This window comes from Chryseobacterium sp. FR054 (assembly GCF_056844565.1).
Genome location: NZ_JBXDSA010000003.1, coordinates 460,146 through 515,063 on the forward strand (window position 1 = coordinate 460,146; position 54,918 = coordinate 515,063).

Here is a 54,918-nt window from a genome sequence, read left to right on the forward strand (position 1 = left end):
ATCTTTTCAGAAATCTGTTGCTTCTTTTTATGCTCAACCTTTATATAACCGAACTTTATTAAATCTTTTTCAAAATCATTGAGGAGATGCCCGGGTTTTAAACGACCATGAATCGTTTCATACCTTAAACTTTTCGTGTTTTCGATTTTTTTCTCAGATTTCAGCTGGTAAATGAAAATCTTATCATTAAGCTTTTGCGAACTTAAATAACCGCAAAAGAAGATGGATAAAAAAATGATAAGATTTTTGATCAGCATACATGACGTTTTAATTAAATTATCCTTCCAGAATCTGTTCAGCAGCCGTTTTTGAAGTCACTTTTTCAATCACCCTTGTACAGATACCCTTTTCATCAAAAATAAAAGTAGTTCTTACAATTCCCATATAGGTTTTTCCGAATGTTTTTTTCTCCTGCCATACCCCGAATTTCTCGATAATATCATGGCTTTCGTCGGCGATAAGGTCATAGGGGAAAGCAAACTTGCTGTGGAAGTTTTTCTGTTTTTTTACGGTGTCTCCGCTCACTCCCAAAAGCTGAAATCCTGCTTTTTTAAGCTTTGCATAATTATCGCTCAGATTACAGGCTTCCACGGTACACGTCGGAGTATTAGCCTGCGGATAAAAGAAAACAACCAGCTTCTTCCCGATTAATTTTGATGAGGATATCGTTTTTTCATCCTGATTTACACCTTCAAATTCCGGTAATTGGTCTCCAACTTTCAACATAATGAATTATTTTTGTTCAAATTTAAGGGTTACATGACAAAAAAGCAAAGAGCCGAACTCGTTCAGCAGGAATTAGATAAATTATATCCTACCACCCCCATCCCGCTGGATCATACGGATCCGTACACTTTAATGGTGGCCGTGGCACTTTCTGCCCAGACAACGGATAAAAAAGTAAACCAGGTTACTCCCGATCTTTTTGCCGTGGCCGGAACGCCGCAAAGAATGGCTAAACTGGAAGAATTTGAGATCAAAGAACTGATCAAAGAAATTGGGCTGTCCAATACAAAAGCCAAAAACCTGAAGAGAATGGCCGAACTCTTACTGGAAAGACATAACGGTATCGTTCCGCAGACTTATGAGGAATTGGAGGCGCTTCCGGGCGTAGGGCACAAAACAGCTTCCGTTGTGATGAGTCAGGGCTTTGGCTTTCCTGCTTTTCCGGTAGATACGCACATTCACCGCCTTATGACCCAGTGGAAGCTTACCTCAGGAAAAAATGTAGTGGAAACAGAAAAAGACGCCAAAAAACTGTTCCCGGAAGAAGTGTGGAATAAGCTGCACCTTCAGATCATTTTTTACGGCAGGGAGTATTCTCCCGCAAGAGGAAAGGGCGAAAAAGACTTTATTACGAAGATGATGTTTGAGAAATAAGTCCCTGCTGAAGAACCTATTTTACAATCTATACATCCAGAAGTCTCCGGTGATAATTAATCTGTCCCAGATGATAATCCAGATGGGTAATCAGGTGGATCAGAAAGTAACCTGTGGTCATTTTATCTTCAAAAACAATAAGAGGATATTCCTTTTCAAGGTCTTCGGGATTTAATGAACCGAGAACGGTATTGATCATGCTCTGCAAAGCCTCAATCTTTTCTGTAAGTTCGGATCTGGGAATGTTTTTCAGGGAAAATTCAAGTTCCCGGTTTCTGATGTAGCCGGTATTTCCGAGTTGCGCGCCGATAAAATGGCTGAGGTTTCCAATGAGATGAAGGCACAGATTTCCCGCGGAATTGGAGATGTTTTTATCCGTCTTCCAGATCACGGCTTCATGCTGATAGGCTTCGATTTCTGCTTTTAACTTATTTAAATCCCTGTTGTAAAGGGACTTAAGGCTTTCTGCGATCATGTTTACTGTATTATGGTTTTAAAATATCCTCTGAAATGCTTTTCTGCTAAACTGTCTATAAATCCGTAATAATTGATGAAGCCGTAAATGCTGTCATTCTTTTGAAAATGACTCTTGCTGAGAATCAATTGCTGTTTTCTGACGACACCTTTTCGGAAAAACTTTATTTCGCCTTTCAATGTTTTAGGATCAATATTTTTTACGCGGAATTGGTCGTTAAAGACCTGAACAAGCACTCCGTTTCCAAAGTATCCGTTGTTGTTATTGAGTAAAATTTCCAGCGTGTCATTTTCACACGTCGCTTTGCATGTGTAATTATCAAAGATAAATGCTTTCCGGTGAAAGCCATCAGAATAAGATGCCTTTTGCACAATATAAGCTGTTCGCGTGGTGTTTTCTGTTTTTTCAGAACTAAAAAGTTTTAATTCAGGATATTGGGAAAGGAGCTGTATGGTGTCATGGAACGATATACTTCTATCAACGGTTACTTTACCCAGATCCTCAGAAACTTTCTTTTGATCCTTACTGCAACTGAATAATATGAAAAGAGAAAATAAGAGACCTGTTTTTTTCATGGTTAGTGTATTTTCGTTCCTGAAGCCTAAAGAAAGTAAATTCAGATTAAACTTCTTTCCTTTAAATAATTGCTGCTAAAATTATAAAATTTAGGCATCTATTTGAAAAAAACATAAAAAAATGGGAGCATAGTAAATGTCCCATTTTTTATTTCTTTTATTTCTGCTTCTTAGCCCAAAGCTCCATCTTTCTGTCAAGAACATCCAGGGGCAGGCATCCCTGGCTTAATACTTCATCATGGAAGCTGGCCAGACTGAATTTTGTTCCCAGCTGTTTCTGGTATTTATCTCTCAGCTCACGGATCTTTAAAGAACCGATTTTATACCCTAGCGCCTGTCTCGGCATTGCCATATATCTTTCCACTTCTGCGGTGGCACTGGCTTCATCATAGGAAATATTGCTAAGGAAGTATTTAATGGCTTCTTCTCTCGTCATCGTTCCGGTATGGATTCCTGTATCTACAACCAGTCTTACCGCTCTCAGCATCTGGTCGCTCAGGTAGCCCATCTTCTGGTAAGGATCGGTGTACAGACCAAATTCAGGGCCTAATGTTTCACAGTAATGTGCCCAACCCTCACCATAAGCTCCGAACCATCCGAATCTCATGAATTTGGGAAGCTTTGTATTTTCCTGTTGCAGGGAAACCTGGTAATGGTGCCCCGGAATAGCTTCGTGAAGGAAAAGAGATTCCATTCCTGAAGTCACATTGAACTTTGAAGGATCAGGAAGCGGCATATAGAATATTCCCGGTCTTTTTCCGTCCGGAGTTCCCTGGATATACTCTGCGCTGGCACTGGCCTCTCTGAATTTCTCCGTCTGTCTGATCTCAAACTTCGTCTTAGGCGTTACACTGAACATGGTTTTCAGCTTCGGGGTGATCTTCGTTAAAATACTGTTGAATCCGTCCAGAACTTCCTTAGACGTTTTATAAGGCATCGCTTTCGGATCTGTTTTTACAAAAGTGATGAATTCTTCCAAAGTTCCTGAAAAGCCCAGCTGCTGTTTTACCTTTTCCATTTCTGCCCGAAGCATGGCCACCTGCTGAAGTCCGATTTTGTTGATCTCTTCAGGAGATTTCTTGGTGGTGGTCCAGCTTTTTGCATAATATCTGTAAATTTCATTCCCGTTAGGAAGGCTGTTGTAGCCATCGGTATCCCTTGCCTTCGGGAGGTATTCTTTCTCGAGGAAAGTTCCCATTTTGGTGTAGGCAGGAATGATCTTTTGGGTAATAGCTTCCTTATACTGTGCACTGAATTTGTCTTTCTGCTCTTTTGTGAAATTCTTCGGGAACTTTCTGATGGGTCCGTAGAAAATATTTTTTTCCATATCGGAAGTTGTGATCTCTTCCGCTCTCATCTGTGGGATCATTTTTACCACCAGCTTTTTAGGAAGTACTATTTTATTGCTGATGCCTTCACGGAAGTTTTCAGTGGCAGTATTCATCCATTCAGGGAATTTCTCCATTCTTTTCAGCCAGTCACTGTAATCTTTTTCCGTTTTGAAAGGCTGGCTTCCTTCACCGCTTCCAAAAAGAGGAAAAGTAAGAGGCAGACCTCCGAACTGCGTAAAAGGAATGTATTCCGGGTGGTAGGCATATGCCTCGGTTCTGTCTTTTAAAGTATAATCCAGTACATCATATACCACTTTATCTTCATCCGAAAGGCTCTTGTAATCCACACTTTCCAGCTGTTTCTGTACAGAGCTGTAAAACGCGATCTCTCCGGAAATAAAATCTTTGTCAATATTAATCGGAAGCTGGTCGTTATACCGGGTATCTCCCTGAGAAGTAGCATCTAAAGGGTATAATTTAAGTGCCTGTTCATAATAATTGGCTGCAATAGAATCCAGATTGGGAGGCGTTACTTTCGTCAGGGGAGAATCCGACTTTTTGCAGGAGGCAAGCCCTATCATCAGTCCCAGTCCTAAAATGCTTTTTGATAAAATGTTTTTCATTTTCAAAATCTTTAGGAAACAAAAGTAAGTATTATTGAGATATACAGGATAATCCGTGAATGATTTAAAAAATAATTTTCAAAATATTTTCAACTTAGAATCAATTTTTTATCTTTGTCTAAAACGTTTAACAATCATATTATTACAGTTCTTTTTTAAGAAAAAATGAAAGGGATTTTAAAAATTTACCATCCGGACGAGACCCTAAAATACAATATCAGAAATACTTATTGTAAGGCGGTATACAGCAACCAGCAGCACTTTCTTGAGGTTGAAGTGATCACGGATGACGGGCTGGATCATGTAGAAGATGATTCACTGCAGTACAACTTTCCTCAGCTTTCACTGGAGATCTTCGATTTTCCCATAGAATCTGCTGATATAGAAGGAAAGACCATTGTTATTAATGATTCTGAAGAAGACAGCTACACCGAAGTAGATCTTTTTGACGATGAGGAAGCCTTTATTTACGATAATGAACTTCAGTTCGAAAAAAACGAAGAAGGCGAGCTTCAGGTGATCTGGAAAGGAACTATTGATGACTTCTATACAGGATCTGATCAGCCGATCCCATTCAGACTAAAATGCGAATTTAAGCAGGACGATATTGAAGTAGACGAAGATTAAGCCCTTCAGCCAGCTTTATTTTATACCGGATTTCTTTTCAAAAACCCTTTTGGAAAGAAATTTGCTGTTGATGTATGATAACAAAATTTAAGTTGTTTTTAAGCAATTTTAAGAGAGCAATTCATAATATTCCACTACATTTGTCGTTAAAAATTTTATAAAATTCACATTAATGCTGTTAACGGAACTTACTCAGATTTTATTTGCACAGATTACTGCACCTGCAGTTGCAACAGACGATTTAGAATTTTCATTTTGGAAGATCATGTTCCACGGAGGGGCTTTTGCTAAAATAGTGATGGTAACCGTTTTGGCTTTGGGTGTATTTTCTCTGTACCTGTTCTTTGAACGTTTTTTCTTTATCAAAAGGCTGACATCGAAAACAGATTCCAACTTTATGGATAATATAGAGGATTTTATCAAAGAAGGGAAAATAGAATCAGCGGCAGATTACTGTAAAAGACAGAACTCTCCTGAAGGCAGAATCCTGGAAAAAGGGATTTCAAGATTAGGACGTCCTGTTTCCGATATTGTAAGCGCTATGGAATCCCAGGCACAGGTAGAAGTGGCCAATATGGAGAAAAATCTTAACCTTCTGGCTGTGGTTCCGAGTATCGCACCTATGCTGGGGCTTTTAGGAACGGTAATCGGGATGATTATTGCTTTCTTCAACCTGTCTCATGCAACAGGATCATTCTCTCCTAAAACCCTTTCCGAAGGTATTTATACGGCATTGGGACAAACAGCGGTAGGTCTGGCAGTGGCAATTCCTGCCAACTTTTTCTATAATATCCTGCTGACGAGGATTGATAAGTTTGTACTGAAAGCTCAGAATATGTCAGGAGAATTTTTAGATCTTATCAACAAACCTTTATAATTCTGTCTTATGAAAATTCAGAGAAGAAATAAAGCGAATCCCGAATTCAGTCTGGCAGCGATGACCGATGTCATCCTGTTGATGCTGATCTTCTTTATGATCACTTCATCAGCGGCCAATCAGAGTGCCATTGATGTAAAGTTGCCGAAAGCGGGAGCTGTTGAAGACAATATTCCTAACCCTTTGACGGTGAGCATCAAGCCGGATGGATCCTATTATGTAGACGATAATCCGGTAACAAAAGACCAGTTGGAACAGATCATTGTTGATAAATTAACAGGGCAGACCAATAAGTCTTTCACGATAAGAGCAGACGAAAATACCCTGCATAAAGACTTTGTATTTGCAATGGAAATTGCAGAAAAACATAAATTTAACGTGGCCATCGCCACCGTTAAAGACAAATAATAAAGCCGGATAACGGCGGGATGTACTGTAAAATGAGAAGTTATACTGTAAACAAAAACGAAGAAAACCGCGACAGGATAAAAAGTGCTTTGCTCTCTATCCTGATCTGGGCTGCCGTCCTTCTTTTTGTTTTTTTATATAAACTGAAACCGGAACTGGACCAGCAGCCGGAAGTTGTTACTACAATGCTTGTCAATTTCGGTGACAACAGAAACGGCAACGGAGTGGAAGAACCTGCGGATCAGCCAGGAAGTCTTGCCGCTGCAACGGAAGAAGTGACTCCGGAACCGGCCGAAACCGCTGTTCCTGAAACAAAAACAGTGGTAAAACCGGAACCTGCCCCTGAACCGAAGAAAACAGAGGTTAAGGAAAAGATCATTACCGGGAATAATTCAAAAATAACCGCTCCTAAAAAAGAAGAATCCAAAAAAGCAGATCCTAAAACTTCTGCCAGTTCAAGTGCTTCGAAAACAACTAAAAAGGCAGGAGCCACAACCGCCAATTCGAAAACAGGAACCGGAGACGGAAAAGGAAATGCTGCTATCGGAAACCTGATCAGAGGACGCGGAACGAAAGCAGGAAGCCAGGGAACGGGAGAAGGAATCGGTAATGCAGGAGATCCTTTAGGCGGAGACGGAAACGGAGACAGCAAAGTAGGGATAGACCGTAAACTGACCGGCTATATTCCGGGAACGATGGGGAGAGGAGGGGCACAGCCTTCACACAGCTGCACAGCCAGCGGTTCCATTACCATAGCCTATACCGTAGATAAAGCCGGAAATGTGGTGTCTGCGAGAAGGGCAGGAGGGATTTCGGATCCCTGCGTATCTTCAACTTCCGTGGCCTGGGTTAAAAAATATGTAAAAGCCGAAAAAGCAAGTACATCCTCAACCGGAACCTATAAAATTACCTTCTAAAAATACAAAAGCACTTTACTCAAGTGCTTTTTTTAATTCGTTGATCCTGTTGATGACCGGAAGGGCAAAAATGCCGCTGGTCTGAAGATAAAGTTCATAAAACGTTTTTGCTTTATCCTGGAAGTCTTTATTCTGACCTTCCCTGCTTTTGAAATAGAAAAGATTACCGAGCATTTCATAATAGTCTTTATGATCTCTTTCCTGTCTTTCGTTCACAAGAGCAATCATTTCTTCTTTAGTCATGGAAGAAACCTCGGTAAAGGACATTTTGAAAATGTCTCTCATGAGCGTATCAAAATCAAGCTCTTTCTGCATTAAACTTTCTTCCGGTTTGTCTAAAATCAGCTTTTCCAGTGCCTGTGTTAGCTGGCGGATCAGCCTTAATGTGAATTCTTTATCTGTAATCATAAGTTGGTTTAATGTTTAGTGTTTAAAGTTGTTGAAAAGGTTTCGGATCAGGCGAAAAACAGATAAGCCAGTGCAATCGATGTGATCACCCCAACCAGATCAGCCAGAAGCATGGCAATTACCGTATATCTTGTATTCTTTACGGCTACGGCACCAAAATATACAGCAATCACATAAAACGTCGTATCTGAGCTTCCCTGAAGCACGGCTGCCAGTTTACCCTGGAAGCTGTCTGCCCCGAATGTCGTCATAGTATCTACCATCATTCCTCTGGCTCCGGAACCGGATAAAGGTTTGATCAAAGCAGTAGGTAGTCCGTCTACAAATCTTGGATCAAAACCGACTGTATTCGCTACCCATTTCATTCCGTCGATAATCACATCAAAAACTCCGGAAGTTCTTAGCAGAGAGATCGCAATCAGCATTCCTACCAGGTAAGGAATAATCTTCACACAGGTGGTAAATCCTTCTTTAGCCCCGTCTATAAAGGCATCAAAAACATTGATTTTTTTATAAACGGCACCCAGCACAATGGCAAGGAAAATAAACAGAATAAGACCGTTGCTCAGTACTTTGCTGAAATCATTCAGTTCGTCCTTACTTAAACGGACCAGATACAGTACAAGAAGCCCGATTATGGCAGAGATTCCGCCTACATAAGCAATCACTACCGGGCGGAGAAGGTTGATCTTCTGATATAACGATACGATGATCATGGCGGCCATCGTCGCGGCAAAAGTGGCAATCATACACGGAAGGAAAATATCCGTAGGGGTTTTGGAACCCATTGATGCCCTGATGGCAATGATAGAAACGGGAATCAGCGTCATTCCGCCTGCATGAAGACACAGAAACATGATCTGTGAATTGCTGGCCGTATCCTTGTTCGGGTTTAAGGTCTGAAGACTTTCCATAGCTTTCAGTCCGAAAGGGGTTGCGGCATTGTCCAGGCCGAGGAGGTTGGCACTGAAATTCATCAGCATATGCCCGAAAGCCGGGTGGTTTTTAGGAATGTCAGGGAATAATTTGGAGAAGAAAGGCTGGATAAAACGACTTAACAGGTTGATTCCGCCTGCTTTTTCCGCGATACTCATGAACCCCATGAACAGGGTCATAATTCCGATCAGTCCGATACAGATCTTTACGGCGGTTTCAGAGGTTCCGATCACGCCGTCAGTTTCCTGAACACGGTAAACTTTTACATTCTGTTTCAGAGAATCTGTCCTGTAATGAATTCTGCTGTCGGCAAAATCATTTTTTTTCATCAGGCTGCCCTTCACAAGAGGAGGCAGGGTGCTCATTGGCTGAGTGGCGATCTGAACCGTATCACCGCCTTTTCCTACCACCATATCATTGAAGATGGTCTTGTAATGGCTTGATGAGATGTATTTTATACTGGCAATGGCAATGGCAATAATAATAAAAGCCGACCAAATTCTGCTGAGAACCATCTGATTGATTTAATTGTTTAAACTTATTAAAAATACTTTAAACCACAAAAGGGCAGGAAGATTTAAACCGTCAAGTTGCTGTAAAGCCAGCAGGATTACGCTTAAATAATGGGTTAAGTCTTTGAAATCATTATTTTTAAAGATATATATCCGCAAAATTTTTTCTGAACTCAGCACTTTCTGTGTGCTTAAAATAAAAATTATTCCTCAAGATAAACAAGATGTCCCTCGAAGTTATCGTCCAGGTTTTTCAGTACTTTGGCATCATCCATTTTTTTGACCAGTCCATCTATAAAGAAACTTTTTTCAAAGAACTGGCGGTGGATGCCCGGAAGGAGTTCCATGAAATAATCCATGCCGATTTTATTGTTGTGAAGATCCATTTTGGTTTCCAGGGGTTTATTGGGAAAGAGTTCTTCATGCAGGTCGGTCATTCTTTTACAGAAATCAAGAGCTTTTTTCGGAGATGAAACCTTGCAGCAGTACATCATGATGAAACAGCACCAGAGGGCATGTCTGAAGGAGTTTCCTATTCCGTTATTGGAAGCGGTTTCAGGAAATTTTTTCTGCGCGATGGCAAAAGCCTGTACCGTTGCATGAAAGCTTAATAAGGCAAAAAGGGGGTGGGGAAGCATAAGCGATAAAAGACGCACGATCTTTTTAAAGCTCATACTCCGGATGGTATTGAAAAATATTTTAAAGGTTCTCATCAATAAAAAATCTCTCCCCGATTAGAGAGAGATTGTATTGTTTTTGTTACAGATACTATGCTTTTACAGCTAATAAATTAACTGTTTTTGCTACGGTATCCTGAATTTCGGTTCTTTTTACGATGAAATCTACAAATCCTTTTTCCTGCAGGAATTCAGAGGTCTGGAAGCCTTCCGGAAGGTCTCTTCCGATGGTTTCACGGATTACTCTCGGGCCTGCAAAACCGATCAGTGCGCCCGGTTCAGCCATGATGATGTCTGCGGTCATCGCGAAAGAAGCGGTAATACCTCCGAAAGTAGGATCGCACAGATAAGCGATGTATAAAAGTCCTGCTTCTGAAAGCTGAGCCAGTTTAGCCTGAACTTTGGCGAGCTGCATCAGGGAATAGGTAGCTTCCTGCATCCTTGCTCCTCCGGACTGACAGATAATCATGTACGGAAGTTTGTGTTCGATACAGTAATCTACTGCCCTTCTGATCTTTTCACCCATCACAGAGCCTAAAGATCCTCCGATAAATGCAAAATCCATACATGAAACCACCATTTGGGTTCCTTTTACGGTTCCTACTGCATTTCTGATGGAGTCTGTAAGTTTTGTTTTGGCTTTTACTTCTTTTAAACGGTCTTTGTAAGGTTTTGTGTCTTTGAAGTTCAGAATATCAATACTTTCAACATTGGCATCCAGTTCTGTGAACTTACCTTCGTCAAAAAGGATATCAAAAAATTCTGCACTTCCTATTCTTACATGAAATCCGTCTTCAGGAGAAACATAGTTATTTCTCTTCAGTTCATCATGTTCCACTATTTTTCCTGATGGAGTCTGGTGCCATAGGCCTTTGGGAACATCCTTTTTTTCATCAGTAGAGGTGGTAATGTTTTTTGCTTTTCTTTTAAACCAGTCGAATGCCATTTATGAAATTTTAGATTTTGAATTTTAGATTATAGATTGTAAAAAGGTTGTATTTAATTTAAAATCTATAATCTAAAATTTATAATTTATTTAAGCGTATTTACGTTATTTAAATCTTCAAACGCCTGTACCAGTCTTGTAGAGAAAGTTTCTTCACCTTTTCTTACCCATACTCTCGGGTCGTAGAATTTCTTGTTAGGTTTTTCTTCTCCTTCAGGGTTTCCGATTTGTGATCTCAGGTAATCGATATTGTTTACCATGTAATCTCTAACCCCTTCTGTATAAGCGAACTGAAGGTCTGTGTCGATATTCATTTTAATCACTCCGTAGTCGATTGCTTCTCTTATTTCTTCTAATGTAGAACCGGAACCTCCGTGGAATACGAAATTGATCGGCTTATCAGCTGTTCCGAATTTCTCCTGAACATATTTCTGGGAGTTGTCAAGGATTTTTGGAGTAAGCACCACGTTTCCTGGCTTGTAAACTCCGTGTACGTTACCGAAAGCGGCAGCAATGGTAAAGTTGTCGGAAATAGCTTTCAGTTTTTCATAGGTATAAGCTACATCTTCCGGCTGTGTATATAATTTTGAATTGTCTACGTCTGAATTGTCAACACCGTCTTCTTCTCCTCCGGTTACTCCGATTTCTACTTCAAGAGTCATCTGCAGTTTAGCCATTCTTTCAAAATATCTTGCGGAAATTTCAAGGTTTTCCTCTAAAGACTCTTCAGAAAGGTCCAGCATATGAGATGAATAAAGGGATTTTCCGGTCTGCTTGAAGAAGTCTTCGTTAGCATCCATCAATCCGTCGATCCACGGTAATAATTTTTTGGCACAGTGATCGGTATGTAAAATAACAGTTGCTCCGTAAGCTTCTGCTAGGGTGTGGATATGTTTTGCTCCTGCGATGGCTCCTAAAATAGCAGCTTTCTGTGCGTCATTGCTTAATCCTTTTCCTGCATTGAAGGCAGCACCTCCGTTTGAGAACTGGATAATTACAGGTGAATTTAATTTCGCTGCAGTTTCCATCGTAGCATTTACGTTGCTAGAACCGATTACGTTTACTGCAGGCAGTGCAAATCTGTTTTCTTTAGCATACTGAAAGATGTCTGTAACTAACTGACCTGTGGCAACTCCTGCCGGAAAAATTCTGCTCATGTTTTACTTTTTATTTTTATTATTAGGCGTTTTTAAATTCCTGTAAAGGTAATCATTTTTGAGGAATTACTAATTTCTTTTATCCCGGCCCCAAAGCAGCTTCTGGCGGATGGTTTCGTAGAAGCTCAAATGGTTGGGCTGTACCAGAAGGATCTGGAAATCTGCCTTTTTGATGATAATTTCTTTATCGGTTTCAATATGGACCAGTCTGGAATCCAGGGAAAGGGAATATTGGGGAACCCTGCTTTCCACTTTAAATTTTATTTCCACCCGGTCATTTACAACCAATGGCCTCACATTCAGATTGTGGGGAGCGATGGGAGTGATGACGAAGTTCTCGTTGTTCGGAGAGATAATCGGTCCGCCACAGCTTAATGAATAGGCGGTAGAACCTGTCGGGGTAGAAACAATAACACCGTCACCCCAGAAAACATTCAGAAATTCATTATTAATGTAAGAGTCTACCGTAATCATGGAGGTGGTTTCTTTTCTGGAAACCGTAACGTCATTCAGGGCATACGGAAAAAATTCGTCGGATTTCGGTGAAACGACTTCAATGACGGAGCGTCTGCTTGTTTTTACATCACCTTTCAGAATAGCGTCCAGCTCTTTAAATGCCTCTTCTTTGGTGAAGCTGGCCAGAAATCCTAATCTTCCGGTATTGACTCCCACGATCGGGATTTCCAGATCTTCAATGAAAGTCAGGGAATTTACAATCGTTCCGTCTCCTCCGAAAGTAAAAAACAGGTCCACTTCCTTATCCAGAAGATCCTGTTTGCTGTTGAAGGTTTCAAATATCTTTGAAAACTGAAGGGCTTCGGCCATTTCATCGTACAGAACAGATTTTACGCCTCTGCTTTCAAGTTCTGAGATAAACTTACTTAAATATAAAAAAGTATCGAGGTCTTTTTTCTGGGAATATATGGCAGCCTTCATGTTATATTTCTATAAATTTTTGGAGAAATCCGAACCGGTTCTTAAACAGGTCTGATCTTTCATCAGAATAAAATTTTTCTACGATCCTGTAATCGTACCGGTCAAAAGTAGCGTCTATTGAGGCCAGATTTTCATTGCTGATCTTGATGGTTACATGGATCACTTCATCGGACATAAAGCTGATAAACCCGCCGTAAAATTTCGAATTGTTGCTTTCCACAATATTGGCAATCTCCGTCATCGAGTATTTCCTGGCCGGTGTTTCTATCGTAAGGGTAGCGCCTGATTCTGAAAACAGGGGATATCGGGACAAATCCTGGAAAATATCCTCGCAGGTAATATATCCCAGATATTTTTCATTTTTGTTGATGACCGGAATCACATTGGAGCTGAAGGTGTAGAACAGACGGATGCTGTCCATTACATTGCTGTCCTCCAGAATGGCGAAGCGTTCTGTCTGATGTTCAAGATCTTTCAGAACCCCGTCGGCTTCATACAGAAAATCTTTGGCAATAGCTCCGTAGAAGTGATGGGATTTTTTGATGAAAATATGGGAATATCCAAAATCCTCTAATGTATTTCTTGCTGATTCTATTGAGTCAGTCAGGCTAAAACACGGAAAGTCTTTTGAGATATAATCCTTGATAAACATTGTGCTAATTTATAAAAAATTAAATGAAATAATTTCTGAAAACAAAACTTTTTTTCTGAAAAAATAAAAAAAATGATCTTAAAATTTGTTTGTAAGGAAAAAAAAGGTACCTTTGTCGCCTTTCATTTTTACTTTTTATTAGATTTATTTCAAACTGCACTGTCTACTAAGGACATATGCAGTTTTTTTATTTTAGGGCTTTTGCAAATTCCCACATTACAATTCCGCCGCATACGCTTACATTCAGGGAGTGTTTGGTTCCCAGCTGAGGAATTTCAAGGAAAGTATCGATATTCGGCAGCGCTTCATCACTGATTCCTTCCACTTCATTACCTAAGATCAGGGCATATTTCTTCGATTTATCTATGCTGAAATCGCTGATCATCCGGCTTCCGGTAGTCTGTTCGATGCCGATAATTTCGTATCCCAGGCTTTTATAATCGCTGATGGCCGTATTGATATCCGCTTCATGGCTCCAGTCTACACTTTCCGTAGCGCCCAGTGCTGCTTTGTGGATCTCACGGTGAGGAGGCTGAGGCGTAATGCCGCAGAGAATGATTTTTTCAATAAGAAAGGCATCTGCCGTTCTGAAGGCCGCACCTACATTATGCATGCTTCTGATGTTGTCTAAGATAATGACCAATGGAATTTTCTCAACCTTTTTGAACGTTTCCACGTCTATCCTGTTAAGTTCTTCCAGTTTTAATTTTTGTACCAATGTTTTATTTTGTAGAGATTAATTGTCCGTCTTTGTAGACTTCTGTTTTTTCAATGCTTCCGTCTTCGCGGTAATGGATTCTGTTTCCGTGGCGTTTGTCATTTACCAGTTCTGTCTCCCGCTGAAGTTTTCCTGACGGGTAATAGACCTTCCATTTTCCCTGAGCCAGCCCTTTTTCATAAAGTCCTATCTGTTTTACAGATTTTCCGTCTTCGTGGTAAAGTTTGCTTTCACCATCCAGTTTCCCGAATTTATAGTTGGAAATTTCATTTATTTTTCCGTTTGGAGAATAAAAAGTGGCAGTGGAATGATCATCGTAGATATTTTTTTCACCGTTTCTGAAATATTCTTTGGAGGTAAGAACACCGTTTTGGTCATAATACGTCCATTCCTTAGATTTATAGCCTTTCTTATTTTCTCCTTTGGCTTTTACCTTACCGTTTTCATAATAATATACCGCTTCTCCGTCTATTTTACCCTTTTTCCATTCCACGACCTGCTTTACCTGCCCGTTTTCATAAAAATCTTTGCAGGAACCTTCCTGTAATCCGTCTTTAAATCCGCATGGCTTTTGTGCTATTGCCCACGTTGATGTTGAAATCAATAGCAGGAAAATGTATTTCATAGATTTTTTTATTTCAAAAATAGCAAAATAGTTATATTTGACTAAAAATATTAGTATGAAAAAAATATATGCTTTTCTGCTGTTTGTATTGGCTTTTATTTTTACCGGGGCACAGAATACTTATTATCCTCAGGTTTTTTTTGATAAAAAGATAGCCCGGGACATGCTCAGTTTCGGGAATTCCACAATAGAGGGCGTGGCTTCCACCAAACAGAAAAACAACTGGGGGATCAAGCCTGTATTCGGTGCAAAACATTACGCTCCCAAAGGAACAGTGGTCATGCTTTTTCCTGTAACACCATATTTTGAAGAGTTTTATAATATGAGAAAGAAGTATGAGAACAAAAAGACTACCGTTTATATGTCTGAAGAAGCTTTTAAATACAAACTGGAAGCTTTAACGGACGACCACGGGCGGTTTAAATTTGAAAAACTGAAGCCGGGCAAATATTATCTCGAAACGATCGTTAATTTCACGGCAACCGCCAGCTACCAGCAGCAGACGGGAAGAACGGATTCCTATAATGCGTATGGAGGTTATCTTTATTCCACCCCGATTTATCAGACATTCTTCTATGGTTACTCGGCAGCCAACCGCGAAAGTAAATTTGTAGAGATCAAACAGGACGGCGAACTCAAAGAAATCAACCTTTAAGGTTGGTTTTTTATTTTTTACCCATGATCTGATGAACGTTTTTCTCTATATTCTGGGCCAATGTTTCCATCGGAATATCATTTTCATCATTATTGAAAGGATCTTCAATCTCTTCTGCAATCAGTTCAAGACTCATCAGTACATAATAGACAAAAACGGTAAGCGGAATCATGAAAAGCCCGATCGTGATCACATAAGCAATAGGCAGTGCAAATACATACAGGATAATAAACTTCTTAATAAAGGAAGAATAAGAATAAGGAATCGGGGTATTTTTAATTCTCTCGCAGCCTCCGCATACTTCCAGAAATCCGGAGAGCTGAGTGTCGAGATAAAGCATTTCAATCTCTGAAATTTTGCCTTCTTTTTTTAGCTGATTCAGCTTGTGGCTTAAAAGAATTACGATTTCACTCGGACCGTGATTTTTAAGTGATTTTTCAATTTCAGAATAATCCTCATCCAAAGCCAGTCTTGTGGATTCTTTAGAAAGGTGTTTGGCTAAAAAGTGAGGAAAGTATTTTAAATATCTTGAAATCTGTTCTGCATCCTGGCGGTTCTCACCGAGGATGGTGTTGATCTTTACGGCAAAATTTCTGGTGTCGTTTACCAGCTTTCCCCAAAGTTTTCTGCCTTCCCACCAGCGGTCATAAGCCGTATTGGTCCTGAAAACCAGTAAAAGCGACAGTACAAAACCCAGTAAAGAATGGATCATTCCCACATTGCTGACAGCTGATTTGGAGGTCAGATGGAAATATTCAACCTCCAGATACTGGATTCCCCAGGAATATAATCCCACAAGAACCATACTGGGAAACAGGATTTTTAAGGTATCGCTTTTATGTAAGCTGAAAAGGATTTTCAGGAAATGTTTGGTGTTGTAGACTCTCATAAGCTTGCTTGGTGTTACAAATATAATTTTTTTTCATTTTATCTGATTTTTACGGGAACCCATAAAAAACAATAAGCCGTGTATGATTTCTTTGCAGAAAAACAGATGGGCTATTATAGAAAAGGACACTTTAGAAAGAATGGGAAGTGGGTAAGAGGACATTATGTAAATAACTTCAGAAAAAAAAGAAACTCCGGGAGTTCTCAGGGATGCGCAATGGTTATTTTTGGAGGAATAGTTTTTGTTTTGTCATATTGGTTGAGTTAAGTTTATATATAAATTGTATTCAGTAATTTCTTCTGATAAAAATTTTATGATTGCTCCATATTCTGCTTGTTGTCATGATTTCTACGAAAATGAAAAATACCCAGGTTACGAAATGATAACCCATATTGGCTTTAAAATTTCCGCAGATTTCAAAAAAGTGCTATTTTTATTTCGCATTAAATAACAAAAGAATAAAATGATCCTCGAAAACGTAGATGTAGTTAATGATATCAGCAAAGAAGACTTTCAGAAGAACTATTTCAGGAAACATAAACCCCTCCTGATTAAGAATTTTGCCAGCCGCTGGGATGCTTTCGACAAGTGGAATCTTGCCTATATCCGTGAAAAAGCAGGAGATCAGGAAGTTCCTCTGTACGATAATAAGCCGGCTGATGCTTCCAAAAGCTCAGATGCTCCGGTAGCAAAAATGAAAATGAAGGAGTATATTGATACCATTAAAAGCAAACCCTCAGATCTTCGCATCTTTTTCTATATCATTACAGACCGTCTTCCGGAACTGCTGAAGAATTTTACCTATCCGGATCTGGGGATGAAGTTTTTCAAAAGGCTTCCCACATTGTTTTTTGGAGGCAGTGAAGCCCATGTTCTGATGCATTACGATGTAGATCTGGGCGATTTTATGCATATCCATTTTGAAGGAAAGAAAAGAATTCTGCTGTTTGATCAGAAGCAGTCCCCCTTTCTATATAAAGTTCCCTTATCCGTTCATACCATTTATGAGCTGGATTACGAAAACCCTGATTACGAAAAATTCCCGGCTCTGAAATATGCCAAAGGCTACGAAATTTTTATGGAACACGGAGATGCCCTGTTTATTCCGGGGGCATTCTGGCATTTCAACCGTTACCTTGAACCGGGTTTTTCTCTTTCATTGAGAGCGCTTCCCAACAAGCCGAAAGTTTTTGCCAATATGCTTTACCACGTTTTTATCATGCGCTACACCGACAAGATTCTGCGTAAATTATTTAAAGAAAAATGGGTGAATTATAAGCAGAAATGGGCCTATGAGAAGAGTTCCGAGGCATTGGAGAAACATTTGAGACAAGAGAGATAGATTTTTAGACACGAAGCTGGAAGAGGGAGACTGGAAGTTCAGGGTCTCTTAGTTGTTCTGCAGGACGGTAAAATGGTAACTGCTAATCAGATGCTTTAATTTGCTCCTGATATTTTTGAGCAATAACAAACTTTAATTATCAGGGGTGGAAATCAAAAAAAAATACCTCTGTCTTTCAGTCCTCAAAAACGTCCATCTTCAGGCATCCTGCTTCCTTACTCATTAATCAGTCCGAATATTTTTGCATCTACAAATTTTCCTTTTTCGAAGAAAAAATCGTGGAGAAGGCCTTCCTCTTTAAAATTCAGGGAGGTTAATAATTTTTCAGAAGCAATATTGGCTGGATCGATGAAAGCATCTACGCGGTGAAGCTGCATGGTTTCAAACCCGAAAGTCAGGATAGGAAGAATGGCTTCCTTCATATATGAATTTCTCCAGAATCCGGGATTCAGCTCATATCCGATCTCAGCTTTGAAGTGTTCCTTATACCAGTTGTGATAGCCGCAGGTTCCTATGACTTTTTTTTCAGATTTCAGTTCCAGTGCCCAGCGGAATCCTTTTCCTTTTTCAAATTCACTGTTAAAATGAATGATGATATTCCGGGCATCTTCCAGGGTTTTAAAAGGTGGCAGATCATAATATTCCATCACTTCATCAAGCGAAAAATACTCAAACAGGTCTTCCGTATCATGAAGATTGAGCTGTCTCAGGATAAGTCTCTCAGTTTCTAATACCGGGTAGGTCATAGGATTTATTTTACTGAAAAATACGATAAATATTTTGTTTTGAAGGACATCGGAGCGAAACAATATCTCCGGATGGCGATTAATTTCCATGCAAATTGTAAGGCGTGAATTTATTTTTGTTTAAATTTGGGCTCATTTTTTATTATGGCAAAAACGAAGAAGGAAACCCCGCTAATGACGCAGTACAATACCATCAAGGCAAAATACCCTGATGCGCTTCTGCTGTTCAGGGTAGGGGACTTTTATGAAACTTTCGGGCAGGATGCCGTGAAAACTTCTCAGATCCTGGGCATTGTTCTTACCAAAAGAGCCAATGGGGAAGGCAGCATAGAGCTGGCGGGGTTTCCGCATCATTCGGTAGATTCCTATCTTCCGAAGCTGGTAAGAGCCGGAATGAGGGTTGCAATCTGTGATCAGCTGGAAGACCCGAAAATGGTGAAAGGGATTGTGAAAAGGGGAGTTACGGAACTGGTTACACCGGGAGTTACCTTTAATGATCAGGTACTGAACTCAAAAAAGAACAACTTCCTTCTTGCCCTGCATAAAGAAAAAGAAAAATATGGAATTGCTTTGGTGGACGTTTCTACCGGAGAGTTCCTGGTAAGTGAAGGGAATCTGGATAAGCTTCTGCATATCGTCAATACTTTTGATCCCAGTGAGATCATTTACCAGAGAAGCGTTCAGATGCCTGAACAGCTGAAAAATAAAAGCGCTTTTAAACTTGAAGACTGGGCTTTCCAGTATAATTTTGCCTACGAAAAGCTTACTTCTCATTTTAAGACGAATTCCTTAAAAGGATTTGGTATAGAGAATCTTCCGCTGGCTATTACCGCAGCAGGGGCTATTTTTGCATACCTGGTGGAAGATACCCACCATAATCTGCTTGCCCATATCACAAAACTGCAGACCATTCCGCAGGAAGATTACCTGATGATGGATAATTTTACCCTGAGAAACCTGGAAATCGTTTATCCAAGCAATCCACAGGGCAAATCCCTACTGGATATCATTGATAAAACATCTACTCCAATGGGAGGAAGACTGTTGAGAAGAAGAATTATCCTTCCTTTAAAATCGGTGGAGGAGATTATGAGAAGGCTTTCCCTGATCGACTTTTTAAATGAAAACGACAGTCTTAAATATGAAATCTGTCAGCTGCTGAAGTCTATTTCAGATCTTGACCGTCTGATGGGAAAACTGGCTGCTGAGAAAATATCTCCTAAAGAACTGGGATATCTTCGCCAGAGTTTGATTAATATTCATACAATAAAAGGGCTTCTTCATCCACATGCGGATGTACTGGCATGGCTTGAACCGCTGTTTGATCTGGAAGAACTGATTAAACTTTTACAGAGCCGTCTCAACGAAGAGCTTCCTGTAAACCTGGCCAAAGGAAATATCATTAAAGAAGGGGTTTCCGAAGAACTTGACCGTTTGAGAGGCCTTCAGAGCAAAGGAAGAGGTTTTCTGGACGAAATGTGCCAGAGAGAGATCGAAAGGACGGGTATTTCGAGCCTGAAAATTGATTTCAACAATGTTTTCGGGTATTTTATTGAGGTAAGAAATACCCACAAAGATAAAGTTCCCGGCGAATGGGTGAGAAAACAGACCCTTGTGAACGCGGAACGCTACATTACCGAAGAGCTGAAAGAATATGAAAACCAGATCCTCGGCGCGGAAGAAAAAATAGGAGTTCTTGAAAACGAACTGTACAGAACCGTATGTTCGGAAACCATGATCTATATCGATCAGATTCAGGGAAATTCCAATATTATTGCCCAGCTTGATGTGGCTGCGGGTCTTTCTGAGCTTGCTGTTTCCGAAAGCTATACCAAACCCGTTCTGAATGACGGTTATGCCATCGATCTTAAAGAAGCAAGACACCCGATCATAGAAAATGCCCTTCCTTTAGGGGAAAAATATATTCCGAACGACATCTTTTTAGATAAAGACTCGCAGCAGATCATTATGGTAACCGGACCGAACATGGCCGGTAAATCCGCGATCCTCCGGCAGACAGCCATTGTATGTCTTCTGGCACAGATCGGAAGCTTTGTACCTGCCAAACATGCCGAAATCGGAATGCTGGATAAGATCTTTACCAGAGTAGGGGCCACCGATAACATTTCTGCCGGGGAATCTACATTCATGGTAGAAATGAATGAAGCAGCCAATATCCTGAACAATATTTCCGAAAGAAGTCTTATCCTTCTGGATGAGATTGGTAGGGGAACTTCTACCTACGACGGGGTTTCTATTGCATGGGCTATCGCAGAATACCTTCATCAGCATCCAACGCAGGCCAAGACCCTGTTTGCCACACACTATCACGAACTGAATGAAATGACGGTCAATTTCGACCGCGTTAAAAATTTCCACGTTTCTATCCAGGAAAATAAAGGAAATATCATCTTTCTAAGAAAACTGATCCCCGGAGGAAGTGAACACAGCTTTGGTATCCACGTGGCAAAACTGGCCGGGATGCCTGCAAAGGTGGTCAACAGAGCCAACGAGATTCTGAAAACCCTTGAAGCAAGCCGTACCCAGGGCGGAAATTCTTCTGAAACGATCAAACGGGTAACCGAAGAAAATATGCAGCTCTCTTTCTTCCAGCTGGATGATCCGGTGCTGGAAAATATCAGGGAAGAGCTTACCAAAATAGACATCAATACCCTTACACCTATTGAAGCTTTAATGAAGCTGAATGCGATAAAGAAAATGATTGGAGGATAGTCCAATCATTTTTTATTTCTGTCAGATAGAAAAGGATCAGCAGCAGTACCCGTCCTTACCTTTTGGTCCGATAATCAGGAAATGGCTTACCCCACGCAGTTTACAAAGTCCTTCTGCACAGTTTCCAGCTCCTCCGTTGATCTCTTTCAGCTCATTCCTGGTGAGCTTCTTTTTTTGAATGTCTGTTTTCATATTATATGGATTGGTTTGTATAATTCAAAACGCTGTGAGTAAAATATTATTGTGTAAGAAATAAAGATAAAATGGCGTTATAAGGATTAATACCCTCAATTTTTCAAGAAAAAAAGAATAAATGCGCTTTTCGGAGAAGTTTTAAAGCTAAAATTTTACAGATTTAGTTCAGGTCAATGAATTAATTTATTATTTTTGAATATGAAGAACTGGATAACAACAGTATTTATCTTTCTCAGTTTCACGGTGTTTAAAGCCCAGCAATCTGATCTGAAAGTAATGAAATACGAAGACCTGGAAACACGTATTCAGCAGGAAAACGATAAGCTGCTGGTGGTTAACTTCTGGTCTACCACCTGTGCTCCCTGTGTTAAAGAGCTTCCTCATTTTATGGAAGTCAATAACAAAAACTCTGGCAATCCGAATTTTAAAATGATCCTGGTATCTCTGGACAGGCTGGCGGATAAGCAAAGAGTAATGAAATTCATGAAAAATAAAAACCTGACCGCTGAGGTGATCCTGCTGGACGATATTAAAAGAATGAATACCTGGATTCCCCGGTTTGAAAAAAACTGGGACGGAAATATTCCGGTAACCCTGTTCTATAAAAACGGAGAGAAAGTATATTTCAATGACGGAGAAATGAGCAGGGAAGAACTGGAAAAAACAGTTAACGATAATTTACAATAAGATAAAGTATGAAAAACCTGAAAATTTTAATAACAGCATGTATTGCCGGACTTGGGCTGCTGAGCTTCACCGCAGTAACGCATGATCATAATAATCCTGTTGAAATCAGAACGTCTGCCGCAATAAAAGGATATGAAGTTGGAGACGAGGCCACAGACTTTAAACTGAAAAATGTTGACGGGAAAATGGTTTCCCTGAGCGACTTTAAAGAAGCTAAAGGTTTCATCGTTATTTTTACCTGTAATCACTGTCCGTATGCTAAAAAATATGAGGACCGGATCATTGAACTTGATCAGAAATTTAAAAACCAGGGATACCCGGTTATCGCGATCAATCCCAACGATCCCAATGTACAGCCGGAAGACGGCTATAAAGAAATGATTGCCCGTGCTAAACAAAAAGGATTTACTTTCCCTTATCTGGTGGATGAAGGACAAAAAATCTATCCGCAGTATGGAGCAACCAAGACCCCGCATGTTTTTGTGCTGAAGAAAGAAGGAGAGAAAAATATTGTGAAATATATTGGTGCCATTGACAATAATTACGATAATCCGGATGATGTTTCAGAATACTATGTGCAGGATGCTGTGACTACGCTGCTGAAAGAGGGAACTGTAAAAACGCAGAAAACAGTGGCTATTGGCTGTACCATAAAAGTAAAGAAATAAAAACTTTCCATAAAAAATCAACCGGCATTACATAAGCCGGTTGATTTTTTTTAATGATTTTTTTGTTATTCAGGGCTTGAACAGCAGGACCCGTTGGAATATACGGTTCCCGGGTAGGGCCTTCCGTTGGGAAAATAGCATGTTCCCGGACGGCACAGAGGAGCTCCGCCGTTAATTTCTTTCAAAGCCTTTCTGGCTAAAGTCTGTTGTTTTAATGCTTTCATGAGATAAAACTTTTATGATTGGTAACATAAAGGTACTGCTTTTTTGTGAAAAGCAGGTGGGAAAATAACTTTAAAATAGTTTTATGTGGTTTGTTGTCAGTTTGTTACGTTGTTTTGTGCTCTGTTGGTTCAGGCTCAGTTCGGGATAGGAATTTTTTCATTGATACAGCCTTGAAGAGGAAAGTTATGAAAGCCCTCCGGTAATAAGTGTTCATCTTTTAAGATAATCTCATATCTTACAGTGACTTTCAGCCTTTTTCCATCATTCCTGCCCGGGAAGCAGGTTATTTAGCAAAAAAGCCTTATTGTTGATTTGCTTTTTATATTTTTACCGGAAATATCCGGAGAGATTAAAAACTAAACATAACCAATCTTTACCCCAAATGAAATTAAAATTCAGTCTGAAATACTTTCTCCTGACCGTGTTTATTTTTTTGACCGAAGTTCTTATCGCGACCAAACTGGCGGGTATATTCTTCGTAAGAGCCTATCTGGGAGATGTTATTGTGGTTATGCTCCTGTATACGCTGGTGAAAAGCTTTATCAGGATAAATAATGAAAGACTGATCCTGGGAATTCTTATATTTTCTTTTCTGGTAGAGTTTGCCCAGTATTTTAAAATTGCAGAAAAATTAGGCTTCCGTCCTGGAAGCCTGATGTATATTGTTATCGGAAATTCATTTTCATGGATTGATATATTGTGCTATGCGGCAGGATGCCTGATTCTGTATCTATTGGTGAAGTTTAAGCCTCAAAAAACAGATGAGGTTAACCCGGTATAGATTGGGCTGATTCCCAGGCAGGAAGGATCAACGTTTTCCGGCCGGGAGCATATGAAATGTCCGCGACAAGGTGTAACTTCTATCCTCTCTTCCCCCCTCTATTCAAGAACAAAAACAAGAGGCTGTCTCATTCTGGCCTTCACTTTTACTCCGTCTTTCTCTGCGGGAACCCACCGGGTGGTTACCATTTTCAGGGCTCTCAGGAATTCATCTTTTACGAGCTCATTTTCAGAAGATTCTATGACGAAACTGCTCATGCTGCCATCCGGTTCTACGGTAAAGACCGCAATGACTCTTGCGGTTCTTATATCCTGTCTGGCAGGAATGGCGGTACGGAAATTTTTCATGATCTGCTGGGCAAAAACTCTGTGTCCGCCGGGAAACTCCGGGTTTTTAAAGTTGGCGAGCGTGTCAGCAGATGCTTTAGGTAACGGTTCAGCCGGAGGTGGAGTTATCTGGGCAGAAGCTGAAACAGCCCAGAACATCACCATAAAAATCAGGTACTTTTTCATCGGGGTAACATTATCTTCCAAAACTGTCATATTTATCTTCAGCATATTTAATAAACCGGTTAAGCAGCGCCACATTTTCTTTTTCCATAGGGGAAAGATCTTTATCTACATTATTGGAAACGGGAATATACCAGTCCGTCTGTTCAAAAAAGTATCTGTAAGTCTCTTTTTTGAAGGAGTAGCCGTGTCTTGCAAAAACAGAATTTTTAATGATCTCAAGATCCAGTTTACGCAGGTTTTTAAGGTCTTTTTCCGTCAGTTTCTGCTTTGAAGCATTCAGCTTGAATACCGCGTCGGAAGCCACCCGGTTTTTGGAAGTGGTGTAGCTTTCCGTTTTACCGTCACTGTCCGTATATTTTTCTACAAAATCCTTAGGATTGCTCCAGTCTACAAGCTCAGAATCCGGATTAAGCATAAAATTCGGGTTGTAAACAAACTCCTTTCGGGTCAATTTTATTGTTTTCAGGGGAGCTTTTACCGCCTTTGTATTAAAAGCATTCCATTTTCCGGTCATGCTGTCGCCTTGCAGCTTTACTTCGAATCTGCCGTCTGTTTTATCGTTTCCGGGTTCATCCAGAACGAAAGACTTTGACGTTTCGTTGAAAATACCTCTTACCGGACGCTGGTTTCCGTTCACGATGCTCTGTCCGTATACACTGTCTGCTGTAATCCTGTTGATTTTCAGAGAGATTCTTTTGTAAACGGTTCCGTCAAACTCAGACCCGTCTTCATCAGTCATTTTTTCCATTCCGGCAAATTCCCCGGTATAGATTCCGTAATATTCTTTGTGAACTTCCGGGATAACAGCGGAGTCTTTTTTCGCCACCACGGAATCCTGTGTCTTTCCGGTGGTTTTGGCTTCTTTTTTACAGCTTGACATCGTAACCGCCAGCAAAGAGGCAAGGGTGTAATGTGAGATTTTCATATATGTTTTTTTGAGATTAAGTATTCAATTAAAAGGATATTGGGAACCCAGCCGAGCCATGCAATAATCTGGTAAACATCCATTGGGTCCGGGTGGAATAAATATACGATAATAACCTTCCACATCCGCAAAGTAACAGCAGATAAAGTAAGGGCGAAACTCCGCCACATCCAGTGTTTATGTTCCGTAAAACGTTTCCTTCTTGCCAGCTGGTAGGCTTTGAAAGTGGTAACCCACCACAGTATTCCGAGTATGACGAATGAAATTTTCGATAAAATGCCGCCATTTGCAAAGATTCCCATATAAATTCCGGAAGGAGCCGCACAGATCAGGATCAGGAAAATATAAATTTTTCCGGTGGTACGGTGAAATTGGTTGATCCCGAAGTTCTTTCTGAGAATAGCCAGAAACCCGGAAAGCAGTACAAAAATACTGGTGTAGACGTGGGTATAGAAAAACCAGAGGTATTCCGGTCTCTCGTGAACTTCAGTCTGCTTGATCATTAAAAAGCTGACATTAGGGTCCAGAGGAATATATTCTAATGTGATCTTCAGCATCAGCCAAAAGAAATATCCGAATCCAATGATAAGAAGGATTTTAAAAAGGGCAGATGTATTTCTTTTAACAGATAGCATTGTTCGTTATTCAAATTCTAAGGTAACAGGAAAACTATAATAGCTGCGGACTATAATTCCACGGGACTCTGCGGGTTTCCATCTGGTTTTTAGTGATTTTATGGCTCTTTCTATTTCTCTGTTAAGATCGGGATGATCCCCGGTTACTACTATATTTTCTATTTTACCTTTGATATTAACTATAAATTTTGCTTTCGAAACAAGTATGCCTTTTATAGGTCTTATTCTGTTCGTTTTTATTTTATCTGCGACATCTTTACGAAGCGCCATCATTCCCCCGGGATATTCTGCGGGCTTATCATCTTTTGAGAAAAGCGTTTCTTCAGGTTGATCCTGTGTCGGTATGGTTTCAGTTTCTTTTACCTGAGTAAACGCGAAGCTAGATCCGATCAGAAACAGCAATAATGATAATTTTTTCATCGTTATAAAGTATTTAAATCCTGAGCAATCAGCCATCCTTCACTCCAGCAGGCCTGAAAATTAAATCCTCCGGTCACCGCATCAATGTTCAGCACTTCACCGGCAATATAAAAGTTCGGAAGCAGTTTTGAGGTCATGTTTTTAAAGTTAATCTCTTTTAAATCAACGCCCCCGGCGGTTACAAATTCATCTTTAAAAGTTGATTTTCCGGTCACCTGAAATTTCTTTTTACAGAGATTTTCCAGTATTTTCTGCATTTCCTTTCCTGAAATATTAGCCACCTGTTTGTTGAGGTCTATTTTGGAAATATCCAGGATTTTTTGCCAGAATCTGTTGGTAATATCAAAGATTTTAGCTTGTCCGATAGATTTTTTAGGATTATTCTGCTTAAAGCGCTGAAAAATTTCTTCAGCATCATCGATGGCTATGGAAATAAAATTAACCTCAATCTCAAAGTTATACTTCAATTTTGCAAGACTAATGGCTTCCCATGCGGAAATCTTCAGAACTGCAGGTCCGGAAAGTCCCCAATGGGTAATCAGCAATGGCCCGCTTTCATCTGTTTTCAGTTGGGGGATCGATATACCGGCATTTTCAAAACTGGTTCCCGGAAGATCTTTTAAAAGTTCATCTTTAATATTAAACGTAAAAAGAGAAGGAACAAGATCTACGATTTTATGGCCCAGATTTTCAACGATTTTCAACGATTTTGGGGAGCTTCCGGTGGTATAAACCACATAATCCGCTTCAAAATCACCGGAATTGGTTTTGATCAGATACTGCTCATCCTGTTTCTCAATTTCCCTGACCGTGCATTTGGTTTTTACTTCAATATTTTTCTTCTGAACTTCATTCAGGAACGTGTTGATGATAGTCTGGGAAGAATTGCTTTCAGGAAAAGTTCTGTTGTCGTTTTCAATTTTCAGCGGAACATTGCGCTGATCGAACCACTCCATCGTGTCTCCGGGCTGAAACTTAGTGAAAACACTTAAAAGTTCTTTATGACCTCTGGGATAAAACCGAACCAGTTCCCGGGGATCGAAGCAGGCGTGCGTAACGTTACATCTCCCGCCGCCGGAGATCTTTACCTTCTGCAGAACATCCGAATTCTGTTCCAGAATGGTGATATGATATTTTTTTCCGTCAAGATTCGATGCACAGAAAAATCCTGCTGCACCGCCTCCGATAATAATGATCTTTTTCATGTATAGGTAATCTTATGCTGAAGATTATTTTTCCAAAAGTACAATTTTTATAAACCATCTTATTTGAGTATTTTTGAAGATTATAATTTAATCATACTAAAAACGACTTTTACATGATTTTTTACCATACATTCGAAGTACGCTGGAGTGATCTTGATGCCAACAAGCACCTGGCCAATTCATCATACGTTCAGTACTGTGCCCAGGCCAGAATGGCTTTTATGACCAAAGAAAAAATGGGAGTTACCCAGCTAAGCAGGTGGGGAATAGGGCCTGTGATCCTGCATGAAAGGTATTCTTTCTTTAAAGAAATCTATGCTGACCAGACGGTTATTGTAAGTGTGGAAATTGACGGATGTTCCGACGATTCCGCGATCTACCGCTTCCTTCACAAGTTCTATACTCCGGATGGGGTACACTGTGCCACCGCTGAAGCAACAGGGGTGTGGATCGATATGATGCTGAGAAAAATGACCACACCGCCGGATGATGTGGTAGAAGCCATGAATAAATATAAAAGCCCGGAAACAGTGGTGCTGAGTAAAGAAGATTTCAAAAAGTTACCTTTCCACCCACATAATATCGATCCGGCAGAATTTACTAAATAATTCAAAGTTCAGAATTCGTGGTTTTAATGCTTCTGAACAGATCAGCCATTATTCCATTTTACACTGAACATTAATACAAGAAAATATGTTTGAAGATAAATCACAGGAACTGACCCCGATCTCAAAACTGGGAGAATTCGGTCTTATTAAGCACCTGACTGAGCATTTTCCGCTTACCCAGACCTCTTCGGAACTAGGGGTAGGAGATGATGCTGCCGTTATTAATCCTGAAAATAAAAGAGTAGTCCTTACCACAGATGTTCTGGCAGAAGGAGTGCATTTTAATCTGGGCTATGTGCCGTTAAAACATTTAGGATACAAAGCGGTGGTGGTAAACCTCAGCGATATTGCTGCAATGAATGCTGCTCCTACGCAGATTCTGGTTTCCCTTGCTGTTTCAAGCCGGTTCCCGGTAGAAGCTCTGGAAGAGATCTATTCAGGGATTCAGGCAGCCTGTGCGAGATACAACGTAGATCTGATAGGAGGAGATACCACAAGCTCCAATTCCGGGCTGGTGATGAGCATTACTGCTGTGGGCATTGAAAACGAAGAGCATATTGTAAAAAGAAGCGGTGCGAAACCTAACGATCTTCTCGTGGTTACCGGAGACCTGGGCGGAGCTTATATGGGGCTTCAGATCCTCGAAAGAGAGCATGCGGTTTATCTTGCCAACCCGGATATGCAGCCGGAAATGGAAGGCTATGATTATATCCTGGAAAGACAGCTGAAGCCGGAAGCAAGAACAGACGTTAAACAGATTCTGGAAGAGCTGGACATAAAACCGACTTCTATGATCGATATTTCCGATGGTCTGGCTTCTGAGATCCTTCACCTTTCCGATCAGTCAAAAGTAGGCTTCAGGCTGTATGAAGAGAAAATTCCTCTGGACAGTCTTACCATTTCTACGGCGGATGAAATGAATTTAAACCCTGTAATGACCGCCTTGAGCGGTGGTGAAGATTACGAACTGCTGTTCACGATTTCACCCAATGATTTTGATAAGATTAAAAACCACCCGGACTTTACGATTATCGGTCATGCCGTGGAAAAAGAGGACGGAAACTTTATGGTCGCAAGAGGATCCAATCAGCTGGTGGCACTTACGGCCCAGGGCTGGGATGCTTTTTTAGGCAGCCGGCAGAACCCATAAAATTATATTTAATTTGAATATTGTAGAAAACCGCAGCACTTTTTTTGCTGTGGTTTTTGTTTAGGAAGAGTTACATCTATGAATTTACCAGACAAAAATATCCCTGTCCATCATCTGACTTTCGAGGAATTTCAGTTCAGTACCCTGGAAACGGGACACCCGGAGAACTTCAATGATGTTCACCGGCACAATTTCTTTGAAATCATCTGGTTTGGTAAGGTTCATGAAAACAGTTTTCTGGAACTGGATTTTGAAAAATATGTTCTTCATCACGGTCAGGTGTGTATTATTGCTCCCGGTCAGGTATTCAATATGAAGCTGAAAGGTGAGAAAGGTTATGTTCTTGCTGTTTCGAGGGAAATATTCAAAGAAGCCTGTGCCATTGAATCCATACTTACCGGTGGAAGCGTTCCTTTTTCTCTGGATATTCAGAGTGAAAAGGCATGCAGCAGCATTATCTCACTCATAGAACAGGAATATGGCGGGGATTCGCGCATTGACCTGCTTAAAACTTATCTGAAGGCATTCTGTATTATTATTTCGGAACAGATCAGCCTGCAGGATTCTTCAGTAAAAGATAAACAGCGTATTCAGGAACTGGTCAGTCTGATAGAGGAACACTATATGGCTCATAAAGATACCCGTTTTTATGCGGATCAATTAAAAATCAGCCCTCATCATCTTAATGATATTGTACGGCTTTCAAGAGGAACAACGGTAAAGAAGATGATCGGCCAGCGGATTCTGCTTGAGGCTAAAAGAGAACTTAGTTTTGGGGCTTTAACCGTTAAAGAAATTGCTTTTAAACTGGGTTTCAGTGATGCGTCTTATTTTTCCCGCTTTTTTAAAAAACATACGGGACAGAATCCGGATGGATTTAAACAGGAAGGCACCTGATCCTCAGAATGTTTCTTTTATTTTAACTTAAAGCAGGTTATATTGATACGGTTGGGATAATAAATCCTCAGTTTGTGCTGGTCTTCCTTCAGTTCTTTTATTGAAAGCGTTTAATTTTTCAGGCAACTTTGCGTACAGAAAAAACGCCTGTGAAGGCTTATTGATTTTTATGAAGAATTTGAATATTGTGGTGTTTATTTTAGCACTGCTTAACACGCTTGAATCCCTGAGTATAGACCTGTATCTGCCTGCTTTCCCGAGCATGGCCCAAATTTTTAAAACCGATATCGGGCATATTCAGATCTCAATTTCCGTGTTTTTTGCAGGATTTGCCTTCGGGCAGCTGCTCTGGGGACCTTTATCTGATAAGAAGGGGCGTAAACCCATGCTGTACTGCGGATTGCTTCTTTTCATGGCCGGAACTGCCGCCATCTTTTTTACCGCCAATATTTATGTTTTGTGGATAATGCGTTTTCTTCAGGCTTTTGGAGGAAGTGCGGGCATTGTGATCGGAAGGGCTATTGTGATTGATCTGTATGATAAGCAGAAATCGGTGGCTATTTTTTCCCAGCAGTCCCAGATCAGTGGTATTGCTCCGATTATTGCTCCATTGCTGGGAAGTGTATTTCTGAAATTCTGGGGCTGGAACAGTTCATTTGCGTTCCTGGGTATATTGGGAATGATTACCTTGCTTATGGTCATCAGGTATATTCCCGAAACCAATTCCAAAATGACAATTCAGGATAAAACAGAAGATGAGAGGGGATTAAAAGAACAGTTGAAGTTCATCCTTTCCAATAAAGATTTCATCAGCAATACCATGATCGGAAGTATCGCTTTTGCCTCCCTGATCATTTATATCTCCAATGCACCTTTTCTGTTTATGAAACTTCATGGCTTCTCCAGCGGGGTATTCAGCCTGATATTCGGGTTCAATTCACTGGCTCTGATTACGGCGGCTTACCTTACTCCGAAGCTGATTAAGAGAGTGAAAGATACTAAGCTTCTGTTTATGGCTACCGTTTTACTGCTGTCAGTCTGCAGTCTTCATATCCTTATTGCAGCAGAAAACCTTCCGGTAGCTTTAGAAATCGGAATGCTGTATCTGTCGCTGCTTGCCATAGGAATCCTGTTCCCGATTACATCTGCCCACGCGTTGTCTCCGTTTAAAGAAGGAAGAGGAACTGCAGCGGCTGTGATGGGATTTATGCAGCTGATGGTGACTTTCCTGCTGTCAGGGCTGGCCGGTCTTTTAGAATCGGATTCTATCATTCCGATGGTAGTGATGCGGGCAGGAATTGCTCTGATTGCCGTGTGGTTTGGCTGGCGGGCCTTCAGTCCTGAAAAGCGTCTTAAAACGGCCTGAGAAATCAGTATAACAAGCCCGTAAACAAAAGAAGCTTTTAAAAAAACATGAAAAAACCGGAAGAATTTTCTCCCGGTTGATTTTTTTAATAAGGCTGCTCTTCACAGTTCTGTATCGGTTCGCAGCCTCCGCCTCCGCCACCTCCGCCAGGATTTCCGACAGATATGCAGGTTCCGGGATTTCCGTCATCAGCCATTTCGCAAGCCTTTCCAAAGCTGCAGTCGCAGTCAGACCAGCAATAGGCAGAGTCTCCGTTCATATGGCAGCCGCCTCCGCCGTTTCCAAGAATTAAAGTAAGGTCTTTTCTTAAAAGTTTTTTCATTGTTTTCATAATAAAAGTTTTGTTACTGATTGGTGATAAGGTAAATATAGCAAAAAAATAAACCCGCTGAATGTACAACGGGTTTTATATTTTACTGTTTAAGGTTCAGGTTTAAAGGAATTACTACGGCCGACAGAACCGGATTTCCGTTCACTTCAGCAGGTTTCCATTTCCCTTTATCTTTGATCTTGTAAAAAGCGGCTTCAATAAAAGTATTTACATCTTCATTGTTTCCTTTTACTTTAGGCTGAAAGACATTTCCTCTGGAATCTACGGCAAACCTTAAGGTCGCTTTATAAGAATCTGAAAGGAAATTCAGGAAAGACAGGTTTACCGCTTCATTTAAAAGTTTCTGAAATGCTGCTTTTCCGTTTTCATATTCTGCTTCCTTCGTTGGCTTTTGCGCGACAGGAGGCGGGACGTCCGTTATTCCTTTCTTTTCTTCCTCAGAAATCTTCTCTAAAGCATTTTCATAGGCTGAGATTTTCTCTTCGGTAAGAAGCCATTCCTGCTTGGTTCTTTCATCATTAGGCTTGGGGTATTTTTTATACAGAGCCTTGATTTTCCTGTCGTAGCGGGAATCTGCTTTCTGAAAAGCGGAAACCTGAGCGTGGCCGGCAGCAAAGATCAGCACAAACAGGAATGCAGAGAATCTTTTCATCAGAACTAAGCTTTTACAATGTTAATGATAACTTCTGTTGCTTTCTCCATACTTTCCAGGGCAACATATTCGTAAGGACCGTGGAAGTTGATTCCTCCGGCAAAAATATTCGGGCAGGGAAGTCCCATGTACGATAGCTGGGCTCCGTCGGTACCTCCTCTGATCGCTTTGATCTTAGGCTCAATACCCGCTTCTTTCATAGCTTTGGCGGCAAGATCCACAATGTGCATTTTTCCTTCGAACTGCTGCTTCATGTTTCTGTACTGTTCCTTGATCTCTATTTCCGCCGTTCCTTCACCATGCTTCCGGTTGAATTCAGCGATCTTTTCTTCCATGAATTTCTTTCTGGCTTCAAACTTATCAGCATCGTGATCACGGATGATATACTGAAGTTTCGCTTCGGAAATGTCAGCCGTGATGTCCATCAGGTGATAGAATCCGTCAAAACCTTTGGTAGTAGAAGGTGTTTCTCCCGCAGGAAGCATCTGGGCAAATTCTGCGGCCAAAAGAGCAGCATTGATCATTTTTCCATATGCGTAGCCCGGGTGTACACTAAGGCCGTGGATTTTTACAACGGCTCCTGCCGCATTGAAGTTTTCATATTCCAGTTCGCCTACTTCTCCGCCATCCATCGTATAGGCCCATTCCGCGCCGAACTTGGCTACATCAAATTTGTGTGCGCCTCTTCCGATCTCTTCATCCGGGGTAAATCCTACGGCAATTCTTCCGTGTTTGATTTCGGGGTGGGCGATCAGGTATTCCGCAGCGGTTACGATTTCCGCGCATCCTGCTTTGTCATCCGCTCCCAGAAGGGTATTTCCGTCCGTAGTGATCAGGGTCTGGCCGATATATTTTTTTAAGCTTTCAAATTTTGAAGGAGACAGGGTGAATCCTGTTGTCTGGTTGAGAAGAAGATCATTTCCGTCGTAATTTTCCCAAACCTGAGGTTTTACATTTTCTCCGCTGAAATCAGGAGATGTATCATAATGTGAAATAAAACCGATCACAGGTCTGTTATCATTTTCAAGATTGGAAGGCACATAGCCCATGATATAACCGTTGTCGTCTATCGAAACATCTTCCAGACCAATGGTCTTCAGTTCTTCAGTAATATATTTGGCAATATCCCACTGTCTCTCTGTTGAAGGTGTAGCTTCACTTTCCGCATCACTGGTTGAATATATTTTTACATAACTGAGAAAACGGTTCAGCAATTTCTCTTTCCACAATGGGTTAAATTCTATTGTACTCATCAGATATCATAAATTTGAACAAATATACAATGTAATTTGTTCATAATTTGTACGATTGCCGGGATATAATTGGGACAGTCTGTTTAAAAGAATATGATGTGATACGTAATTGATGTATTTTCCCGGAAAATTATTTTTTTTAATTTTCTTTATGAGCCTTTTATAAAGGTTTTTAGTAATAAAAATAGTACCAGCAGTAATAAGATCCAGCCCAGAATCTCTGCAACGGGTTTCAGCTTTTTCATCAGCTTATAGCCCAGAATGATTTTTTTCTGCTCTTTATCGTTATAATTATTCATCCCCGGTTTAATATGTGCTTTTTTTTGACAAATTTATATTATTTTCTCTGATAACAAGCTTTTTGTTTAATAAAATGTATGAATAGATAGGTATTTGAAAATTCGCTTTAAGTGAAATGATTAATTTGATTTATATTTTTAATTTTTTCATAAAATTTAATTCGCAAACTTCATAAAATCTCAATAATAATTAAAATGTTTTAAAATTAAATTTTCATTAAGTTTTAGAACAGATCATTGTGTCCTAGAGAAATCATGATAGAGTTTAAAATCAGAAATTCTCCCGTTTTGATCAGGTTATTTGTAATGAAATATAAAATATTGAATTTATAAATAGGATGTAAATACCTGGAAATCAAAATAATCTTAGATTTGTATGCCGTGTATATCAAATTATTTAGTTTTATTATATTTGAGAAAATCAAAAAGTACAATGTTTCTTACCGAATGTCCTAGAGATGCCATGCAGGGTTGGGGAGAGTTTATTCCTACCAACAAAAAAATAGACTATATCAATTCTCTGATGGAGGTTGGTTTTGATGTTCTGGACTGTCTGAGTTTTGTTTCTCCAAAAGCAATTCCTCAGATGGCTGATTCTGATGAGGTTGCTGAAAATATAGACAAATCCCTGTCCAATACTAAAGTTTCTGCTATTATCGGAAATTACAGGGGGGCGGAAAAAGCATTAAAACATTCTTCCGTAGATATCCTGGGCTTTCCGTTTTCTATTTCGGAGACATTTCAGCACAGGAATACCAACAAAAGTCAGGATGAAGCTTTTGAAGAAATCATTAAAATGCTGGAGTTGGTGAAAGGGGAAGGAAAACAGCTGAATATTTATTTTTCCATGGCTTTCGGAAATCCTTACGGCGAAATGTGGAAATGGGAAGATGTGGATTTCTGGGCAAAAAGATTTTCAGAAATCGGAGTTAAAGATGTTTTACTGTCTGATACAACGGGAGTTGCAACCCCGGAAACGATTGCTCTTTTATTTGAAAAAATCCCGTCCCGGTATCCTGAGATCAATTTTGGCGGGCATTTTCATAACCGGTATGAAGATTCTTATTCCAAACTGAAAGCTGCTTACGATAAAGGGTGCAGAAGGTTTGACAGTGCGATCAAAGGAATCGGAGGATGTCCGATGGCCAAAGATGATCTTGTGGGAAATATGCCGACAGAGCAGGTGATCAACTTCATGAGCGTTGAAAAAGCGGATCATAACCTGAATCTGCTGAATTTTGAAAGCTCCTATAATAAAGCGAAAGATATTTTTCATTTTTAAATGATAAAGATTCTTACGGATGGATCAGCGGTCTGTTTGATTCGTAAGATATAAAAGATAATCAGAAGCGGGCTTTGGTCCGCTTTAATGTATTAAAATACTGTTTAGAACATTTAATTAATCCCAACACAATCCAATGTCGCCAATCATCACATCATCCGAATTAAAAAGCCTTTCAACGGATAATCTCATCATTCTTGATGCCAGAGCCGGAAAAGATATGCATCAGAATTATCTGGAAAAGCATATTAAAGGAGCGCGTTTTATTGATCTCGATAAAGACCTTGCCGAAATAGGGGAAGATGCGGCTTTTGGAGGAAGGCATCCGCTTCCGTCTGTTGAAAAGTTTGCAGAAACACTTTCCATGCTTGGGCTGGCTGAAGATTCCCACATTGTTGTCTATGATGATAAAAATGGGGCCAATGCTGCCGCCAGAGCGTGGTGGATGTTAAGGTCATTCGGATTTGAAAAAGTGCAGGTTCTTGACGGAGGGATACAGTCTGCAGAGCAAAACGGAATTGAGTTTTCCTCTGGAGAGGAATCCTTTGGCAAAGCTCCGTCGATTCAAAGAAATCACTGGCTTTTACCTGTTGTAAACCTGGAAGATGTGGAGAAAGAGCTGGCAGACCGTTCCTCTACAATTATCGATGTGAGAGATGCGTACCGTTACAGAGGAGAATCCGAGCCGATTGATCTGGTGGCCGGGCATATTCCGGGAGCCATTAATATTCCTTTCTCGGAAAATCTTGATGAAAACGGGAATTTTCTGAAACCAGAAGTTTTAAAAGAAAAATATACAGAACTTTTGCAGGATAAACCGGGACACCTGATCATTCATTGCGGTTCCGGAGTTACTGCATGTCATACTATTTTAGCGATGGAGTATGCCGGATTGGGTATTCCGGATCTTTACGTGGGATCCTGGAGCGAGTGGAGCCGGAGAGCAGGAAAAGAAATCGGTAAGGATATTTAAAAACCAAAAAACCTCAGATCTGTTTCTGAGGTTTTTAATTTGTCGGATGGAAGCTGAAGATTTAGTCAGCCGGTAAAAGTGAATCGTTCCCTGCTTCAGAATTAAAGCATTCCCAGTTCAAATTTGGCTTCTTCGCTCATCATATCTTTGTTCCAGCTGGGCTCAAAAGTAAGCTCCAGGTCAACACTATTCACGTGTTCCACTTCTCCCACTTTATCTTTTACTTCCTGTGGCAGCGTTTCAGCAACCGGACAGTTTGGAGTGGTAAGGGTCATTATAATTTTTACGTCTGCGTCATCAGAGATCTGCACATCATACACCAGTCCTAATTCGTAAATGTCTACCGGAATTTCGGGGTCATATACGGATTTCAGCACCTTGATGATTTCCTCACCAATGTCAGCAATTTGATCGTCAGTAAATTTCATTTTTTAATCTAGATTGATATTCCTTTTCAACAAATCTTCCTGACGCATGCGCCGGAAAATATTTGCCAAAGTTAAGACATCTTTTTCACAATAGTCAACTATTCTCTGCAAGTCTTTTTCTATGTAGTAGATTGATGAAACCATTGAGCCGTCTATATCGTCTTTCGGAGTGGGGATTCCGAAAACGTGAGCCAGCAATTCCAGGGAGACAAAACTTTTGTAATCCCCGAATTTCCAGAGCTCCATTGTATCGATATGTGGAATTTCCCACGGTTTTTTTCCAAACATCTGGAAGGGTACGGGAGGAAGCATGCCATTGATCAGAAACCGTCTTGCAATCCACGGAAAATCAAACTCTTTTCCGTTGTGCGCACAAAGGATAACATCTCTAAGCCTCGGGCTGTTGAAAATTTCTCCGAACTCCTGAAGTATTTTCTTTTCATCATGTCCGGAAAAGCTTTTTATTTTCAGGGTTTCGTTTTTTTCAAGCATTCCTATGGTAATGCAGATGATCTTTCCGAATTCGGCCATAATACCGGCTCTTTCGTAAAACTCTTCTGCAGAAAACTCTTCTTTTCTCTGGAACTTCGTTTTTTTATCCCAGAGATGCTGTTCGGTTTCGGATAATTCGTTCCAGGATCCAGCCTGCGGAACCGTTTCTATATCAAGGAATAAGATTCTTTCTAATGGTATATTCTGTATCATAGGTGTTTTTTTATCATCTATCCTACCTGCATCCCGTTTTTTGTAGGCAGGGAGGGGCTTAAAAGGGTAACGTCTTTTTTATCTTCCCCATATAATCCCAGGACAAGACATTCACTGAAAAAGTTGGCAATCTGTTTTTTAGGGAAATTTACAACGGCTAAAATCTGCTTTCCTATCAATTCATCCTTTTGGTACAGGGATGTAATCTGTGCGGATGATTTTCTGATTCCCAAATCTCCGAAATCTATTTCCAGTTGGTAGGAAGGGTTTCTTGCTTTTTCAAAATCGTTCACTGAAAGTATGGTTCCGCAACGGATGTCTATTTTTTCAAAATCTGCCCAGGTGATGTCTGGTTTTATGTTCATGGTAGAGTGTTTATTAAATGTTCAACTTCTGTTTTCTGTTCTGCGTATTTCTGTTGGAGTTCTGAGCCTTCACCCATTCTTTTATAATATTCCAGAACTTTTCCTCCGAAGAATTTTTTATGAAAATCCGAGACATCCGGAATCTGTGGGAAAACTTGATGAAAAAGCATTTCATAATAAGCCTGAAATTCTCTTTCATTCCGGTCTTCTATTACCTGTCCGGGGGCTTTCTGGCGAACGTGGAGCATTTCATGGGCAATCATATTCAGGACAAGATTCAGCTCAAAATCAAACAGATTCCGGGGAATCATTACGGTTTGTGGTCCTCCCAGCTCTCCTTCTGCGGTAAGAAGCATTGAAGTTGGCGAAAGTTCCTGCCTGAATCCGAATCCGGCAAAGTTTTCATGTTCCAGATTAAAAGAGTGGATGAGATATTTGGCAGCATCCAGAATCTGGTCATGTTCTTTATAGGCCTCAAGGTGTAAATGGATCTGCTCAAAATTCATGTGAAATATGTTTTATAACAAATGTATTAAAATAACCTGATTTCAGACTAAGAAAGTTGTGTGAAATGGCTGTGCGGAAAGAGCAGGGCAGGAAATTATGGTAGATAACTTTCTATGGGGGATTAGAATGTATTCCAAAAATAAATGAAATTGAATTTCATTAAAAAAACAGAATGGTCTGTTCTCTTTTTCGTTTTTTTACCATTTTATTGCGGGTTTCTATCAACATCATGGTGGGGTAAAGAATTATCTTTGACCAATTTTTAGATTTCATAGAATTCACAGTCCATTCTATGTTTCTGATTTTTTATTTCTTGCATCTTACCGCAGCCTGCGGCCTAAGTTTATAGAAATATTTTTTTTTCATCAATTGTGTTTATTAAACCATATTTTTTATAAATATGGTTTTTTTGTTGGATACTATGAAGTTATTTCATGTTTTTTAATTGGTTGTAATAGGATGCTTTCATAAATCATTATGGTTTATAATATTAATTAAATACGTGTTATTTTAGAAAAAATATTATATTTATAGCGATTTATGTATAGAAAATTCTAAACATAAGATGACCACAGGGATGAAAGAATTTTTAATAGAACCTTTTTTACACGCAGAAAATAACCGGCAGTGCATTAATACGAAAGAGATTTCGGATTTGCTTATGCTCAGACCTGAGCAACTCCTGAAGCCCCATAAAGTATCGTTTTATGCGGTTAATTTTTATTGTGAGGGGGAAGGGAAGCATTCAGTTGACTTCAACTGCATTGATGTGAAGGAAAAGCATATGCTGTTTCTGTCCCGGAATCAGATTGCCCAGTTTCATGATCCTGTTTCCTATAAAGGCAGAGTGCTTATTTTTACAGAAGATTTTCTCTGCAGAAATAATATACAGACCCAGTTTTTTGGGCTCACCAACCTTTTTAACGATCCTTTGAAGCTGCCTTATGTTTGTGTGGAAAACCGATTTGATGAGCTGCTGTGTCTTTTTAATTTCATCAGTGAAGAGCTTTCGAGACCTTACAGTGAACTGCAGACTTCTATACTGAATAACTACCTGTTTAATATTCTGCTTATTGCAGATCAGATGTATAAGCCACAGGATGATATTCTGGATACCCATCCCTATAAACTCCTGGTTTCAAAGTTCAAGTCTTTTGTCAGTCAGAAACTGAACAGACAGTATACGATACAGGACATTACAGACCACCTGAATGTGAGTATAAGAACTTTGGAAAAGGCTTTTGTTGAAATAGAAAAAAGTACTCCTAAAAAATGGATGGCTGAGAGAATGATTCTGGAAATTAAAAGGAATCTGGCCTGTAAGGAATATAATATAAGTGAAGTGGCTTACGGGTTAGGATTTAATGAAGTGACTAATTTTACCAAGTTTTTTAAATCGAATACAGGTCTTACCCCCAGCCAGTTCAGAGAAAATCTGAGTTCTGTTTAAAGATTTATCAGCTGAAGTGTTTATTATTATCGTGAATTTGGGAATGTTTATAATTTGCTGTTAATCATTTGTTTGTATTGATGTTTTTAATTGTTTGTTCCTTAATTTGGTAAATATTACAGTTTAATTGTAAGGAAGAGAACTCTACTTTTGCACTGCAAGTTTATAAAGAGCTGCGATTCTAAAAAACAATGAATTGAAAAAAAATAGCAAAGAGGTCCCGGATCGGGGTTACTCTTTGCTTTTGTAAAGCGGGGATCTGGTACGAAGGATGTTCGCTTTTTTATCATTTTTATGCGTCTTTATATTAGGATGCCGGAAGTATGAAAATATAATTTTGTATTATCAGAAAATTTACCGGAAATAAAAATAAAAAATACAGCTAGTTTCTTTGAACAGAGGGTTTTAAAGAAAAAAAACATGAATTTAAATTTGAATAACTCCAATTATCAGGAGTAGAAATAAAAATATAAACACAACCTTATAACCAGAAAAAAATTATGAAACAAGACGCATCGGCTGTTATCGTACCTGTTTAATGAGCAGGTATGCATATAAACTCAGGCACTTCTGCCTCTTCAACCCTATTTGTTTAAAATTTTTCATTTCCGAAAATGATTAATGTTTTATTCCGGATTCATTATGTTTTTGGAATAAATGAGATTGATGTTTTTAACTGTCATTTTCCGACTATTAGTACACTTGGATGAATAAATTATTTCTACCTTTTGTTTTACTGCTGTGTATAGCTGTAAATGCCCAGGATACCCTGAAGTATAATACCATTTATACTAAAACCTATCTTGAGACCTCACAGAAAAACTTTAATCAGGCTGTAAAAACAGCTGATTCACTGTACAGTATATCTTCATCTCCTTATTTTAAGGTTAAAAGTCTGATGCTTCTGGCTTCGCTATATCAGCAGTCGGGAGATCTTAAAAAATCAATCAGTTATGCCCATAAAACTGAAGTTCTGCTTGAAGATACGGAAGATAATCTCTGGAAAGCCAAAGTTTCAGGCTTTTTAGCAACACAATACCGTTTACTGAGCCTGTACGGTCAGTCTAAAAAATATTCTCTGAAAACCTTCAATATCTGTGATAGGATAGAAAATAAGAAAGTGGCTGATATGACGCGGGGAATGGTGATGCAGGAGCTTGCTTACTATGAACAGGAACGCGAACAGTTCCGGAAATCAAATCAATATATTCTTAAAGCTCAGAACTATTTCAATAGATCCGGCCAGAAAACAGATTTTTTTTCAGCAAACAATGAGCAGCTTCTCGGGCTTAACTATTATTATATGAATGAGATGGATGAAGCCCTTATTCATTACCATAAAGCATTGGAGCTGTGCAAAGAATTTCCGGAAAGCCATATTACCGGGTTGGTTTATAATGGTCTTGCTCAGGTATGTATGGAGAAAGGAGATCTGAAAAATGCCAGAAAATATCTGGATCTCGCTGAAAAAATTTCAGAATCTTCAGGCTTCCTTCAGCTGAAAAATGCAGTGTACAAAACCGCTCAGGACTATTATCTTAAAACGGATGATCTGAGAAATCTGACGAAAATTACAGTAAAGAAAGATTTTGTAAATAAAAAGATCACTGAAAAAAGCAATGCTTTTATCAACGAATCTTATACGCAGCTTTATGAACAGAATAATAAAATATCTGAAGGCAGCTTCAGAAAAGATATCATCATTATTGCCGGAACGGTGCTGCTCGTTCTGATTATTACCGGATTTATGCTGTATACGAGAATAAAACATAAGAAAAACCTGCAACGGTTCAATGAAATCCTTGAACAGATCAATAAAGAAAGAAGTGCTGAAAATGTTTCCGTTAAAGAAACAGAGCCTTTTCCAAAAGACCAGGATGACCATGAAAGAAAAACTGACCAGGAATATTCTGTAACGATGACCACTGCCACGGAAAGAAAAATACTGATCAAACTATACGAGTTTGAAAGATCTGATATTTTTACCAATAATAATATTTCGCTTCCTTATCTGGCTTCTCTTTTTGAAACCAATACAAAATATCTGTCATTTATTATCAATACTCATAAGAAGAAAGATTTTAATAATTATATCAATGAACTCAGGGTGTATTATGTAATCAAGAAACTGAAAGTCAACCCTAAATACAGGAAGTATAAAATTGCAGTTCTTGCTGAGGAGGCCGGTTTTTCTTCTCAGAATAAATTTGCCACGATCTTCAAGAAAGTAACCACTATGTCTCCTTCTCTGTTTATAAAGCATCTTGAAGAAGAAAAGGTAAAATAACAGCCTGGGAACTTTATCATTTTGAGGAAAATGGTAACAGAATGCCTTTTAAAGCGGTTTTTAGTGCTTTATCTTTGTCCCTGTCAGAGGAGACTTATCTGATCATTGTACCGATCAAATCTCATAAGCTGCTTAATATCTGCAGCTGAAAAAATATTCTGACACAGGAATAATGAATATAAAAACACAAACAGATGTGCTGTCCGGTATACTTTCTTTAAGAAGGCAGATTATACTGTGCATTCTTATTCTGATCAGTGCTTCTTCAAAATTCCATGCATCATCTTATTCTTATGATGAACCGATAGAGGGTTCAGGAAAGAATGTAATATATGTAACCAAAGGTACAACTGTCTTTATCGGAGATCCCGATATAAAAATAAAGCAGGTCCTTATTTCCAAAGAAAATAAAAGAATAAAGGGCAGGCAGAGCAAAAGGCCGAAAACCGTAAAACCTTCAGGGAAAAACCGGGAGTTCAAAGAGACGGCCGGAGCCACAGCTATTTTATATTCCAAAAATTCCTCTTCAGGAAATGAACTGTTTGTTCCGGGACGAAAAGATCTCTTTTTTGTTGCTTCAACGGGAGAAGTCCAGATAAAATCAGCATTTCACAGATCTGTGGATGCCCTGTACGTCCGTCATTATTTATACAGATCCGGCATCGTTTCCGGTAGATTGGATAATCTGTTTCCGGAACATCACTTTTCTCAATCCCATGCGATAAGACCGCCTCCGTTTACTGTCTGATTTTTAACGGTTTAATTAAAATTTTCATGTTTCTTTTAAAGAAGCACAGGTTAGTTTATGCCTGAATCCGAAAAATGAACAAATAATAAACGATTGAATTAATGAAAAATAATATAAAGTATTATCTACAGTTTAGAACTGTCATAATTTTTGCATGCCTGTTGTGCAGCGGATTGCTTTTTGCTGATGGATCCAGGAATCTGTATCCGTCCGGAGCTACCGGTCTGCGGGCATTTTTGAGATCAAGTACCACAACCACAGACAGCTGGCCTTTTGCGAATGAAGGAACACATTATGTATATGCCACACCGGGAGAAATCATTACTCTGGCTTCAAGCGCACAGAACGGAGGAACCGGAAGAATACGTCTGTTTGCACCGGACGGAACACAGGTTGTTAACAATACTACCGGCGGACAGATTTCCAGCAGAAGTGCAGAACTTGCAGGACCGCAGCTTTCAGGCCAGACAGGAGGAAGCAGATATACCCCCATTTATCATTCTGTAACGCAGGAAGGTATTTACCGCGTTGAATTTGTAGCACGTGCAACATCGGATCCTTCAACAACAGTAAGTGCAGACAGCAACTGGACACAAAGCAGTACCAATGCGGGAATTGCAGCATGGGATGTATCGGTTATCAATACAGCCAATACAGGATTTGTGCAGGGACGTGTATATGCGAACATCCTGAATCTTTCCAACGGAACTTCTTCTGCAAATACTGACGGGTTTTACGGACTGGTATACGTACTTACAAAAGACGGATATACTTATAGGGTAAATAATAACGGGAATAATGGACTTTATTTCACTTTTTATGCGAATAACAACGGGTTTATAGATTCCACAACACAAAATCCTCTTTATAAAAGTCTTGACCAGTCAACGGCTGCCTTTTTAACAGGAAAAGCCCACAACCCGAATTCAGCGGATACTTCCAGGCATATCACCCATAAGCTGTTTTACAGCCTTCCTGCGACAGATTTACCGGAAACATCGTCCGGAGCTGTTCCGGGAGGATCTACCTGGCTTAAAAGCGCAGTGATTGTTCCTGATGTAACAGGACTTCAGCTGGTAGGAGTTGATGGAACCCCTGCACAGGTCAGCGGAAAAGGAGGATATATTAAATTTAGCGCAGGAACTCCCGGACAGTACAAAATTGTCATTCAAAGTACAGCAACACCGGCTGCTTTTGTAGCCCGCACCCTTACCGGTCCGTCTGTAACAGGAGTCAATTCTATTTTCTGGGATGGAAAAGACGGTGCCGGAAATTCACTGCCAACTGGTTCAATACCTGCAGAAGTAACCGTACAGCTTCAGGGAGCCGAAGTCCATTTCCCTTTCATGGATATGGAGTACAACAGGAACGGAACAATTATCCAGCTTCTGGATCATACCAATCTGAATAATGTGGTTTCAGATCTTGTTTACTGGAACGATACCGATATTCCTAACGGAAGCACCGGAACTTCTTCCAACCCTAAAAACAATACCCATCTGCCTCCGGTAAACAGTGCCGGAATCAGCAGTGCCAGCAACGGACATATCTGGGGAGTAGGAGGAACAGGAACCTCCGGGCTGTTCGGTGATGTAAGGTCAATTGATACATGGACATTCATTAAAGGAAATGCATCTACAATTGCTACGACTGTAGAAGTAAAAATTGCAGACTTAAAAGTATCTCAGGTAATACCTGATAAATCTGCGGTTTCAGCAGGAGAACAGCTTACCTATACGGTAAAAGTGAAGAATGATGGTCCAAGCGGTGTTACGGGAGCTCCGTTTACCTTTACGATTCCGCCTGGTCTTGATCCGCAGTCTTTTGTCTTTACAGCCAACGGATGTGGAAGTGAATCAGTGGCTATGACTTATAACCCGGCTACCCGTACCTATTCATCCTCACTGAATTTACCTAACGGATGTGAGATTACGTATAAATTTACAGTAACCGTTACAGCTTCTGCAACACCAGGAAACTTAACAGTAAAAACAGGGATCCTCCGTCCGAATGATGTCACTGACCCGGATGCTACCAACCCTAACCCGGCAGTTCCGCCTACCAATGCAGAATATGAATGTGCCAATAACGGTTTGGGAGGTAGTTGTAATAACTTGTTGGATAACAGCAATGTAATGTTCTCTCCGACACCTATCTGTACCGAAGATGTTCTGGGGAATGCATTCAGCACAGCAGATGGCGAGCCTGTGACCTTCTCCCAGCCGGCAACTGATTTCGGATTTGTATTCGATATTTATACGCTTGATAATTCTTTTAATCTTAACATTAACGGAACTCAGCTTGCCACACAGGAAATTCAGTTTTCTACGGGAGTTCCGAATATACGTTTTGCAGACGGATCTGTTTACGGATCAGGCGGAGTACCTGAAATCTGGCAGATCATAGGAACACCTTCAGCCCCTTCAGTTAGAGTTAGCATCAGTGCAACAGGAGCGGTAACACTGTTTGGAAGTAAAACTTCAGGAGGTCCTTTATTTCCTTTGGAGCTATATAACGGAGCAGTTTTTAATACGATAACCTGGAACGTAGCCGCTGCCAATATCGTTACGGCAACACAGGTAGTGGTAGGTCCAACTTATATGACCGGTTACGGATCCGGTAAGAAAATAGTGCCTTGCCACTGCATCAAACCGGGGGCAACAGGTACACCGGACAGCTATGCACAGATCGGAATCCTTACCAAACCGTCAATTACTGCTGCCAACTGGCCTAAAAATGTTCCGAACGGACAGCTTGTTCTGGATAGTGCCGGAAAAGGTCTGGTAATTACTCATATGACAACGGCTCAGAGAGATGCTTTGGTTGCCGTAGAAGGAATGGTGATTTACAATACAGATTTAAAATGCGTTCAGCTTTACAGGGGAACCGCTCCGGGAGTAGATACTTCCCGTACCGGATGGAACTGTATCAAAAGAGGCTGTAACGAATAATAACAGGTGATTGAGTTTTTAAAGATTGCCGGGATAGCGGAAAACAATATCCTGGCAGCTTTTTAATAATTAAAAAATGAAATTAGAAATGAAAAATATAATAATTACATCAATAGCCCTGTTCTCTGCTTCTTTAATGAGCAGTGTAAAGGCTCAGGTAGCATTTGGTAAAGACAATGTAACGAATCAGAGTGCACTTGTAGAATTTGGTCCCGGAAATAAAGGAATTATACTGCCTTCAGTGGCCTCGGCTTCAGGAGCAGCAGGAGGAACATTTATTTTTAATACAGCGGATAAAGCTGTGGAAGTATGGGAAGAGAAAAATAATAACAATGCCGGAGGCTGGACTTCACTTACCGATCAGGGGCAGGGTGTCCTTCATGCTCTTTCCAATACAGGAACAGACGCTTCCGCAACAGCAGGAGTGATTATCGGAGCTGCAACAACAAGTAAGCCGGGAACTTTGGTATTGGAATCTACAACAAAGGCAATGATTTTACCTGTTGTGGCCAATCCGCATCTGACCATGAAAAGCTCCGTGGCAGGAACTATGGTATATGACCCCGCTTCTGATATGCTGGCAGTATATGATGGAGCCAACTGGAGCTACTGGAAATAAAGAAATCATCAGTTTAGTTTTGAGCCGCAGAATGAGGGGTAGAAATAGTCCTCTTCTGCTGCTTTTACAAATTTCAGAAATGACAAAAATTAATAATTTTCATACAATGCAGACGGTCATGAAGGTTTTAACAGCCGTGATCTTTGTTATTTTTTTCGCCCTGGCCTGCACAAATTGGAATACAGCTGTCAAGGTTATCCTTTTTATAGCAGGAGCAGCCTTGCTGAGAATGTCTTTAAAGATTAAATGTATTGAATATGAATTTTCAGGAGAATGCATAACCATTAAAAAGTTTCATCCTTTTTACCAACGGAAAAAGATATCGCCTTTCGCTGAATTTCCGAGACAGTATCTCAGAGATTTCACCCTTGAAGAAAAACAGATGGTTTGCACCCTGGTTATCGTATTGGATACGGATAAGAGAAAAGGATTTAAAGTGAAACTTCAGATAGCCGGTTTTAATGACAGGCAAATGAAAGATCTTACAGACTCCCTGGAAACTATAAAAAAGATAAATAATAATGAACACTGATTTTAAAAATATCCATGTTGGAAAACTGGTAAAAAAGAGAGTAGCAGAATGTGAAATTGATACATTCAGAATATGCAGGTTTTTGAAATGTACAGAAGATGAGTTGAAAATCATGTACCAGCAGCAGGATATGCCCTCTGATCTGATGCTGAAGTGGAGTAAACTGCTGGAATATGACTTCTTCAGGGTATATTCCCAGCATCTGATACTTTATTCACCACCTGCTAATGCCAATCTGAGCCGGCTTGCAGAAAAGAAAAAAACTGACCTTCCGCAGTTCCGGAAAAATATTTATACAAAAGAGATCATAGACTTTATTATGGAACTGATCCTGACCGGAGAAAAAACAAGACATCAGGTGATAGAAGAATACAGAATCCCTAAGACCACGCTGTATAAATGGATGGATAAATACAGCAGTAAAGCGGCCAGTTAATTTTAAATACAGCTTAAATATGATACTCACTGAAATGATCCTGATTGGAAAAACAATAGAAGAAGCAGAGGAACTTGTAGGGCAGAGAACAGTAAGAATGTACAGTTCAAGGTATGCTTTTGAACTAAAACGCTATTGTTTCGGCATTTTAAAAAAACGGTTGCATATTTCTACCTGCAGAGGGATCATCTATGACTGCCATTTCAGAATTGATCTGTAAAATAATCCAATCAAAAATCAAGATTGTATGACGCCAGATAAGCGACTGTATGAAAAAGACTTTCTTTTGGGCTTCTCTAAAAAAGAAGTTGCTGAAGAACTTGGCCACGGCTTCAATTTTTTTCCGGATGATATCTGGTATTATGAAATAAAAAAAACATGGTGGGGAATGAAAACCGTTCTCTTCCTTATTTTCCGGAACGGAAAATTACAGCATAAAAGCATTAAGAAAGTATATGGAAAAATATATAAAACCAAATTACCGGAAAATCTACAATGATATCATCATCAGAAAATTCCCGGATAAAGAAGCAAAATGCAGATCTATCCTTGCCAAAAAAGAACTGTCTGCAATGGATATTATCAAACTGAATAATCTGATTTTCACTAAAGAAGTGACGCATAATAAACTTATCAGTACCCAAAAACACCGTTCATACGATAAGCAGACCATAATGGAGATCCTGAAGTATCAGAAAGAAAACGGAATGAATAACAGTGAGCTGGCCAGACATTTCAGCCTCAGCCGCAACTCTGTGGCGAAATGGAAAAAGATATTTTTAGGAGAAAACGGCTCCGGAAACAGAAATTCAGATAATGGTATTGTACAGATTATTCGAAGATAAGGTAATTTCAGGACGGATTATTTCAATTAATTCTTTGTCCGAGAATATCGGTTTTTTAATCATTTCTGATGAAGCGGGAGAACCCTTATATTATCAGAATTTTAATTATCAGAAAATTAAAATCGCTAAAAATGAAGAAGGAAAGTATTATCGGGTAAAAAAGAAAATTAAATATCAGCATCAACCGCTTCAAAGGGAGCGGTTTTCTTTTTTAATTAATTTCCGGTATCACCCGGGAGATAATAATATAGTTGAAATCAAAAGGCGCAAAAAGACTCTTAAACTTTAACCATTTTTATTAACGCTGAATAGAAAATCTGCGTCATCTGCAAGATCAGCGAGCGAATAAAATATCCATAAATTTGTGCAATCTAAGCGATCTGTGGGAAATTTTTTTAACCACAAAATAGAAAATACTACAAAATAAAAAAAGATCTTATTTAGTATGACAGATCAGGAAATAATAGAAAAAGCGACTAAGGCTTTAAAAACTTTAGGCTTATTAGGTGATTATAACAGTATTGGAGTATATAGAGATATAAATCCTATGATCCTGGAAATGAATCCGGAACATGAATTTCAGTATTCCGTCTATTTTAACTTTAACCCTCCTGTTCTTGGAACTGGGGCGGCCATAACAGTTGATAGGAAGACCAATAAGCTATTGGAGATTATCACTAAAAATGGGTTATACAAAGTCCCGGAAGAACTGCAGTAATTTTTACTGCTTTTGAAAATATTCAAAACTTTTAAATCAACCGGCATGATTTCCATGCCGGTTTTCTTTTTTCTAGCTTTAAGTTAGAGAAAATTTCAAGGAAGATGAATGAAAAAAAGACCGGCAGCCTTAAGCCTCCGGTCTTTAATAGTCCAAAAATATTTGATATTGATTTAGTTCAGAAGCAAAGCTTATTTTGCCACGTAGGTATAATTCTTATTATGGGTCTGTCCGGCTGCTACGGTCACTGTTAAATCAGTTTCCACACTTCCGCCGATCTCAGCTTTATACCTTACTGCAATAGGACCTCCGTCATGATTGGTAACATGGGCACTTAAATTCCCGAAATTAAAAGGTTTCACGGTTTCAAGAACATAGGTTTGGGTGGAACCGATGAAATCATCTGTTCCCAGGATAATATCATCTTCATTTCCCTGAACAGCCCCGTTTATTTTCCATACCGGAGCTCCGTACTGGCTGGCATCGTGGTTTCCTGCTGCTATTCCGAAATCTGCCTGGTCGTTGGAATCTGCCCCGCTCACCGTAATCGTCATTTTCATATTGACCTTCGCGTCAGAAGGGCTGTCATCATCTTTACTGCATGCAGCAGAGATGCTTCCTATAACGGCCAGACTGAGAAGACTGAAAATAATTTGTTTTGTCCTTTGCATTTTCATAATACTACTTTTTGAATGTTGATCCGGCAAATGTAGCACAGGATAGGCTGCCCGGGCAATACAGAAAAATCAGGATTTTGTTCTCCCTGAAATTAGGTAGAAACTATACGGAAAATATTTAAATGGCTTTGAAAATAAGGTAAGATATTCAGCCTTGTATAGCAAAAACAGGATCGTCAGCTTTATAAAGTGTAACTGGAATTAAATTTTATGTTTTGATAATCAGTTGATTATGTTTTTTTTATTGATTTTTTTTACAGTTTCATGCAAGATTTTCCAAAAACCGGATTTTACTAATGAGTACTCAAAATAAGGAATGTTTAATACAGAAAAAAATAATGGAATGAAGAATTTAATAGTACTTAAGTTTTTTGCGGCTATTTTAGCCGTAGGGGTAATTTTCACCCTTTTTAGCTCATGTCTTGATGACGGAGATGTAGAGATTCCCCCCGTAAAACTGGAGGATCTTAACGGGAACTACCGGGGAAGGCTGATTACGGTTCAGGGAATTTCCAGAACAGAAAAAGCAATAGAATTTAAATCGAAAAAGGACACCATACTTTTTACGGAATTTCCGGTAAGAGAAATTGTGAAATCAGTGGTAAAAGATCCTGTAAAAGCAGAAGCCGCTCTGGTTGCAATGGGAAAAGTGACCTATAAACTGAATTATTCCTCAGTATTGTATGCTGATAAAAATCTGATAGAGCTTACTTTTGACCCTAAAAAACTGGAATTAAAAATTCCTGTTGATGGAGTTGATAAAAATGTAATGGTTACCTTAACCGCTAAACAGAATGGGTACTTTGCAGGATTGGACAGGTCGCTGAGATTTGGCCTGGCTGCTGAAAAAATTACCGTTGACGGAATAGACTTGAATCCATATGATATCATTTATTATAATTTCCCCTATAATCTGAAGTATTAACAGAAACCGTAAACAGATAGATGATGTTTAAAAGATCCATTCTATTTTTGCAGTATCATTTAAAAGCCGGACGCTTTAGTCATACATGAAAAAAAACAAGGAGCAGATTTTGATTAACCGCCTTCTGATAAAAGAAGAAGCTGCCTGGAAAGAGCTTTTCGGAACCTATTCCGGAAGCCTTGCAGGGGTCTGCTCCAGATATATTGTGGAAAAAGATGATGTAAGAGATATTCTGCAGAACAGTTTTATCAAAATGTTCCGGTCCATAGAAACATTTGAATACCGTGGAGAAGGATCGCTGAAAGCCTGGATGATAAGGATTGTCATAAATGAAGCCCTGAAGCTGATCCGGGATAATGCCGGTTTCCAGACTGTAACCCGGACCTTTGATTTTCCTGATTTAGAAGATAATGAAGAACCTGATTTTGAAGAAATTCCACAGGAAGAGGTTATGAAAATGATACAGGCACTGCCGAAGGGTTACAGAACCGTTTTTAACCTGTATGTATTTGAAAAGAAAAGCCATAAAGAGATTGCCGGGCTTCTGGGAATAGCAGAAAATTCTTCAGCTTCGCAATTTCACAGGGCCAAAGGAATACTGGTCCGGCAAATTAAAGAATTTAAAATGACCAAAAAAGCACAATATGAATAACCGGTGGCTCAATGATCTGCGCAGCAGGATGGAAGACCATGAAGAGGATGTTCCGGACGGGCTGTGGGAAGATATCAGGGATGAGTTGTTCTCAGAAAATAATGAGAATATAATTCCCCCTGTCAATCTGAATTCAGATTCAGAGAACATCACTGAAAGAGAACCGGCTTCTGCGGAGAGGAATAAAACGTGGCTATACCGTATGGCTGGAATTGCAGCAGCCGTAGTTCTGTTATTCTTTACCGGAAAACTGCTGCTGGATATGAATGCCGATACAACAGGTCTTAAACATATGACCCATTCCGGAAAGAAAGATCAGATGAAGGATTACGCAAGAAAAGCAGAACATTCTGAAGCTGCGGATATCAACAGGGCGGCTCCGGCAATAAATATAGGTGCAAAAGGACTGATCACAGGGAAAAGTATTGCTGAAAAAATCCTGAAAGAGTCTTTTGCGAACAGTGTCAATACTGAAAGATCAGGAGAGAAAAACAATGTTTTGGAAGTGGGGATCATACAGCACAAAGAAAATCCTGATCAGGCTTACGCGATCAACCCGAAAGAAGAAAAAGCGGAAGAACTCTCTGCTTTGGATGAAAAAGACCTGCCGGAGAAATATGCGGACCTGAGTAAGCCCGGTTCTGTGAAGAAAGGTAGAGGAGGATCATGGATGCTGAGTATGCTGACAGGAAATGCCTCTTCAAACTCTTCCGTGCAGCAGTTCCCTGGATATGCGTCTATGAGCGGAAGTCCAATGGCTGTTGATGAGGTTTGGAGTGCCACAACCATTGACCAGGATCCGCTTACTGAGATTTTACTGGCCAATCAGAGCAAAGAGGTAGAAGCAAAGATAAGACATAAGATTCCGGTTACTTTCGGCCTTTCCCTGTATTATAATCTTGGGAAAAGATGGGGCATTGGAACAGGGATCAGCTATACCAAGCTTTCGTCTGAACTTCATTCCGGGACAGGTTCCAATTATATAAAAGGAGATCAGACAATTCATTATATCGGTATTCCGGTGCAGGTGAACTATAATGTGGTAAAAAAAGGACGGTTTACAGGATATATTACAGGAGGAATGCTTGCCGAAAAACCGGTGGCAGGAAACCTTAAAACAAAATATATTGTCAATGACGAAGTAAAAGAAACCACGGAAGAGCGCCTGAACTCAAAACCCATGCAGTTCTCAGTGAATACAGCAGCCGGAATTCAGCTGAAAGTGATTGATAAATTCGGAATATATGCAGAGCCGGGAATCGGTTACCATTTTAAAGATCATAACGGACTTAACACCATTTATAAAGAAAAACCCTTACAGTTCAATGTGAAATTCGGGATCAGACTGTTGCTGGACTGACCTGTTATAATGCATCAACCCTTAACGATTTATATATGAAAGTAAAACTTATGTTTTTGGCTTTTCTATTCATCAGTGCCCTGAATATAAAAGCCCAGTGTAACCCTACCATTACCAGTCCGAGGCTTGGAGTGAAATTTCCGGACAAAATTTTATTCTGTAACACAGAAAATGAAGTCCTTTCTACCCAGACATTTGATACCTATCAGTGGTACAGACAGGAATGGACCTGGCAGTCTCCCAATACAAATCCCTGGGGGCCTATTCCCGGAGAAACTTCACAAACCCTCACAATCAATGGAAATGATGATCAGCTTTATTATTTTAAAGTGGCTGTAACGCGGGGAAGCTGTTCAGCAGAAAGCCCGGCGATAATGGCAGACGGATTTGTATACGGGCTTCCTTCCATGATCACCACATTCACACCCGGAACCTTTGAGCAGATAGGAGACGGGGAATTCAACATCTGTGCAGGAGCATCTGTACAGTTCAGCAATGCATTTCCTGTGGTATACGGAACCCATACCTGGTATAAATGTATTCCAGGCATAGCACCGCCTTCCATAGGAGACGAATGTGTGATTGCAGGAGTTACGGGAGATTCCTATACCGCTACACAATCTGGGGAGTATGGGTTTTATGCCTGTACGGAGTACTGCCCGGATCAGTGTGAATTTTTAGGAACGGCTTCATTTGTCAAACTGAACTTCGGAAATTTTGAGTTCTGCGAAAACCTGGCAACAGGAGAAACCAAAACGAAAGACAGCCACCTGAAGATCTATCCGAATCCTGCTGCACAGTTCCTGTATATAGGAAAAGAATCAGATAAAACGTATACTGAAGTTTCTGTTATCGATGTATCCGGAAAAGTGGTTCTGAAGAAAAACGGACATCAGTACAACGAAGCTATTGACGTTAGCAGGCTGGTTCCCGGGAATTATTTCGTTATTTCCACGGATGCCAAAGGAAATATCTACAAAAATAAGTTCATCAAAAAATAAAAGATCATCATGATCATCCTGAGTTAGTTTTTTTATGCTTGATAAGCCGGTACATCCCGCACCGGCTTATTTTTATTTAAAATATTCTGTAACTGATTCCAAGCCAGAATCCGCCTTTCAGAACTTTTTTATAGGAGATCTCAGGCTGCTCTGCATATTCTTTATCCTGCTGTAATTTATCAGATAAAACTTCTTTAAAAGCCCAGTTGTAGCCTGCATTAAAAGTAATATTATTAGTCATAAAGGTTCCTCCGATCAGAAACCTGAGCTGTGTATCCAGATCGATCCCTGCTCCGGCATTAAAGCCTATTTTAGTTGTTGAATCCTTGAAGCTATACAGGAGATGAGCTAAAGTCATGACCCCCAAAGACATTTTGCCCCGGTCTTCTTCCCCGATGGTATAGGCATTATTTGCATTTTTATCCGATACATAATACTTACTGTTGACGGGAGCGGCAAGGAACAGCCCGGAACTGAAGTAAGCCTTAAATTTACTTTTTGATGTGAAGGTTGTCACATCTTTCTTTTCAGAGTTCTTAATTGAAGTATCTTCAGGCGGGGTAAAGGTAAGCTCAAAAGTATAATCGGTACCGGCGGTTGTAAATTTTCCCAAATCCATTGTTGAATGTTTCTCATAAACAAAATAGGAAACATCATTCATAAGAGTGTTGAGTTTTTGAACGTCTGTAAAGTCGTAAGATGAAGGCGTATCAGAGTTTTGATAAGCCGCCAACAGTGTATTTTCTTTTTTGAAATTTCCGATAACAGTCTTTATATCTTTCGAAAAATAGGAGTTTTTCAATAAAGCATCTATTAATATTGCCTTATTATAAAGTTTTTTAAAGGCTAAATCTTTTTCTCTTCCCTGCGTGATTGGATGATCAGGAGTAAAATCTCCGGATATTGCCTTTCGGATAAAATCAAAAATTTCTTTGATCTTATCCTGCTGCTTGATCTGCAGTGATATTTTATAGTAAAAAGGATTAATATTAACCATTTTCAGCTGATACTCAGTATTATTCTTAAGCTCAGAAGGAATGGGTGTTAATTCTTTGGGCTCGGGATTCGGATTATCAGTGTTGTTCACAAAATAGCCGGATCTTTCAAAATCATAATAAATGGTGTTTTTTTGGGAATAAAATATGCTGTACACGCATAGGAGCAGCATCAATAAAATTTTAGTTTTCATGACAGAGGTATTTAGTATTACAAATTTTGCATTTTTACCAGCCTGCCGCAATACCCTAAAAGGGTAATTGACTTCATGTCCGTTTCTTCTTAAATTCACATTCACACTTCAGGTAATAGTTCTGAAGAATGGATATACTTACTGTTTTCTATCTTAAAATATGTACTATGGCGAAAATAAAAAAGCAAGGACATTTTTTGGACTTGTAAACTTCTGGCTTTCATGAAATATGGAAAAGGCCGGCCTTTTGGGGCCGCTTTTATTTTTACCAATCTGATTTTTTATCTACATATTCAATATTATTCTGATTTTTT

65 protein-coding genes (1 of these 65 cut by a window edge) are annotated in these 54,918 nt (G+C 39.7%); 32 read left to right on the forward strand and 33 right to left on the reverse strand.

Annotated features, from left to right (window positions below):
- Positions 1–257 carry the 5' portion of a hypothetical protein gene (locus AC106S_RS14950; RefSeq protein ID WP_482440220.1) on the reverse strand. Its footprint begins 214 nt before the window's first position, so the window shows 257 of its 471 coding nt (coding positions 1–257); it begins with the start codon at positions 255–257; its stop codon lies beyond the left edge, outside the window.
- A gap of 19 nt (positions 258–276) precedes the next feature.
- Positions 277–726 (reverse strand): thioredoxin-dependent thiol peroxidase, encoded by a 450-nt coding sequence (gene bcp / locus AC106S_RS14955; RefSeq protein WP_482440222.1) that lies wholly within the window; start codon positions 724–726, stop codon positions 277–279.
- A 33-nt stretch (positions 727–759) separates the two neighbouring features.
- Here bcp and nth point away from each other — a divergent pair, with 33 nt between their 5' ends.
- Positions 760–1,380 (forward strand): endonuclease III, encoded by a 621-nt coding sequence (gene nth, locus AC106S_RS14960; RefSeq protein ID WP_482440223.1) that lies wholly within the window; start codon positions 760–762, stop codon positions 1,378–1,380.
- A gap of 28 nt (positions 1,381–1,408) precedes the next feature.
- On the opposite strand, the gene AC106S_RS14965 is transcribed toward nth, so the two are convergent.
- From AC106S_RS14965 to AC106S_RS14975, 3 genes are all read right to left on the reverse strand, one after another.
- Positions 1,409–1,855, reverse strand: coding sequence for a DinB family protein (locus AC106S_RS14965; RefSeq protein WP_482440225.1), 447 nt, complete (start codon positions 1,853–1,855; stop codon positions 1,409–1,411).
- Positions 1,856–1,857: 2 nt separating this feature from the next.
- The gene (locus tag AC106S_RS14970) at positions 1,858–2,430 is read right to left on the reverse strand and encodes a hypothetical protein (protein ID WP_482440226.1); all 573 of its coding nucleotides are present in this window, start codon (positions 2,428–2,430) and stop codon (positions 1,858–1,860) included.
- Positions 2,431–2,587: 157 nt separating this feature from the next.
- Positions 2,588–4,384: a DUF885 domain-containing protein gene (locus tag AC106S_RS14975; RefSeq protein ID WP_482440227.1), complete on the reverse strand. Its 1,797-nt coding sequence runs from the start codon at positions 4,382–4,384 to the stop codon at positions 2,588–2,590.
- Positions 4,385–4,549: 165 nt separating this feature from the next.
- On the opposite strand from AC106S_RS14975, the gene AC106S_RS14980 reads away from it, so the two are divergent.
- The 4 genes from AC106S_RS14980 (at position 4,550) to AC106S_RS14995 (ending at position 7,213) form a co-directional block, all read left to right on the forward strand.
- The gene (locus AC106S_RS14980) at positions 4,550–5,011 is read left to right on the forward strand and encodes a hypothetical protein (protein ID WP_482440229.1); all 462 of its coding nucleotides are present in this window, start codon (positions 4,550–4,552) and stop codon (positions 5,009–5,011) included.
- A gap of 172 nt (positions 5,012–5,183) precedes the next feature.
- A complete protein-coding gene (locus AC106S_RS14985) occupies positions 5,184–5,888 on the forward strand; it encodes a MotA/TolQ/ExbB proton channel family protein (protein ID WP_153396945.1) in 705 nt (234 codons plus the stop codon).
- 9 nt (positions 5,889–5,897) lie between these two features.
- Positions 5,898–6,296, forward strand: a complete 399-nt coding sequence (locus tag AC106S_RS14990) for an ExbD/TolR family protein (RefSeq protein ID WP_482440231.1) — start codon at positions 5,898–5,900, stop codon at positions 6,294–6,296.
- 32 nt (positions 6,297–6,328) lie between these two features.
- Positions 6,329–7,213 (forward strand): ferric siderophore ABC transporter substrate-binding protein, encoded by an 885-nt coding sequence (locus tag AC106S_RS14995; RefSeq protein ID WP_482440232.1) that lies wholly within the window; start codon positions 6,329–6,331, stop codon positions 7,211–7,213.
- Positions 7,214–7,228: 15 nt separating this feature from the next.
- On the opposite strand, the gene AC106S_RS15000 is transcribed toward AC106S_RS14995, so the two are convergent.
- From AC106S_RS15000 to AC106S_RS15040, 9 genes are all read right to left on the reverse strand, one after another.
- Entirely contained in the window at positions 7,229–7,621 is a 393-nt protein-coding gene (locus AC106S_RS15000) for a hypothetical protein (protein ID WP_482440233.1), read from the reverse strand.
- A gap of 47 nt (positions 7,622–7,668) precedes the next feature.
- Complete coding sequence (locus AC106S_RS15005) at positions 7,669–9,072, reverse strand: nucleoside recognition domain-containing protein (RefSeq protein ID WP_482440234.1); 1,404 nt, start codon at positions 9,070–9,072, stop codon at positions 7,669–7,671.
- Positions 9,073–9,272: 200 nt separating this feature from the next.
- Entirely contained in the window at positions 9,273–9,782 is a 510-nt protein-coding gene (locus AC106S_RS15010) for a DUF6973 domain-containing protein (RefSeq protein ID WP_482440235.1), read from the reverse strand.
- A gap of 55 nt (positions 9,783–9,837) precedes the next feature.
- Positions 9,838–10,692, reverse strand: coding sequence for an acetyl-CoA carboxylase, carboxyltransferase subunit beta (accD, locus tag AC106S_RS15015; protein WP_482440237.1), 855 nt, complete (start codon positions 10,690–10,692; stop codon positions 9,838–9,840).
- 86 nt (positions 10,693–10,778) lie between these two features.
- On the reverse strand, positions 10,779–11,849 hold the full coding sequence (gene fbaA, locus AC106S_RS15020) for a class II fructose-bisphosphate aldolase (RefSeq protein WP_482440238.1): 1,071 nt from the start codon (positions 11,847–11,849) through the stop codon (positions 10,779–10,781).
- A 69-nt stretch (positions 11,850–11,918) separates the two neighbouring features.
- Positions 11,919–12,785, reverse strand: a complete 867-nt coding sequence (locus AC106S_RS15025; RefSeq protein ID WP_482440240.1) for an NAD kinase — start codon at positions 12,783–12,785, stop codon at positions 11,919–11,921.
- A gap of 1 nt (position 12,786) precedes the next feature.
- Positions 12,787–13,437, reverse strand: a complete 651-nt coding sequence (locus tag AC106S_RS15030; RefSeq protein ID WP_482440241.1) for a CBS domain-containing protein — start codon at positions 13,435–13,437, stop codon at positions 12,787–12,789.
- 187 nt (positions 13,438–13,624) lie between these two features.
- Complete coding sequence (locus AC106S_RS15035; RefSeq protein WP_482440242.1) at positions 13,625–14,155, reverse strand: RNA methyltransferase; 531 nt, start codon at positions 14,153–14,155, stop codon at positions 13,625–13,627.
- Positions 14,156–14,159: 4 nt separating this feature from the next.
- Positions 14,160–14,780, reverse strand: coding sequence for a toxin-antitoxin system YwqK family antitoxin (locus tag AC106S_RS15040; RefSeq protein WP_482440244.1), 621 nt, complete (start codon positions 14,778–14,780; stop codon positions 14,160–14,162).
- 55 nt (positions 14,781–14,835) lie between these two features.
- Here AC106S_RS15040 and AC106S_RS15045 point away from each other — a divergent pair, with 55 nt between their 5' ends.
- Complete coding sequence (locus AC106S_RS15045) at positions 14,836–15,435, forward strand: hypothetical protein (RefSeq protein WP_482440245.1); 600 nt, start codon at positions 14,836–14,838, stop codon at positions 15,433–15,435.
- A gap of 10 nt (positions 15,436–15,445) precedes the next feature.
- Here AC106S_RS15045 and AC106S_RS15050 read toward each other — a convergent pair whose 3' ends face one another.
- Complete coding sequence (locus tag AC106S_RS15050) at positions 15,446–16,324, reverse strand: bestrophin family protein (RefSeq protein ID WP_482440247.1); 879 nt, start codon at positions 16,322–16,324, stop codon at positions 15,446–15,448.
- Positions 16,325–16,787: 463 nt separating this feature from the next.
- Between AC106S_RS15050 and AC106S_RS15055 the strand changes: the two genes are divergently transcribed.
- Positions 16,788–17,666: a cupin-like domain-containing protein gene (locus AC106S_RS15055; RefSeq protein WP_482440248.1), complete on the forward strand. Its 879-nt coding sequence runs from the start codon at positions 16,788–16,790 to the stop codon at positions 17,664–17,666.
- 215 nt (positions 17,667–17,881) lie between these two features.
- On the opposite strand, the gene AC106S_RS15060 is transcribed toward AC106S_RS15055, so the two are convergent.
- A complete protein-coding gene (locus AC106S_RS15060; protein ID WP_482440250.1) occupies positions 17,882–18,412 on the reverse strand; it encodes a GNAT family N-acetyltransferase in 531 nt (176 codons plus the stop codon).
- Between the two features lie 144 nt (positions 18,413–18,556).
- Here AC106S_RS15060 and mutS point away from each other — a divergent pair, with 144 nt between their 5' ends.
- Positions 18,557–21,145 carry a DNA mismatch repair protein MutS gene (mutS, locus tag AC106S_RS15065; protein ID WP_482440251.1) on the forward strand — a complete coding sequence of 863 codons (2,589 nt, stop codon included), beginning with the start codon at positions 18,557–18,559 and terminating at the stop codon, positions 21,143–21,145.
- Between the two features lie 36 nt (positions 21,146–21,181).
- Here mutS and AC106S_RS15070 read toward each other — a convergent pair whose 3' ends face one another.
- Complete coding sequence (locus tag AC106S_RS15070) at positions 21,182–21,337, reverse strand: bacteriocin-like protein (protein ID WP_482440252.1); 156 nt, start codon at positions 21,335–21,337, stop codon at positions 21,182–21,184.
- A 201-nt stretch (positions 21,338–21,538) separates the two neighbouring features.
- On the opposite strand from AC106S_RS15070, the gene AC106S_RS15075 reads away from it, so the two are divergent.
- Both AC106S_RS15075 and AC106S_RS15080 read left to right on the forward strand, forming a co-directional pair.
- Positions 21,539–22,027, forward strand: coding sequence for a TlpA family protein disulfide reductase (locus AC106S_RS15075; protein WP_482440253.1), 489 nt, complete (start codon positions 21,539–21,541; stop codon positions 22,025–22,027).
- A gap of 8 nt (positions 22,028–22,035) precedes the next feature.
- A complete protein-coding gene (locus AC106S_RS15080; RefSeq protein WP_482440254.1) occupies positions 22,036–22,695 on the forward strand; it encodes a thioredoxin family protein in 660 nt (219 codons plus the stop codon).
- A gap of 65 nt (positions 22,696–22,760) precedes the next feature.
- On the opposite strand, the gene AC106S_RS15085 is transcribed toward AC106S_RS15080, so the two are convergent.
- Positions 22,761–22,919 (reverse strand): hypothetical protein, encoded by a 159-nt coding sequence (locus AC106S_RS15085; protein ID WP_482440255.1) that lies wholly within the window; start codon positions 22,917–22,919, stop codon positions 22,761–22,763.
- Positions 22,920–23,302: 383 nt separating this feature from the next.
- Between AC106S_RS15085 and AC106S_RS15090 the strand changes: the two genes are divergently transcribed.
- Positions 23,303–23,701: a ribosomal maturation YjgA family protein gene (locus AC106S_RS15090; protein ID WP_482440256.1), complete on the forward strand. Its 399-nt coding sequence runs from the start codon at positions 23,303–23,305 to the stop codon at positions 23,699–23,701.
- Positions 23,702–23,799: 98 nt separating this feature from the next.
- Here the strand turns inward: AC106S_RS15090 and AC106S_RS15095 are convergent, their stop codons facing one another.
- From AC106S_RS15095 to AC106S_RS15115, 5 genes are read right to left on the reverse strand one after another with little or no spacing between them, the layout of a single operon-like run.
- Positions 23,800–24,243, reverse strand: a complete 444-nt coding sequence (locus tag AC106S_RS15095) for an energy transducer TonB (protein WP_482440258.1) — start codon at positions 24,241–24,243, stop codon at positions 23,800–23,802.
- Positions 24,224–25,138 carry a YARHG domain-containing protein gene (locus AC106S_RS15100; protein WP_482440259.1) on the reverse strand — a complete coding sequence of 305 codons (915 nt, stop codon included), beginning with the start codon at positions 25,136–25,138 and terminating at the stop codon, positions 24,224–24,226. Before AC106S_RS15100 ends, AC106S_RS15095 begins: the two co-directional genes overlap by 20 nt.
- Positions 25,135–25,773, reverse strand: a complete 639-nt coding sequence (locus AC106S_RS15105; protein ID WP_482440260.1) for a DUF2306 domain-containing protein — start codon at positions 25,771–25,773, stop codon at positions 25,135–25,137. Before AC106S_RS15105 ends, AC106S_RS15100 begins: the two co-directional genes overlap by 4 nt.
- A 6-nt stretch (positions 25,774–25,779) precedes the next feature.
- On the reverse strand, positions 25,780–26,193 hold the full coding sequence (locus tag AC106S_RS15110; protein ID WP_482440261.1) for an energy transducer TonB: 414 nt from the start codon (positions 26,191–26,193) through the stop codon (positions 25,780–25,782).
- 2 nt (positions 26,194–26,195) lie between these two features.
- The gene (locus AC106S_RS15115; RefSeq protein WP_482440262.1) at positions 26,196–27,398 is read right to left on the reverse strand and encodes a BaiN/RdsA family NAD(P)/FAD-dependent oxidoreductase; all 1,203 of its coding nucleotides are present in this window, start codon (positions 27,396–27,398) and stop codon (positions 26,196–26,198) included.
- Between the two features lie 113 nt (positions 27,399–27,511).
- On the opposite strand from AC106S_RS15115, the gene AC106S_RS15120 reads away from it, so the two are divergent.
- The 4 genes from AC106S_RS15120 (at position 27,512) to AC106S_RS15135 (ending at position 31,419) form a co-directional block, all read left to right on the forward strand.
- On the forward strand, positions 27,512–28,006 hold the full coding sequence (locus tag AC106S_RS15120) for an acyl-CoA thioesterase (protein WP_482440263.1): 495 nt from the start codon (positions 27,512–27,514) through the stop codon (positions 28,004–28,006).
- A gap of 85 nt (positions 28,007–28,091) precedes the next feature.
- Positions 28,092–29,156, forward strand: a complete 1,065-nt coding sequence (thiL, locus tag AC106S_RS15125) for a thiamine-phosphate kinase (protein ID WP_482440264.1) — start codon at positions 28,092–28,094, stop codon at positions 29,154–29,156.
- A 78-nt stretch (positions 29,157–29,234) separates the two neighbouring features.
- Positions 29,235–30,053, forward strand: coding sequence for an AraC family transcriptional regulator (locus AC106S_RS15130; RefSeq protein WP_482440266.1), 819 nt, complete (start codon positions 29,235–29,237; stop codon positions 30,051–30,053).
- Between the two features lie 169 nt (positions 30,054–30,222).
- A complete protein-coding gene (locus AC106S_RS15135) occupies positions 30,223–31,419 on the forward strand; it encodes a multidrug effflux MFS transporter (protein WP_482440268.1) in 1,197 nt (398 codons plus the stop codon).
- Between the two features lie 85 nt (positions 31,420–31,504).
- Here AC106S_RS15135 and AC106S_RS15140 read toward each other — a convergent pair whose 3' ends face one another.
- From AC106S_RS15140 to AC106S_RS15155, 4 genes are all read right to left on the reverse strand, one after another.
- Positions 31,505–31,741: a hypothetical protein gene (locus tag AC106S_RS15140; RefSeq protein ID WP_482440269.1), complete on the reverse strand. Its 237-nt coding sequence runs from the start codon at positions 31,739–31,741 to the stop codon at positions 31,505–31,507.
- Positions 31,742–31,832: 91 nt separating this feature from the next.
- Positions 31,833–32,402 (reverse strand): energy transducer TonB, encoded by a 570-nt coding sequence (locus AC106S_RS15145; protein ID WP_482440271.1) that lies wholly within the window; start codon positions 32,400–32,402, stop codon positions 31,833–31,835.
- Positions 32,403–32,407: 5 nt separating this feature from the next.
- Complete coding sequence (gene pepT, locus AC106S_RS15150) at positions 32,408–33,655, reverse strand: peptidase T (protein WP_482440272.1); 1,248 nt, start codon at positions 33,653–33,655, stop codon at positions 32,408–32,410.
- Positions 33,656–33,804: 149 nt separating this feature from the next.
- Positions 33,805–33,954, reverse strand: a complete 150-nt coding sequence (locus tag AC106S_RS15155) for a hypothetical protein (RefSeq protein WP_482440273.1) — start codon at positions 33,952–33,954, stop codon at positions 33,805–33,807.
- A 433-nt stretch (positions 33,955–34,387) separates the two neighbouring features.
- Between AC106S_RS15155 and AC106S_RS15160 the strand changes: the two genes are divergently transcribed.
- Both AC106S_RS15160 and AC106S_RS15165 read left to right on the forward strand, forming a co-directional pair.
- Complete coding sequence (locus tag AC106S_RS15160; protein WP_482440275.1) at positions 34,388–35,236, forward strand: hydroxymethylglutaryl-CoA lyase; 849 nt, start codon at positions 34,388–34,390, stop codon at positions 35,234–35,236.
- A gap of 136 nt (positions 35,237–35,372) precedes the next feature.
- Positions 35,373–36,209, forward strand: a complete 837-nt coding sequence (locus AC106S_RS15165; RefSeq protein WP_482440276.1) for a sulfurtransferase — start codon at positions 35,373–35,375, stop codon at positions 36,207–36,209.
- Between the two features lie 101 nt (positions 36,210–36,310).
- Here AC106S_RS15165 and AC106S_RS15170 read toward each other — a convergent pair whose 3' ends face one another.
- The 4 genes from AC106S_RS15170 to AC106S_RS15185 are packed head-to-tail and all read right to left on the reverse strand — an operon-like array spanning position 36,311 to position 38,213.
- Positions 36,311–36,637, reverse strand: coding sequence for an SUF system Fe-S cluster assembly protein (locus AC106S_RS15170; RefSeq protein ID WP_482440278.1), 327 nt, complete (start codon positions 36,635–36,637; stop codon positions 36,311–36,313).
- 3 nt (positions 36,638–36,640) lie between these two features.
- The gene (locus AC106S_RS15175) at positions 36,641–37,342 is read right to left on the reverse strand and encodes a 3'-5' exonuclease (protein WP_482440280.1); all 702 of its coding nucleotides are present in this window, start codon (positions 37,340–37,342) and stop codon (positions 36,641–36,643) included.
- A 17-nt stretch (positions 37,343–37,359) separates the two neighbouring features.
- On the reverse strand, positions 37,360–37,707 hold the full coding sequence (locus tag AC106S_RS15180; RefSeq protein WP_482440282.1) for a tRNA-binding protein: 348 nt from the start codon (positions 37,705–37,707) through the stop codon (positions 37,360–37,362).
- Positions 37,704–38,213, reverse strand: a complete 510-nt coding sequence (locus AC106S_RS15185) for a hypothetical protein (RefSeq protein ID WP_482440284.1) — start codon at positions 38,211–38,213, stop codon at positions 37,704–37,706. Before AC106S_RS15185 ends, AC106S_RS15180 begins: the two co-directional genes overlap by 4 nt.
- A 578-nt stretch (positions 38,214–38,791) precedes the next feature.
- On the opposite strand from AC106S_RS15185, the gene AC106S_RS15190 reads away from it, so the two are divergent.
- The 11 genes from AC106S_RS15190 (at position 38,792) to AC106S_RS15240 (ending at position 48,800) form a co-directional block, all read left to right on the forward strand.
- Entirely contained in the window at positions 38,792–39,664 is an 873-nt protein-coding gene (locus tag AC106S_RS15190) for a helix-turn-helix domain-containing protein (protein WP_482440285.1), read from the forward strand.
- 706 nt (positions 39,665–40,370) lie between these two features.
- Complete coding sequence (locus AC106S_RS15195; RefSeq protein ID WP_482440287.1) at positions 40,371–41,951, forward strand: tetratricopeptide repeat protein; 1,581 nt, start codon at positions 40,371–40,373, stop codon at positions 41,949–41,951.
- 172 nt (positions 41,952–42,123) lie between these two features.
- Positions 42,124–42,699 carry a hypothetical protein gene (locus AC106S_RS15200; RefSeq protein ID WP_482440288.1) on the forward strand — a complete coding sequence of 192 codons (576 nt, stop codon included), beginning with the start codon at positions 42,124–42,126 and terminating at the stop codon, positions 42,697–42,699.
- A 101-nt stretch (positions 42,700–42,800) separates the two neighbouring features.
- Complete coding sequence (locus AC106S_RS15205; RefSeq protein ID WP_482440290.1) at positions 42,801–45,650, forward strand: hypothetical protein; 2,850 nt, start codon at positions 42,801–42,803, stop codon at positions 45,648–45,650.
- An 88-nt stretch (positions 45,651–45,738) separates the two neighbouring features.
- Positions 45,739–46,269, forward strand: a complete 531-nt coding sequence (locus tag AC106S_RS15210; RefSeq protein WP_482440294.1) for a hypothetical protein — start codon at positions 45,739–45,741, stop codon at positions 46,267–46,269.
- A 79-nt stretch (positions 46,270–46,348) separates the two neighbouring features.
- Positions 46,349–46,801, forward strand: coding sequence for a hypothetical protein (locus AC106S_RS15215; protein ID WP_482440296.1), 453 nt, complete (start codon positions 46,349–46,351; stop codon positions 46,799–46,801).
- Positions 46,791–47,237: a transposase gene (locus AC106S_RS15220; RefSeq protein WP_482440298.1), complete on the forward strand. Its 447-nt coding sequence runs from the start codon at positions 46,791–46,793 to the stop codon at positions 47,235–47,237. Before AC106S_RS15215 ends, AC106S_RS15220 begins: the two co-directional genes overlap by 11 nt.
- 19 nt (positions 47,238–47,256) lie before the next feature.
- Positions 47,257–47,457, forward strand: coding sequence for a hypothetical protein (locus AC106S_RS15225; protein WP_482440300.1), 201 nt, complete (start codon positions 47,257–47,259; stop codon positions 47,455–47,457).
- Between the two features lie 27 nt (positions 47,458–47,484).
- Positions 47,485–47,736, forward strand: a complete 252-nt coding sequence (locus AC106S_RS15230) for a hypothetical protein (protein WP_482440302.1) — start codon at positions 47,485–47,487, stop codon at positions 47,734–47,736.
- Entirely contained in the window at positions 47,693–48,082 is a 390-nt protein-coding gene (locus AC106S_RS15235) for a transposase (RefSeq protein ID WP_482440303.1), read from the forward strand. Before AC106S_RS15230 ends, AC106S_RS15235 begins: the two co-directional genes overlap by 44 nt.
- A 445-nt stretch (positions 48,083–48,527) precedes the next feature.
- A complete protein-coding gene (locus AC106S_RS15240) occupies positions 48,528–48,800 on the forward strand; it encodes a hypothetical protein (protein ID WP_482440305.1) in 273 nt (90 codons plus the stop codon).
- A gap of 191 nt (positions 48,801–48,991) precedes the next feature.
- Here AC106S_RS15240 and AC106S_RS15245 read toward each other — a convergent pair whose 3' ends face one another.
- On the reverse strand, positions 48,992–49,477 hold the full coding sequence (locus AC106S_RS15245) for a hypothetical protein (RefSeq protein WP_482440307.1): 486 nt from the start codon (positions 49,475–49,477) through the stop codon (positions 48,992–48,994).
- Between the two features lie 343 nt (positions 49,478–49,820).
- On the opposite strand from AC106S_RS15245, the gene AC106S_RS15250 reads away from it, so the two are divergent.
- From AC106S_RS15250 to AC106S_RS15265, 4 genes are all read left to right on the forward strand, one after another.
- Positions 49,821–50,402, forward strand: a complete 582-nt coding sequence (locus AC106S_RS15250; RefSeq protein WP_482440309.1) for a DUF4840 domain-containing protein — start codon at positions 49,821–49,823, stop codon at positions 50,400–50,402.
- Positions 50,403–50,487: 85 nt separating this feature from the next.
- Complete coding sequence (locus AC106S_RS15255) at positions 50,488–51,054, forward strand: RNA polymerase sigma factor (RefSeq protein ID WP_482440310.1); 567 nt, start codon at positions 50,488–50,490, stop codon at positions 51,052–51,054.
- Positions 51,047–52,414: a porin family protein gene (locus tag AC106S_RS15260; RefSeq protein ID WP_482440312.1), complete on the forward strand. Its 1,368-nt coding sequence runs from the start codon at positions 51,047–51,049 to the stop codon at positions 52,412–52,414. The genes AC106S_RS15255 and AC106S_RS15260 overlap by 8 nt, the downstream gene beginning before the upstream one ends.
- Before the next feature lie 35 nt (positions 52,415–52,449).
- The gene (locus AC106S_RS15265; RefSeq protein ID WP_482440313.1) at positions 52,450–53,415 is read left to right on the forward strand and encodes a T9SS type A sorting domain-containing protein; all 966 of its coding nucleotides are present in this window, start codon (positions 52,450–52,452) and stop codon (positions 53,413–53,415) included.
- A gap of 76 nt (positions 53,416–53,491) precedes the next feature.
- On the opposite strand, the gene AC106S_RS15270 is transcribed toward AC106S_RS15265, so the two are convergent.
- The gene (locus AC106S_RS15270) at positions 53,492–54,604 is read right to left on the reverse strand and encodes a hypothetical protein (RefSeq protein ID WP_482440314.1); all 1,113 of its coding nucleotides are present in this window, start codon (positions 54,602–54,604) and stop codon (positions 53,492–53,494) included.
- Positions 54,605–54,918: the final 314 nt, after the last annotated feature.

What these genes read in the sequence shown, in the direction of transcription:
- bcp (WP_482440222.1), bottom strand. Translation starts at nt 726, where the DNA reads ATGTTGAAAGTTGGAGACCAATTACCGGAATTTGAAGGTGTAAATCAG.
- nth (WP_482440223.1), top strand. Translation starts at nt 760, where the DNA reads ATGACAAAAAAGCAAAGAGCCGAACTCGTTCAGCAGGAATTAGATAAA.
- AC106S_RS14965 (WP_482440225.1), bottom strand. Translation starts at nt 1,855, where the DNA reads ATGATCGCAGAAAGCCTTAAGTCCCTTTACAACAGGGATTTAAATAAG.
- AC106S_RS14970 (WP_482440226.1), bottom strand. Translation starts at nt 2,430, where the DNA reads ATGAAAAAAACAGGTCTCTTATTTTCTCTTTTCATATTATTCAGTTGC.
- AC106S_RS14975 (WP_482440227.1), bottom strand. Translation starts at nt 4,384, where the DNA reads ATGAAAAACATTTTATCAAAAAGCATTTTAGGACTGGGACTGATGATA.
- AC106S_RS14980 (WP_482440229.1), top strand. Translation starts at nt 4,550, where the DNA reads ATGAAAGGGATTTTAAAAATTTACCATCCGGACGAGACCCTAAAATAC.
- AC106S_RS14985 (WP_153396945.1), top strand. Translation starts at nt 5,184, where the DNA reads ATGCTGTTAACGGAACTTACTCAGATTTTATTTGCACAGATTACTGCA.
- AC106S_RS14990 (WP_482440231.1), top strand. Translation starts at nt 5,898, where the DNA reads ATGAAAATTCAGAGAAGAAATAAAGCGAATCCCGAATTCAGTCTGGCA.
- AC106S_RS14995 (WP_482440232.1), top strand. Translation starts at nt 6,329, where the DNA reads ATGAGAAGTTATACTGTAAACAAAAACGAAGAAAACCGCGACAGGATA.
- AC106S_RS15000 (WP_482440233.1), bottom strand. Translation starts at nt 7,621, where the DNA reads ATGATTACAGATAAAGAATTCACATTAAGGCTGATCCGCCAGCTAACA.
- AC106S_RS15005 (WP_482440234.1), bottom strand. Translation starts at nt 9,072, where the DNA reads ATGGTTCTCAGCAGAATTTGGTCGGCTTTTATTATTATTGCCATTGCC.
- AC106S_RS15010 (WP_482440235.1), bottom strand. Translation starts at nt 9,782, where the DNA reads ATGAGAACCTTTAAAATATTTTTCAATACCATCCGGAGTATGAGCTTT.
- accD (WP_482440237.1), bottom strand. Translation starts at nt 10,692, where the DNA reads ATGGCATTCGACTGGTTTAAAAGAAAAGCAAAAAACATTACCACCTCT.
- fbaA (WP_482440238.1), bottom strand. Translation starts at nt 11,849, where the DNA reads ATGAGCAGAATTTTTCCGGCAGGAGTTGCCACAGGTCAGTTAGTTACA.
- AC106S_RS15025 (WP_482440240.1), bottom strand. Translation starts at nt 12,785, where the DNA reads ATGAAGGCTGCCATATATTCCCAGAAAAAAGACCTCGATACTTTTTTA.
- AC106S_RS15030 (WP_482440241.1), bottom strand. Translation starts at nt 13,437, where the DNA reads ATGTTTATCAAGGATTATATCTCAAAAGACTTTCCGTGTTTTAGCCTG.
- AC106S_RS15040 (WP_482440244.1), bottom strand. Translation starts at nt 14,780, where the DNA reads ATGAAATACATTTTCCTGCTATTGATTTCAACATCAACGTGGGCAATA.
- AC106S_RS15045 (WP_482440245.1), top strand. Translation starts at nt 14,836, where the DNA reads ATGAAAAAAATATATGCTTTTCTGCTGTTTGTATTGGCTTTTATTTTT.
- AC106S_RS15050 (WP_482440247.1), bottom strand. Translation starts at nt 16,324, where the DNA reads ATGAGAGTCTACAACACCAAACATTTCCTGAAAATCCTTTTCAGCTTA.
- AC106S_RS15055 (WP_482440248.1), top strand. Translation starts at nt 16,788, where the DNA reads ATGATCCTCGAAAACGTAGATGTAGTTAATGATATCAGCAAAGAAGAC.
- AC106S_RS15060 (WP_482440250.1), bottom strand. Translation starts at nt 18,412, where the DNA reads ATGACCTACCCGGTATTAGAAACTGAGAGACTTATCCTGAGACAGCTC.
- mutS (WP_482440251.1), top strand. Translation starts at nt 18,557, where the DNA reads ATGGCAAAAACGAAGAAGGAAACCCCGCTAATGACGCAGTACAATACC.
- AC106S_RS15070 (WP_482440252.1), bottom strand. Translation starts at nt 21,337, where the DNA reads ATGAAAACAGACATTCAAAAAAAGAAGCTCACCAGGAATGAGCTGAAA.
- AC106S_RS15075 (WP_482440253.1), top strand. Translation starts at nt 21,539, where the DNA reads ATGAAGAACTGGATAACAACAGTATTTATCTTTCTCAGTTTCACGGTG.
- AC106S_RS15080 (WP_482440254.1), top strand. Translation starts at nt 22,036, where the DNA reads ATGAAAAACCTGAAAATTTTAATAACAGCATGTATTGCCGGACTTGGG.
- AC106S_RS15085 (WP_482440255.1), bottom strand. Translation starts at nt 22,919, where the DNA reads ATGAAAGCATTAAAACAACAGACTTTAGCCAGAAAGGCTTTGAAAGAA.
- AC106S_RS15090 (WP_482440256.1), top strand. Translation starts at nt 23,303, where the DNA reads ATGAAATTAAAATTCAGTCTGAAATACTTTCTCCTGACCGTGTTTATT.
- AC106S_RS15095 (WP_482440258.1), bottom strand. Translation starts at nt 24,243, where the DNA reads ATGACAGTTTTGGAAGATAATGTTACCCCGATGAAAAAGTACCTGATT.
- AC106S_RS15100 (WP_482440259.1), bottom strand. Translation starts at nt 25,138, where the DNA reads ATGAAAATCTCACATTACACCCTTGCCTCTTTGCTGGCGGTTACGATG.
- AC106S_RS15105 (WP_482440260.1), bottom strand. Translation starts at nt 25,773, where the DNA reads ATGCTATCTGTTAAAAGAAATACATCTGCCCTTTTTAAAATCCTTCTT.
- AC106S_RS15110 (WP_482440261.1), bottom strand. Translation starts at nt 26,193, where the DNA reads ATGAAAAAATTATCATTATTGCTGTTTCTGATCGGATCTAGCTTCGCG.
- AC106S_RS15115 (WP_482440262.1), bottom strand. Translation starts at nt 27,398, where the DNA reads ATGAAAAAGATCATTATTATCGGAGGCGGTGCAGCAGGATTTTTCTGT.
- AC106S_RS15120 (WP_482440263.1), top strand. Translation starts at nt 27,512, where the DNA reads ATGATTTTTTACCATACATTCGAAGTACGCTGGAGTGATCTTGATGCC.
- thiL (WP_482440264.1), top strand. Translation starts at nt 28,092, where the DNA reads ATGTTTGAAGATAAATCACAGGAACTGACCCCGATCTCAAAACTGGGA.
- AC106S_RS15130 (WP_482440266.1), top strand. Translation starts at nt 29,235, where the DNA reads ATGAATTTACCAGACAAAAATATCCCTGTCCATCATCTGACTTTCGAG.
- AC106S_RS15135 (WP_482440268.1), top strand. Translation starts at nt 30,223, where the DNA reads ATGAAGAATTTGAATATTGTGGTGTTTATTTTAGCACTGCTTAACACG.
- AC106S_RS15140 (WP_482440269.1), bottom strand. Translation starts at nt 31,741, where the DNA reads ATGAAAAAACTTTTAAGAAAAGACCTTACTTTAATTCTTGGAAACGGC.
- AC106S_RS15145 (WP_482440271.1), bottom strand. Translation starts at nt 32,402, where the DNA reads ATGAAAAGATTCTCTGCATTCCTGTTTGTGCTGATCTTTGCTGCCGGC.
- pepT (WP_482440272.1), bottom strand. Translation starts at nt 33,655, where the DNA reads ATGAGTACAATAGAATTTAACCCATTGTGGAAAGAGAAATTGCTGAAC.
- AC106S_RS15155 (WP_482440273.1), bottom strand. Translation starts at nt 33,954, where the DNA reads ATGAATAATTATAACGATAAAGAGCAGAAAAAAATCATTCTGGGCTAT.
- AC106S_RS15160 (WP_482440275.1), top strand. Translation starts at nt 34,388, where the DNA reads ATGTTTCTTACCGAATGTCCTAGAGATGCCATGCAGGGTTGGGGAGAG.
- AC106S_RS15165 (WP_482440276.1), top strand. Translation starts at nt 35,373, where the DNA reads ATGTCGCCAATCATCACATCATCCGAATTAAAAAGCCTTTCAACGGAT.
- AC106S_RS15170 (WP_482440278.1), bottom strand. Translation starts at nt 36,637, where the DNA reads ATGAAATTTACTGACGATCAAATTGCTGACATTGGTGAGGAAATCATC.
- AC106S_RS15175 (WP_482440280.1), bottom strand. Translation starts at nt 37,342, where the DNA reads ATGATACAGAATATACCATTAGAAAGAATCTTATTCCTTGATATAGAA.
- AC106S_RS15180 (WP_482440282.1), bottom strand. Translation starts at nt 37,707, where the DNA reads ATGAACATAAAACCAGACATCACCTGGGCAGATTTTGAAAAAATAGAC.
- AC106S_RS15185 (WP_482440284.1), bottom strand. Translation starts at nt 38,213, where the DNA reads ATGAATTTTGAGCAGATCCATTTACACCTTGAGGCCTATAAAGAACAT.
- AC106S_RS15190 (WP_482440285.1), top strand. Translation starts at nt 38,792, where the DNA reads ATGAAAGAATTTTTAATAGAACCTTTTTTACACGCAGAAAATAACCGG.
- AC106S_RS15195 (WP_482440287.1), top strand. Translation starts at nt 40,371, where the DNA reads ATGAATAAATTATTTCTACCTTTTGTTTTACTGCTGTGTATAGCTGTA.
- AC106S_RS15200 (WP_482440288.1), top strand. Translation starts at nt 42,124, where the DNA reads ATGAATATAAAAACACAAACAGATGTGCTGTCCGGTATACTTTCTTTA.
- AC106S_RS15205 (WP_482440290.1), top strand. Translation starts at nt 42,801, where the DNA reads ATGAAAAATAATATAAAGTATTATCTACAGTTTAGAACTGTCATAATT.
- AC106S_RS15210 (WP_482440294.1), top strand. Translation starts at nt 45,739, where the DNA reads ATGAAAAATATAATAATTACATCAATAGCCCTGTTCTCTGCTTCTTTA.
- AC106S_RS15215 (WP_482440296.1), top strand. Translation starts at nt 46,349, where the DNA reads ATGACAAAAATTAATAATTTTCATACAATGCAGACGGTCATGAAGGTT.
- AC106S_RS15220 (WP_482440298.1), top strand. Translation starts at nt 46,791, where the DNA reads ATGAACACTGATTTTAAAAATATCCATGTTGGAAAACTGGTAAAAAAG.
- AC106S_RS15225 (WP_482440300.1), top strand. Translation starts at nt 47,257, where the DNA reads ATGATACTCACTGAAATGATCCTGATTGGAAAAACAATAGAAGAAGCA.
- AC106S_RS15230 (WP_482440302.1), top strand. Translation starts at nt 47,485, where the DNA reads ATGACGCCAGATAAGCGACTGTATGAAAAAGACTTTCTTTTGGGCTTC.
- AC106S_RS15235 (WP_482440303.1), top strand. Translation starts at nt 47,693, where the DNA reads ATGGAAAAATATATAAAACCAAATTACCGGAAAATCTACAATGATATC.
- AC106S_RS15240 (WP_482440305.1), top strand. Translation starts at nt 48,528, where the DNA reads ATGACAGATCAGGAAATAATAGAAAAAGCGACTAAGGCTTTAAAAACT.
- AC106S_RS15245 (WP_482440307.1), bottom strand. Translation starts at nt 49,477, where the DNA reads ATGAAAATGCAAAGGACAAAACAAATTATTTTCAGTCTTCTCAGTCTG.
- AC106S_RS15250 (WP_482440309.1), top strand. Translation starts at nt 49,821, where the DNA reads ATGAAGAATTTAATAGTACTTAAGTTTTTTGCGGCTATTTTAGCCGTA.
- AC106S_RS15255 (WP_482440310.1), top strand. Translation starts at nt 50,488, where the DNA reads ATGAAAAAAAACAAGGAGCAGATTTTGATTAACCGCCTTCTGATAAAA.
- AC106S_RS15260 (WP_482440312.1), top strand. Translation starts at nt 51,047, where the DNA reads ATGAATAACCGGTGGCTCAATGATCTGCGCAGCAGGATGGAAGACCAT.
- AC106S_RS15265 (WP_482440313.1), top strand. Translation starts at nt 52,450, where the DNA reads ATGAAAGTAAAACTTATGTTTTTGGCTTTTCTATTCATCAGTGCCCTG.
- AC106S_RS15270 (WP_482440314.1), bottom strand. Translation starts at nt 54,604, where the DNA reads ATGAAAACTAAAATTTTATTGATGCTGCTCCTATGCGTGTACAGCATA.